Below are 57,671 nucleotides of genomic sequence, written 5' to 3'. Positions count from 1 at the left end.
TCGGCCAGACCGTGGTCACCGGCAACCCGGCTGAGGTGGTGGTTCATGGCCAGCCGCACCATCTCGACGATCATGCCCAGCTCTTCGTGGTCCCGCACCACCACGGCCATCTCGTCCAGCTCGGCGAGGGCGGCCTGCGCGCTGAATCCCGCCCGGCCGCGCTGCGCGGCTACCAGCAGGTCGTTCGCCCGCGCGACGACACAGACCTCACGGCTGCCCGGCAGCGGTGCGGGGTCCGCCAGTACCGCCCCGGCCAGGAACATCGCCAGCCCGACCGCGTCCTCGTCGTCCAGGTTGCCGAGCGCGAACACGTCCATCAGCAGCACGGCGGCCAGCTTCGCCCGGCCCGGCGTGTCCTCGGGCAGCTGCGCGAACTCGCCCAGCGCGGCCTGCAGCGCCGCCAGGTCCGACTCCTCCCGGAACCGGCGTTCCAGCAGCCAGCTGAGCATCAGGCGCCAGGGGCCCTGCTCGGCTTCCGGCACCTGCGCGATCATCCAGGCGGTACGCGTGACGTCGTCACCGGACGGCGGCTGCTCGAACATACGGTCCTCCGGTCTCCACTCCCCCGAACCTGACGGACCGCCCCGACCTCGCACCTCGATGATCAGCATATCGCATCAAAAACTACGGCCTGACAGCACATTTCGACACGAGACACCGATCTTGGAACGTAACCCTAGGAACGCCAGAAGCCCTACCTGACCAGATCAGGTAGGGCTTCGTTGGTGCGCCGCCAGGGACTCGAACCCCGAACCCGCGGATTAAGAGTCCGTTTTGTGAAGTTCGATGTGATTACGATGTTTTAGTAACCGATAGAACTCATATATCTCAGTTGGTTGCGAACCCAGCTCACGAAGTGTCGGCAAGTTTCAGCAGGTGACGACTCGTGCCGCGAGAGGCCGGGAGCTGCCGCACGCCGGGTTCGGCCAATAGTCACCCAAGTTCTTCGGTCCGTGCCGGGAAGTATCGCGAGCGCACGCGACGTACGAGCACGCAACCGAGCACGCACCTTGATCGAGGCGGTCGAGAAATCCGCCACACCATCTCGACAGCTAGAGCAACTTTGCGAGCCGTGGAGCGCGACACCGCTTGCGCGCGTTTCTTGTTTTTCAACCTCAGATGAGGGAGGATTTCATGAAGACTTGATCGGCTGGAGGACTCGTGAGTCGACCGCACTATGTGGTGCACGAGAGCGGGGCCCGTGATCCCCGCCTCGAAAAGCTCGGCATTCCCGCGAAGATCATCACGATGGCGGTCGAAGCCGGCGAGGCCGAAGCCCGCCAGTGCACCGACAACGACCCTCTCATGGCTCGCGGCTTCATCCGGTACTTCCGCACCGTGCGGGTGCTGCGCGAAGGCGCCGCCCCGCTTGGGTGGGGAAAGGACAACCCGCGCAACCTAGCCCGGACCCTGAGCCCCGATCGCAAGGTCGCGATCGTGACCGCGCTCGGCGACGAGCGCACGGGTGATCCGGGTGCGCAGCCGTCGACCAAGTACCACAAGGGCCCGATGATGCTGCAGGCCGTCGGCGACAACGTCCAGCTCGAGCTGTTCACGCTGCCCGAGCAGGACCCGCAGGACGAGCACGCCACGGCGACCTGGATCCTGCTGTACCACCTGGGCACCGACGAGATCCGCTACGAGCTGTCGCTACCTGTGGCGACCACCGGTGGACGGCTTTCCGGTTGGCAGGAGCGCATCCTGTTCGCGCCGTTGCCGCGCGAGCCCCAGGCGCATCTGAACCTGCCGCCTGAGGAGTTCCCGCGGGACATCGACATCCTCGTCGCACGTCGCTGACCTGAACCTGGTTTGATCATCTTATGGACACGCTGACCACCAGTCGCCTGATCTTGGCCCGTAAACGGCGAGGGCTCTCGCTGGTCAAGCTCGCCCAGGCGACTGGCATCAGCGCGCGCAGCCTGTCCGCGTACGAGAACGGCCATCAGCAGCCCAGCCTCGACAACCTCCGCGAGCTGAGCAAGACGCTCGGCTTTCCAGTCTCCTTCTTCTTTGCCTCGGAGCTGGACGAGATCCCCATCGAGGCGATCAGCTTCCGGGCACTGAGCAAGACACCGGCGTTCCGGCGAGACGCCGCGCGCAGCGCCGGGCGGATCGCGCTGCTGCTCAACGACTGGATCGACGAGCGCTTCGTCCTGCCCTCCCCCGACGTGCCGCACCTGCCCAAGACCGACCCGGAGACCGCTGCGGAGATGGTCCGCGCCCGCTGGGGTCTGGGACAGGCACCCATCGCCAACATGATCCATCTCCTGGAAGCGCACGGCGTCCGCGTGTACTCCCTGTCGGCCGAATGCGCCGACGTCGACGCGTTCTCAACCTACCGGGGCAAGGACCCTCTGGTTCTGCTGGACGTGAGCAAGTCCGGCGAGCGCATCCGGTTCGACAGCGCTCACGAGCTAGGTCATCTGGTGCTGCACAGTGAGCACCGGGAACCGCACGGCCCGGATGCCGAGCAGGAGGCCAACCGGTTCGCGGCGGCGTTCCTGATGCCTCGCGGTGATGTGCTGTCGCATAGCCTGCAGGGCGCGATGACCGACCGGATCATCGCGTGGAAGTCACGTTGGCGGGTGTCGGCGATGGCGCTTGCGCACCGCCTGCACGAGGTCGACCTGCTGACCGAGTGGGGTTACCGAAGTGTCTGCGTCAACCTGTCACGGATGGGCTACCGCAGCACCGAACCCGACGGGATCTCGCCAGAAACCTCACAGGTCCTCGCGAAGGTTTTTCAGGCGGTCCGCGCTGATGGGCAGTCACCCGCCGAGATCGCCAAAGAGCTGCACCTTCACCTGCCTGAGCTGAACAGGCATGTTTTCGGCCTCATTCCGACGGCCATCGAAGGCGGCGCCGCGGGTTCTGCCGGCCGCAGGCAGGGCAGACTCACCTTGGTGACCTGAGCCGGTCCTGTCACCGTTGGATATTGCGGTGGCGCGGAAGTTATCCATGAGCTCGCATGCACCGGCGTGGCCATACTGACGTAGTCACCTTGTCTCTTGTCTCTTGTCTCTTGTCTCTTGTCTCTTGTCTCGTGTCGCAGGAGCATGGCATAACCCAGCAGCAAGGCGAGGCCGAACTCCAGCCTCTCCGGACGCACGCAAATATGTGAACGCTGGCTTTCGATGCCCACAGCGCGACGCCGCAGCCAGCGCGTCAACATCCGCATCACAATCAACTTCGCCGAGAAACTATCTCGTCAATCGGACCGGGATCTTGTCTCAAATTTGATGGATCGACCGCAGTCGTCGTTCTCCACCAGGAAGGAACCGTTCCGCTTGTGTGCACATAACATCTACAGGAACTACACCATTGCCATTGACTCCCGTCTCCGAGCCACCGTTCTCCGGCGCGCGCATGAGGTCTCACACGATGCAGATCAAACCATCGATGCAATGCTCGTGCTCCACAGACTGGGCATGAAGCCTGCAGATTCTCCCCCTCTCGGGAGCCTTCGAATAGGTCAGCCCAAGCGACAGCTGCGGCCTGCGGAACCGACCTCCACTGTTCGTAATCATATGCAGCCACGAACATGCGCCTCCATTGCGTCGCCTGATGCGTAAGCCGGAGGCTCGGGCGATGGCCTACCAGCTCTGAGGTCGCGCGAGTGCTTCAACTCATGCGCGATGGTATTTGCCAGATCGTGCGAATCATGCCACCCGGCCGGGTTTATCCACATCACCCTTCCACCCAGATGGGGTGGCGTCTGTCCCGCTTGTCCAGTTCTAAGGTTGGGATTCCACTCTACCGTCGCCCCTCGGAGGTTGAAGCCGTAGTAGCGGACGACGTCGTCGAGAAAGGTGCCGTAATTATCCCACGTCCGTTCGATAGTCGGCAGCGGCGGACGCGGAAATCTATTTCCACCGTCGTTGTGCACTAAGACCGGCGTTTGATTCGCCAACACATAGTACGTGTGATCGGTTGAAACAGTCAGGTTGTAGACCGTTGTGTGTTGTTCAAAGGTATTGACCGAGGCAAGCGCTACAGTCTGCCCTGTCGGCATTACGAGCCTATCGCCCTTGCGGAGGTCACGAGCGAGCAGCCAGCCAATACCGCTTACCCAGAACGGATGATTGTCCGTTGCTATCACGGTAGACGACTGCACTCCGGTCGGGCCGTCGACATCAATTTCGACCTCGATTAGGGTCTTATGTCCCTGCCCCTCAACCGTTGCAAGCACCTGTCTGGGGCTTGTTTCGCCAGTCGCGTCATTGGCAGCCAGGACCGTCTCGCCCGGCTTAATTTTCTCAATCGGCTTAGCGCCTCCGTTGCCGAGCAGCACCAAAGTCCCGGATACGAAACTGTTGGGGAGATTACAGGCTGTCGGCACCTTTGCGGGCTTGGTGGCGGCACGCACACCGAACAAGATGGATCCGATGTCGAGTGCGCTCTTGGTGCCGTTGTAAATTGCGTCCTCGGGGCTTTCGGCGGTGAAGACCGATTCGACGCCGCTGGCGAGGCCGGCTGCGGTGTCGCCGAGGCTGCAGAACAGTCCGGGGGCGTGGCATGCCGCGACTGCTCGACGTTTGGCCAATTCGAGGAGGCCGATATCGCCAGCTTGCCAGGCTTTGATGTCGTTGCCTTGTTGGGTGAGGTAATTCTCACCCCAGGCTCGGGCTCCTTCGACGGCACCGACGGTGTTTTCGTAGCTCCAGTCCGCGAGGCCTTTGAAGAAGGCCCCGATCGGGTTTTTCGGTACGCCGCAGGGCTCGTAGCAGACGTGGACTTTGAATTTCGGTTTGGTGGTGCAGTTGGGTAGGCAGCTGATGCTGCCGGTGGGTGGGGTGACCCAGCCGCTGCCGCCGCCGCCTTCGTGGGCGGTCATGGCCATGCCGGTGGGGTCGGCGTAGGTGATCGGGTTGTTGGCGCCGTACTGGTAGGCGTTGTACTGGGCTGGGTCGTCGGCGACGAGTACGGGGTCGACGCTGATGAACCGGCCGAGTTCGTTGTCATACTCGCGTGCGCCGATGTGGGTCAGGCCGGTGGGGTCGATGTCACCGCCGACGAAACCTTTCTCGTTCACCCACGGTGCCACGGGCGCCCCGGTGCGGTTCTCTCCGTAGGGGGTCTGACGGCGGGTGGTGACCTGTTGTGTGGAGGCGTCGACGGCGGTCTGCTGGGTGCCGTGGCGGTCGACGAACAACCAGGTCAGGGCTACCGACGAGGTCCGCTGGGCGCAGACGGCGCCAGCGAAGCTGTAGTAGCGGGTAGTGGCAACGACACCGGTGCTGTTGTTGCGGCGCACCTCCTGGCCGGGCAGGTAGAGCGTGGTGGTGGTGTTGTCCTTGCGGACCAGGCGGACGCCGTCAGCGTCATACAGGTTGGTGGTGACGGCGGTGCCGTCGGTGACCTTGTCGAGTTTGCCTTCGGCGTTCCATTCGAGGACCTGGCCGTTGTCGGACGGGCCGGGCCGTCCGGTGGTGTTGCCGGTGTCGTCGTAGCTGTAGCCGCGGGTGACGGTCAGGCCTGGCTGCTCGGTTTCGACCTCAGTGACTGCGTGGGGCCGCACGACGCCGGGGCCCTGGGTGGGGAAGGTGTAGGTGCGGGTGGTGTCGGAGGTGTGGTCGTGCTGGGTTTGGCGGTTGCCGACGTTGTCGAAGGTCCAGCTCTGCCGGTACGGGGCCGGGCCGGCGAGGGTGTCGTTGTCCGCGCCGTCAGCACAGTCGCCGGTCGCCTGGGGTGTCCAGGCGTGTTCGAGCCTGCGGAGCAGGTCGTATTTGAAGCACTGCACCTCGCTGGTGCCGACCTGTGGGGTGTCTGCGATCCATTCGTAGTTGCCGGCGTGGTCCTGCTTGTAGGTGATGTCGGATACGGTGCCGGCTGCGGTCTCGGGTTTGATCTTCGTTCTGGTGAGTCGGCGGGTGTTGGCGTCGTAGATGTTCTCGGAGTCGACGAAGGTCGAGGTTCCGGTCTTGCGGACAGTGAGTGACGGTTCCCCGAATGCGGTGTAGGTCTGGGCGGTGATGTAGGAGGTGACGCCGGTCATCAGGGTGGTGAGGCCGTTGGGCAGGCCGGTGGTAGCGTCGTATCCGGTGGTGACCTGCTCTTGGGCCAGGTTGCCAGCCTGCGGGTATTTGAAGTTGGTCGGGGAACCGTCGGCGGCGTTGTAGCCGAAGGTGTAGGTGTAGTCGTCGGCGAGACCGGTCAGCGCTGTGGGGATGCTGTAGGTGATGTCGCTGGGCGCGTAGCGCTGGCTGTAGCCGCCGATCTTGATGGTGTAGGCGTTGCCGTCGTCGTCGTAGCGGGTGCTGGAGGCCAGCCGTCCGCGGACGGTCAGCCCGGTCCACATTGCGTCGTAGGCCCAGCTGGCCCGCTTGTTGGCCGGTGCGATCGCGTCGTCGTAGACGGCCGTCTTACGGCCCAGGGCGTCGTATTCGTAGACCAGGACCCGGTCTTCGTCGTCGGTGGTCTTGACGAGTTCGTTGTCGTCGTTGTACTCGCTGAGAACCTCGCCCTTGTCCGGATCGACGCTGCGTTTCTGCCGGCCGCGGACGTCGTACTCGTAGATCCACTCGTTGAGCAGCGGATCTTTGATCTTGACCTGCTGGCCTTTGCCGTTGAAGTAGTAGCGGGTGCTCAGGCCGCCGCCCATCACTCCGGCGCCGGTGTTGTGCTGGATGAGCTCGACGGTGCGGCCCTTGATGTCGGTGACGGTCGTGGTCGGGATCGCCCCGGCCGGCGGTGTGACCAGGGTGGCATCGCCGGCGTAGGCGGTGGTCGTGCGCCACTTGAACGTCAGGGTCGAGATGCCGTCGGTGGTGTAGAACTCGCTGGCCACAGCCCGGGATGCGGTGTCGTAGGTCGTCTTGGTCACCGCCCGGATGGACCACTCCGGCTGCGACCACAGCTGGCCGGGCACGAGGCTCGAGCTGTTCTCGTTGGCCTTGTATGCGCCGTATGCGGTGACTGCTCGGCCGAGCGGGTCGTAGAACGTGTCGGTGAGCACCCACCCGCCGCCGACAGCCGGGGCCTGCGTCTGGCGCGGGCGCAGCAGCGCGTCCAGCAGCTGGTAGGTGGTTATGTAGTTGGCCTTAGCGTTGAGCTTCTCGGTCTTGATCGACGGGTAGGAGGTCTTGGTCGGTGAGAAGGTGTAGGTGTAGCGGGCGGTCGGCTTGGTCGGGTTGCTCGTCTTGGACCAGCCGGGCTCCCACACTTCGGTGACGCGGCCCATCGCGTCGTAGGTGACGTCGGTGATGCGGCCGTTGGGGTCGGTCTGCTTGGCGACCGTCCCCCAGTACGGGGCGATCTTCTTCGTGGTCTTCCAGCTGTACGGCGCGGGGCTGTACTCCTGGATCTGGGTCACCGGCCCACCGACGGTGGGCGTGTAGGCCGTGGTGGCGGTGTTGCCTTTGATGTCAGTCTTGGCCACGGCCCGGCCAGTGCTGTCATAGGCGACCTGCTCGGTGGTGTCCCACTCGGTGCCGTTCTGCGACGTCCAGTTCTTCAGCTGCTCGGTCTTGGTCACGAGCCCGTACTTGGGGTCGGCGGTGAGTGTGCCGTTGTCGTAGCTGTTGCGGGTGTCGGTGATGATGTCTTCGACGCTCTGGACCGGTTGGCCGCATTCGAGGGCGGTGACAGTGACCTGCCGAACCACGTGGATATTCTTGGTCGTGTTACGGGCGTAGGTGTTGGTGGTGCACTGCTCGTCGCCTTCGGCGGCGGGGTCGCCGGTGGGTGACCACAGGCCGTCGTCCTGGACCCAGTCGGTCGTACCGTACTGGTCGTCGAACTTGGTCTCGGTGCGGGAGATCCGCCAGCCGCGTTCACGGTTGAGACCGAGCGCGGTCGCGGTATAGCCCACCTTGGTGGCCACGAATCGTGCAGTGGCGGTGTCGCCGTTGATGGTGCGGCTGGTGGTCGCCGGCGACTGCCACGGCACCGACACGGTCTTGGAGATCGGCTTGGTCTCGTCGCCGAGGTAGGTGACCTGCTCGCGGACGGAGCCGGCGAAGGCGTCCTCGTCGTAGACGGTCTCGCTGCCGATCGACGCCGGCACGGTTTTGACGCGCTTGCCGCCGGACGGGCTGAGCCGGTCGTCGTGCATGCCGAGCATGTACTTGGTGACCATGAGGGTCTGCTGGCCGACGGTGTCGCCGGAGCGGACTTTGACGGTGCCGAAGCCACGGTACTGCGACCAGGTCTTGTACTTGGGCTTGGTGAACCCGTCGTCGTCGGCGTAGTGCCATGCCGGGCCGTCAGAATAGTAGTAGAACGTATCCCGCGAGGCTGGGGCGCCGGTCATGTTGATGTCTTCTTCCGACACCTGCCGCACCACGTACTTGTGCCACCACTGCCTGACCGTCAGGGCCTCGTTGACCGGGTCCGCCGACAGCACCGGGTAGCACATCTTCGTATTGGTGTGCTCGTCCGCCGGCAGGTTGCCGGAAGTGCACTCCGGTTCCGAGTAGTAGATGTGGATCCGGGCGCCGGTCTCGGAGGTGATCAGGGACATGCGTTGCCAGTTGTTGGTCGTCAGGTTCGGGGTCAGGACGCGGTTGGGCATCGACACCGGCTCGAACTCGATTGCCGGCATCGACACCGTCGTACCGACCAGGCCTTCGTGGGTTATCGACGCCAGCCACATGCCGCGGTGGGTGGAGCCGTCACCGGTGTCGGGGAAGCTGTGCCCGAATGACCACGACTCGACGTTCTGCCAGGCCGGGGTGGTCTTGGTGGTGTCCCAGATGCGGGTCGTGACCTTGGTCAGCCGCTTGGTGGACCAGAACGTCGGGGTGTACAGGCCGGGGCATGTGGTGGCCGTCAGCTTGCAGTTCTGGTCCCACGGGGTGTCGGGCCAGTTCGCCTTCGTCGGTGTGTCCTCCGTGCCGCACGAGGTCAGACAGCGAAAATCGACGTCGAACAGGACCTGCGCGGTCGCAGTCGTGGAGATCTCGTTGACCTGGACCTCATGGTCGGCCACGGTGCGGTTGTAGGTGCCGTAGTCGATGCGGCGCAGCACACCACCGCGGGTGTAGAGGGTCTCGTTCGTGTCGGTGTTGCGTGCGGCGTACTGGTTCTGCTCCTTGTCGTACCAGTAGGAGACGGTGTTGCCGCGGGTGTCGATCACGTAGTCGAGGTTCCACCGCCACACCTGCGCGCAGGAGGAGCTGGCGAACGTGGTCGCGTGGCACGGGTCGGGGTTGGCGCCGCCGTGGTTGCCGTACACCGGCACGGCCCACGCCGAGTTCGTCGCGGCCGGCTGGCCGGGCAGCGTGTTGAGGCCGAAGTAGTACTGCGTGCCGTCGGTGGTGGTGACCTTCCAGTGCTCGCCGTTGTTGTCATCGTTGGAGGCGCCGGTCAGCCGCTCGATCTTCGACCCGTCGTCGTTCTTGACCCGCCACACGCTGCCGGCCTGGAGCAGCTCGCCGCCCTTGCCGTTGAGGCTGAGCGTGGCGTTGTCCGACCGCCAGCACAGATCACCGGTCTTGGTCGTGTTGTTGGGGCTGCCGGCCATGTCCTCCGAACACGGGATGTAGCGGCGCTCGATGTACCCGGCGGAGTATTCGAAGCCTTCGCCGATCCAGGATGGCTGGTTGTTGGTGGCCTCCGACCGGCCGTCGACCGCCGAGGACGAGTACGCCAGCGAGATGCTGGGCTGCGGCCCACCGGCGCCCGGCGGGACGCGCAGCGGGTACGACCAGGAGAAGTCACCGGCCGAGCCGCCCGCCTGCCAGGTGGCCGACGGCGACAGGCTGCTGGCGCCGAAGTCACCGCCCGTGCCCGATGACCCGGCAGACAACGCGACGATCGTGCCGCCGGAGGCCGCGGACGGCACGTCGTCCACGAGCTGTCCCCTGGCCTGCGGCGACAACGACGTCCGGGATGCCAGTCGAACCTGCGCGGACACCGTGCCGACAGCTTGATCGTTGACCGACGGCAGCTGCGTGGCCTGGCAGCCTGGGGCGTCCGGGGTCGTCAGGCTGCATTCGGGCACCTGCCACAGCCGCAGCCGCGAGGCCCAGTCACCGCCGACGGCATGACGGAAGCTGCTGTAGTCGACCGACACCTTCGCCGCGGCAGCGCCGCCGGCGCCGTCGGCGCGGTTGAGCCGGACGACGACACCGTCACGCCACGCCTCGGGCAAGCCACGCCGGTCGAGTACCTGCACGTCGACCTGTGACAGGCCTGTGCTATCGGCTCCGGCGCGTTCCACAGTGACCGGCAGCGAACCTGCCCTGGCACCCTTCTCGCCAGCGGCCGGTGCCGCACCGGTGGGCAGGCTCACCCTGACCGTTCCCGGGGCTGGCCAGGCCGGTGCGGCAGCGGCGACCGGTGCCCGTTTCGTGGACTTCGGCGCGGGTGCCCGCAGCACCTTGCCCTCGCTACCGGGAGCTACGGGCTCGGTTTGCGTGCGCAACCGCTCGCTGACCGGCGCGGCGGCCTCCCCTCGCACGGGGGCCAGCACGCCAGTGAACATCACCAGTGCCAGCGTGGGCGCGATGGCTCGGGTGGCCCGAACGGTCATGGCGCGTCGGGTGCGTCGGCGTTGTGGGCTGCCCGTGTGCTCCCAGGTCACTGCTGCCTCCAGGACATCAGTCATACGTCTTCATGCAAGGTCGTCATGCAGGTCAGCGGAGTGCGCGGTGAGGCTGCGTCCGCCACAGTCGTTTCATCGGTGTGCCGGCTGGGGTGGCAGGGTGGCTGACGTGCGGCCGTCCCCGCCTGCAGGTCATTCGGGTGTGGCGCCGTCCAGGCCTTCGGTGGTGTAGGCCTGGTCGATCGCGGTCTGGTCGAGTACACCGGCGTAGACGCTGACCTGGTCGACGGCACCGAGGTAGAAGTCGGTGTTGAAACCGGCCGGGTTCGGGGTGTCGGACCAGCGCGCGCGTCCGATGGTCAGCGCCCCGGCCGCGTGCCAGGCGCTGCCGGCCGGGCGCTGGACGCTGCCCTGCAGGACGCCGTTGACGTACAGGCGCATCTCACGGCTCGCGCCGTCGTACACGGCGGTCAGGAACGTCCACCGGCCGGCGGTCTCCGCCCCGACGGTCGCGTCGGCCGACGAGGCGATCGGCAGCAGGCTTGTCACCGAAACGCCGTTCGTGGTGGCTGTGCCCGTGTCGGGCATGTAGAACTCCCAGCGAGCGGCGGTCCCGCCGCCGGTTTGCGGGCTGGTGCAGCTTCGCAGGTAGAACCCGGATACCGGGCCGCCGGCGACTGTCGCGTCCTGCGCCAGAGCGGTCCGGCAGCCGGTGAGCAGGCTGTCCTCTTGCGGGCGTACCCAGGCCGAGACTGTGAACGACGTGTCCGTGCGCACCACAGGCGCGTGGCGCCAGTCGGGTGCGCCCTCGGTTCCGTGGTTCTTGATCACTGTGCCGAACTCCGGGCCGGAGCTGCCCGGCTCGTTGTAGTCGATGTCGCAGGTGTCGAACAGCGCCACCGTGTTGCGGCCGCCGACCTGGCAGATCTCGTTGGCCTGGCTCTGGTCCGGTCCGGTGAGCGTGCCCAGTTCGAGCTGCAGCTGCCGGGTGAAGGTCGAGTCGTCGGTGAGCCGGGGGCAGACTGTGGGCAGGCACAGGCTGATCGCGTCGAAACTCCACGACGCGGCCACGTCATGGTCGACCAGGCCGACGTCGCCGGAGACCGGTTGCGGAGTGAAGTCCTCAGCGACCAGGGCACGGTCCCACGCCCGCACATCGGCGATCGACCCGTTCCACCACTTGTTCGACACCCCGCCCGCAAAGCCGCGGCCCACGGCGAAGTTCCCGGTTGACGGCCATGGGGCCGCCGTGCGGTCGGTGCCGCCCGTCAGCACACCGTTGACGTAGAGGCGGATCTTCTTGGCGTTGGTGTCATACACCCCGGCGATGTGAATCCACTGTCCGAGGTCCGCCGACGTCAACGCGACCGGCGACCCTGCCGTCCTCGTCGCGCTGGACTGCGCCTGCGTGTCCTTCATGATGAACGCCCACCGCGGCGTCAAGGGCGTGCCCAGCATCTTCACCCCGAGCTGGAACCCGGCGGCGTCAGCACCGGCCTGCGTGACGGCGATCATGTCGTCGGTCGGTAGTGCACTCAGCCGCACCCACGCCGACACGCTGAACGACCCGCTCGTGGACACCACGGGACCGGACGTGCTCGCGCTGTGGGAGGAGCCGTTGAACGTCGCCGTGCGGGCGCCGATGAGCCGCGTGTCGGCGGCCCAGGTGCCGTTGAACGTAAGGTCGGTCGCCGTGCCCTGCTGGTCGTGCAGGGCCTCGGCCGCGGCGAAGGCCGGCGGGAACTGCTCGAGGTTCCAGTGCGCGACCGGCTTGGACGGCGCCGCGACATAGAACGAGTACGTCGTCTCCGACGCCGAGGGGTGACCGACCGAGTCGACGACGAACACGTTGAACGTGTTGAGCCCGTAGCGGATCGGGGTGACCGGCACCTCGACCTGCAGGTCGGCGTCGACCGGGATCATGCGGCGGGACTGGCCCTCGAACCAGTACTCGAAGTAGGCCGCATCCGTCGCGGTCGTCGTCATCACCACATTGCAGGTCTGCCCCGGGCCTACCGTCGTGAGCTGCTCCTCCGGGCAGTTGACCGACGACACGCCGGGAGGGTCCGGGATGCTGACGTCGACGGCGAACACGCACCACTGGGACCACGGGCTGTCCGGGCTGTAGGTGGCGACCGTGTTCGGGTCCTGCGACTTGACCTTGAACCCGTAGGTCTTGCCCTCGGTCAGGCCATTAAGGGCAGACTGCACCCGTGAAGCGTTCGGAGCCTGGCCGGCAGGCTTGCTGTTGACGGTCTTGTCCTCGAAGGTGACGTCGGTATAACCGGTCAGCAGGTCCGGGTCGGTCGTACCGGGCGGGATCTGCACCCAGCGGAACGTCACGTCCGCAGTGCCGCCGTCAGCGTCGTTGGCCAGCGCCTCCAGGGTCGTGCTCACCGACCCGACCTCCGGCGGATCGGCCAGCGCCGCCACCGCCGGGCAGGTGAATGTCCCGAACCGCAGATCCGTCGGGGCCGTCGGCGCGGTGTTGTACTCCACCACCAGGAACGCCTCAGCCGGGTCGAACCGCTTCCACCGGTCCTGGCTGCTCTCATACTGGCCCTGAGAGTTGCACGCGCAGAAAGCCACCGTGAACGTGTTCAAGCTGGCCTTCGCGGCCGCCTGGACCTGCGTGAGCAGCACGCCCCCCGGCGCCGTGTCCATGAAGTTCATGGTCATGTCCGGGTCCGGAGCGCCACAGCCGTCATCCTCGTTGGCGTGCCCCTCGGCCGAGGCAAGCCACTTGGTCAGCGGCATCTTCGACCACGTCGCCCGCATCGTCTTGTCGATCGTCGACGTCAGGTACATGTGCGTCCACGTGTCACCACACGACCAGGAGTGGTCCAGCGTCATCTGCACGCGCGCCGTCTTGATCTGCTTGCCCTTGAGCGTGACGCCGCCGGAGTCGGTCATCGGGAACTCGAAGTACGACCGGAACAGCGTTCCGGTGTCCGGGTTGCGGCCGACCCGGGCCGAGGTGTAGTCCGAGTTCGACGAGCCGTTGTCGGTCGAGTACGCCCAACGGTTACGGTCCTCGTCCCACGCCGGGTCCACGTAGAGCGGAAACGTCGCCGACGACAGCAGCTGCTCGTCAGGTACGAGCATCAGGTCACCGGCTGCGGTAATCTCCGTGCCGACGGCCGCCACCTGGGCGCCGTCGCCGGCACCCACATGCGACGACTCCACGCCTACTTGGCCCGGCCCGTCATCGCCGGTCAACGCTTCGCGTCCCTGCGGCAAGCCGCTGCGAGGCACCGAGGTGCCCGAGTCCCACATCAACGGTAGGTGCGCGTCGGCCATGAGCTGGCCGTCCGGGGTGACCGCGCGTAGCGAACCGTCGCCGAACTGCTGAACCACGGCATCGCCGGAGACCTCGAAACGCACCGACCGCACCGCTTCACTGTCCGCAGCAGCAGCCGACTTGATCACAAGAACATGCGTGAAACCGGTCCTCGTCGCCCGCGCCACAAGGTCGACATCCGGCAGGACCTCCTGATATGTCGCCGAATCGCCGTCGAGCACCGGGGCAGGCAACGCCGCAGGCCAGGAAAGCTCGAACCGGTGACCCGCCCGCACCAGCGTCACCAGCGGATTCGGCCCTCCCGCCGAGAACCGCACATCAGCCGACGACACCGCAGGACGCACATCACCATGCGCGCTGGCCGAAAGGGTCAGATCGATCGGCGCCCACGATCCGGTCCCGGTACGAGCCCGCACGGGAACAGCCGCCGACTCCAGCCGCATCACACCCGAAGCAGTGGCAACGACCTGCGTGTACTCCGTGCGCGACGCCTCCACCGCCACCGACGTACCACACTCGGCCGCCATCTTCACCGCAGCAGCCTCTGTCAGCGCGGCAGGCGCACACACCGGCGACGGCTCCGCGACCGACGCCGCGGCGGAGGGTACGACAACACCGAACGCCAGCAGCGCCACCGTAAGCAGCACCCGCACACTTCGGCGGGTGCTGAGGAAACCCTGACTGCTGCCGTCCATAACTGCTCCTCGATCGATGACGAGGAGCGCACGCTATCGAAGGATTCCGACACTCACCGACCCACGGCCGTAACCGAGCGTAAAGCCGACGGGGGCGCGCAAATCATAAAAATCGATAATCTTCAATAGAGGGATCAATCAACCTCTCCCTCCGGCGTCAACCTCCAGAACAGGCATCGATAGGAATCGGTGAACCTGGGCTGGAGCTCGCATCGATTCGTTACCCACCCGTGATCACCAGTGCCGACAATCCAGGTGATTGCGAAATCTCATCAAACTTTGCCGATGGCATGCGCAGCCGGCAGATACCAGGCGTAGCGGCATCATCCGGCGCCTGATACGCAAAACGGCGCCGCCCGACGAGGGCGGAGCCGTCTTACGCCACATGCACGCGTGGTGCCGCAGACCGAGCGAGCCGGTCTCAACCCTTCAGTACGACCGTGCCGGTGATCTTGTCAGCGAACGTCTGCTTCTTCGCATCCCACAAGGGGAAGAACCAGCCGACGTAGAAGACCACCGTGTCGGCGAAGTGGGCCAGATCCCGCAAAAACGCCGACAACGCGCCCACCGGGAACTGACCACGCTCGTACACCAGCTTGATGCCGAGCGCACGACGGCCGAGAGACTGCCCGGTCTTGCCACCCAGGTACCAGCGATTGAACCCGTGGACCACGAAGACCAAGAGCACCGCAACGTTCGCCGCGGGCCCTCCTTCGCTGGCCACGCCGCTGATCCTGACCAGAGCCATCACCGCACCCAGGATCGCGAAATCGACGACGAATGCGCCCGCCCGAGCGAGCCATCCTGCGTAAGGCACGATACAAACTCCTTGTCCGATCATCGAAGTGCCGCGATTAGACCATGGACCGCGCTCCGCGGCGACGGCAACATCGCCGTGACATCGGCCAATCTTCCGGCGACGGCCAGATGCGCGAGTTCCCCGGGCGATCGGAGGGGTGCGGGATGGGTGGTTTGGTAACTGATCTCAGCGATCTGCCGGATGACCCGGCCATCGTGTCGGGCACGCCCAATGACATCTGCCGCACGCCTGCGACCGCGGAGAAGCCGAACATCGCACGGAGGACGTTCGCTGCCAGCCGACGGTCGCCGCCCGTGCCGTCTCATAGGCAGGTCATGAGTTGAGACTGGTTATGACAGCGGACGCGACAGGGTTGGTACTGTCTGCCCTTCCCCATCGGCGTGGAGGCACGGCGTCGGTCATGGAGCAGGTTCAGCAACGCGGTGACGACGACGGAGGCACCCAGTTCAGATAGGACGGTGGCCGTGCTGACAACTTCCTGCGAGACGTCGCCGGACAGGCGAGGCTCAAGTAGGTCTAACACCTCAGTGCTGTCGGTAGCGACACCTGGTGAGCCGCACGCGCCCCAGTCAAGAAACACCTGGCGTCCTCCTTCCTCACCACACCCTCGCCGATGTGGCCGCCCTGCCGTTGCCCAAGCCGGTCCGGTATACCGGCGGCGCTGCCCGCCTCACTCAGCGCGCGAAGGCCGCAGGATGCGCTGCTCGCCTGTCGCCTGGTCCACCGCGATGACGACATCGTGGGTGGACGGACTCGGCATCGCCGCGAGCACGGAAGGCAAGCGGTCGAGCCAGCCTGGCCACCACGTCTGAGCACCGGCGCCGACAACGTCCGGATCGCAGGCGAACTGCATCACCGGCGATTCCACCTCGACGAGACGTAGGCCGAACTCGTCCGAACCGGCATCGGCTTGCCCCGACGCCGTGACGTGGGAGGACCGGCAGAGCTCTGTCCACCACGCCGCCCCGAGCAGAACTTCCTCGACCGTGTCCAGACTCCGGGGTATCGGTACCACGGCGAACTGCGCGCCGACCTCGAAAGCACCGTCCGTCCGGACCACCACCCGCACGCGCGGCGATTGTGGCAGTACAAACTTTTGCAGGAGGCCGACGGCCCAGGCGAGCAGGATGATCGGGCGGTCGTGGTGCGGTGCGTCACCGAAGTACATGCGCGGCCGAGCCATGACCGCCTCACGGAGGGTCATCACCCTGATCTTCGCACTGCTGTATGGATGGCGCGGGCTGGTCACGCGCGCGATGATCGCATAGTCGTGCGGGGGGGTGCCTGTCAAGACTGCATCGGCGCCGAAGCCTGATCCGGCTCTCACCGACGTCGCCGCTGCCCGACGAAATCCCGCCCGGTACCGGCGGTGGCGGACTGGGGCAGCAGCCGCTAGGGCAGCAGACTGACGCAACTGCAGAAGGCGGGCAGCGCCGTGGCAACGTGGTGGTGTCGCGGCCAGCTGCGGACATCAGGCCAGAGCCTCGGGTAGGTGGCCTTCGCACATGCACGGGTCAATGCCTTGAACTCAACACCGCGACGGTGGATTACGGATTGGCCCAACCGTCATCCGATGCTCAGCCCCCAATTTCGGATATAGGACGCAGAAAAGCATGGATCATGCTACATGGTCATATTACCTAGCAACCTGCTGCGCAACCCTGGCGTCGAAGTAGCTGAAGCATCGTTCCGTAATGGTTTTCGACGGGAGGCGTGCCATGAACGCCACCACTCAAGATCTGGTCTTCCACCGGTGCGGCTGTGTCGATGCGGAAACCGGCCGCCAGTTCGGTGCTCGCTGCCCGAACCTGTGCGAGGAGAGCCATGGCAGCTGGTACTTCGCGATCCAGGTGACGACGGTGGGCGGGTACCGTGCCCGGCACCGCCACGGCGGCTACCCGACCCGCGCGGCCGCGGCCGCCGCCCGCAGCGACATGCTCGCCCTGCCTGCGCAGCTGGCCGCCGGCCAGGCATGGACCGTCGGCCGCTGGCTGCGCCACTGGCTGGACACGACGGACGGGCAGCTGCGCCCGTCGACCGTCAACAGCTACCACTGCCACGTCGACCGCTACCTGGTGCCGACGCTGGGCAGGTTGACGCTCGGCGAGCTGTCGACGCGGAAGATCCAGGAATGCGTCAACCACCTCGCCAGGCAACGCCGCGCCGACGGCAGCCGCCTGTCGGCCTCGACCGTGGACCGGGTCCGGGCGACGCTGCGCGCGGCCCTCAACGCGGCGGTGCGCGGGGACCTGCTGCCCGCCAACCCGGTCCGTGGGGTCCGGATCACCAAACCGACCCGCCCGCACCCGGTCGCCTGGACCGACGAAGTCGTCCAGGCGTGGCGGCGCACCGGCATGCGGCCACCGGTGGCGGTCTGGACCCTGCCGCAGCTCATCACCTTCCTCGACGGCGTCCGCGAGGACCGGCTGGCCGCGCTGTGGTGGCTGATCGCCCTACGAGGCCTGCGCCGCGGCGAGGCCGTCGGACTGCAACGCAGCGACCTCGACATAGCCCACCAAGAGCTGTACATCCACCACCAGCTCGTGGCACTGCCCGGACAGCTGTACGCCGGACCGCCCAAGAGCCGCCACAGCAACCGCACCATCGCCCTGGACACCCAATCGACCCAGTGGCTGGCCGGCCAGCAGGCCCGACAGGAACAAGAACGCCGCGAACACCGCTACGTCGACCAGCGGCGGCGTGACTCCCGCCTGCGCACCGGCAACACCTGGGACGACACCGAGGCACTGTTCACCTACACCGACGGACGGCCGGTCCGGCCGGAGTACCTGACCCACCGCTTCAACGCCATCGTCAAGCAACTCGAGCTGCCGCCGGTCCGGATGCACGACCTGCGCCACGGCGCCGCGACGCTGGCACTGGCCGCACACACCGACCTCAAGATCATCCAGCACATGCTCGGACACGCCAGCATCGTCACCACCGCCGACACCTACACCAGCGTCCTACCCGAGGTCGCCCACCTGGCCGCACAAGCCGTGGCCGACCTCATCCTCTCCGCGGCCCGGCAGATCCCGGGCGCGAAGCTCGACGAAGGCGTGACCCAGATCCCGACCGCCAACACCGAGGCAGGGTTCTGCCAGACGTGAAACGGACCCCAAATACCAAGGGGCACAACGCGATGAACAGCTATAACGCGCAACTCGCCGAAGTAAGGCGCGGTACCGCTGTGCCCCAGGTCTGCCCCATCCATGCCCCATATGACAGCAGGGAATGCGACCGAAAGGCCGCATTCCCTGCTGTGAAGCCGTGCGCCGCCAGGGACTCGAACCCCGAACCCGCGGATTAAGAGTGCGTAGGCTACGCCCCTTCTCCGTCAAGAGCTTAATGGTTAAATTATCGGGCAAGAGTGGATTGCACAACCGGGAAGTACCGCACGGTGTCGTTGGGTGTCGGCTGGTGTCGCGTAGGCCGCGTCGCATGGCAGCACGTAAACATCGACGCTCATGCGCGAGGTGACGTGTAGTGCCGGCACTGCGTGCGACGTACGAGCACGCAACCAGCACGCAGCGGCGGACGTGTGTAGCCGTAAACCAGTCCGCGGGAAATCTGGCCCTCACGGGCCCAGAGGGCTGGCGAGTGCCAGCGAGTGCCGGAAGATGGCACCTACGCATGAGAGGGAGTCCGACTAGCCGATCGGCCTGTCCAGCCACCTGAAGCAGTATGCACAATCGTTTCCGTTGGGTGCATCGGTGTTGATCCGCACCATGCCCTGGTCGCCACGGTAGACGAGATGGTTTCGTGCTGGCCGCAGTCCCGTGATGTGGACCATGGCTTCGGTAGCGGCCAGTGACGCTACGAGCCCGTTGATGGTGACCACGGACGGGCCTGTCGCGGCTTGCAGCTCTTCGACCGGGACGCCGTATATATCGGCCTCGGTGGCGCGCTGTTCAGGGGTTTGAGTGGCGTGGCGGATCGCATCAGCGTCGAGCTGGCCGAGGCAGTACAGACAACCCGGGCTCACGCCAGCGGTGACGACCCGCCCGCCGTAGATGAGGTTATCGCCGGAGCCGTGGATGTCCGTGGCGGCGTCGATGTAGGCGATCTTGTTCTCGGAGGCCAGGTCGGTAAGTTGCAGGCGGGGCAGGTCGTGGTCCAGGCCCCCGAGGAGGAGATCGACTGCCGAGAGTGCGGTCAGCGCGTCCGGATGCGGCAATAACTGAGGGACCGCGTTGACAGAGGCGGACGGCGCTATGGCCCGGATCATGCGTTCAGCGAGGCCGACCTTGAGCGTGCCGACGTCGTCGGGGTAGGCGGTTATCTGCCGGTTGAGGCTGTGCGGGCTGGTCGGGTCGGCGTCCACGAGCACGAAAGTTGTGATGCCAAGGTAGGCCAACTGTTGTGCGAGATGGCTGCCCAGTCCGCCAAGTCCGACGATTCCGACTGCCGTCTTCCTGATCCGATCCTGCCCTGCGGCCCCGAAAAAGCTGATCTGGCGATCATAACGTTCGTTATCCTCAATCACTGTTAACTCCGTTCTGCTTCAAGTCGGGCGCCGCTGCGGCCGGTGGGGTACATGACCTGTTCTCCGGCGACGAGTGCATCGATCCCGGACGCTGGACTGCATGTCTGCCACGAAAGCGCGTCGAAGCTGTCAGGGCCGAGCACCAGGGCGATGTAGGGTCGGCCAGGCAGGCGCCAGGTCATGTGCGGGCCGAGTTCTCGCAGTCCGTCGAGATCAATGTCGCTGAACTGGGTCCTCGGCCCTCTCCAGAGGTGTGCATGCGCTTCCACGATCCCGTAGTCGTGCTCGTGGGCGGTGCGGATGAGCTGCGGGCGGACGTGGTCGGCGAGTTCCACGCCGTGGCGGTCGCTCGCCGTGTATTCATCGTCGTGGAGTAGCTCGACCTCGACCCCGTGCTGATCGGGTCCGTCGGCGGCTGGCCGAGTGTAGATGAAGGCGATCCTCTCAGTGGGCGCCGCCAGGTATCGCAGGACGCGCTCGTAATGGTCGGCAGTGAGGTGAAGGCGCATGTCAGGACAGCTCCCGCAGCCGACCCGTGATCGAACGCACGAAGTCGACCATGCTGCTGCCGGTTCCGGGCTTGGGGCCAGGCGCCCATGGGTCGAGGTTCCAGGAGAACTGGCCCCAGTTGCCACCCCATGGAGGCGTGGTCACGTTGGGGCTGTAGTTGCTGGGCGTGCTGTTGTTGGCGAGCAGGAGGCCGTCACGGACGAGGAAGGCGTACGGCTCTTGTCCGGGTAGGTTGTCGGGGATCTGAAAGGCGATTTCCGCAGCCTGCTTGTTCCAGCCGGCGGGGATGGCGAAGTCAGGGATCCGGCACCAGCCGGTGCCGGCGTGGTGATCCAGAGACGGCCAGCAGTGGCGCAGGAGCTCGAGCTCCTGCGCCGCCCAGTGGTTCACCGGTCGCCCCGCTTGAAGCCGACCTTCTTACCGAAGCCGCGCCCGGGCTTGAGCTCCACAACCTCGCCTTCGCCGAGGGTGCGCTCGGTGTTCTCGCGGAAGTCGATCTCGATGACGGCCTGGTCGGCCGGCAGGCCAGCGAGCTGGCGGACCTGTGTAGGCGTGATGGTCGGCTCGTGCCACTCGTAGATGCGGCCCTCGATGTTGAGCTCGAAGGTCGGCCCTCCGGCTGCGTTGTTGTCGGCCCTCGCGGGCAGCATGGAGTCCGTTGACACCATCGATCCCCCTCACTAGACTTGCACTGTAACAGCAAAGTTGCAGTGCCGTTCTGCTGATCGACTCCAGGTTGAGCGCTCCAACACGATCTGTCAAGGAGGTTGCGCGCCAAGGCGTAGTACCGTGTTCACTTCGAGGAGGTGGGAGGAGGCCATGGAAAGCCTGTTCGATGACGGCGTCGCAGGTCAGATGGAGATTCTGGCGATCAACGAGCTGGGACGACTTGTCCGCGAACGACGCGAGCAGAACCGCCAGTCGGTGCGCCAGGCCGCGCAGGCGGCCGGCGTCAGCTTCGCAACGCTCGCGCGCGTCGAGGATGGCAGCCAGCCGGACTTCGTGACCTTCATGAAGCTGTGCGCGTGGCTGGGAAGACCGCCGTCATCCTTCTTCCAGCCGGTCGCAGAACGGCCGGTCGACCATTTGGAGAAGGCCCTAGGCCATCTCGCCGCCGACCCGCGACTCACCAGCGCAGCTGCGGATCGCATCATGTCCTTGGTGAAGGACATGTACTCGGTTCTCGCGCACGCGCCCAAACCGGCGGTCGCGCTGGACATGCACCTACGAGCCGCCTCCGTCATGCGACCTGGCGTGCCCGAACGTCTTGTCGGGGTCCTTACTGACATGCGTCAAGCCCTCGTCACCAAGATCGACAAAGGCGAGCTATGACCACTCGGAGACGACCGTGACCTTGCGGCGTGGCTTCAAGGCCGAGGCCGAGCGCCGAGCGGTGGCGCTGAGGGCCGAGCTTGGGCTCGAACCGTCCGATCGTCTGGACATCAACGAACTTGCCAAGCACCTCGGCGTTGACATCGTGCTCGCTGATGAGCTCATCGACATCGGGCGACTGGAGGAGCTAGAGCGGATCCAGGCATTCGCCTTTTCCGCTTGCACGTTTCACATAGATGGCCGCCATATCATCGTCATCAACCCACTGCGAGTAGTAAGCCGCCAGACAAGCGACATCGCGCACGAGCTGGCGCACATTCTTCTCGGCCACGAGTTGAGCGAGGTCCTCATCGTTGCTGACACCCCCTTCAGAACATGTCGGCCAGATCAGGAGGAGGAAGCAACGGCGCTCGGCGGCACCCTGCTGCTGCCTCGGCCGCTGCTCCTGCACGCAGCCCGCAAGGGCTACGACATCGCTGCCATCGCACGCGCCTACGGCGTGACCGAGGAGATGGCCCGCTACCGCTACAACACGACAGGCGTGAACCGCCAGGCCTCACCCAGATAAAGGCTCGGCCCTACCGTTAGCCGCAGCAATCGGACCACGCGGAAGCCTGTCAGCTTCATTGCGTTCGGTGGCACGGCGGCGCCCCTGCAGGCCGTCGCCGCAGGATTCGGAGCCGTGGGCATTGCATGGATGGCTGAGGGACAGTCTCATCCGATCGGTTTCCAATGACATATGAGTGCTGGCGGTCTACCGGAAACTCCGATCCGGCGTCGGCATCGGATATGTAGCGTCATGTGAATGGGCGATATGCGACTGCCCCGTTCGAATCCGGTCAAGGTCGTGGTTGCGCTGGGCCATGGCAACGGTTCTCGCTTGCGGTTCGCAGGGCCCGTCCGGTGGTGTCGATGATAATGCGAGGGTTGCTGTAGTGATACGCCAGGCAACGCCAAACGTATGCGTTCAACGCCTCAGAACGATCGGCCAGGCGAGTGGCCCGCTGGCAGTCTTAGGATTATGCGTCGCGAACGTCGCCGAATGCCAAGTCATACACGTGGCGCGCGAGAGCCTGAGCCAACAGAGGAGGTACGGCGTTGCCGATCTGCCGCGCGATTTCGACCTTCGTACCTTCGAAGACGAAATCGTCGGGGAAGCTCTGAATACGCGCCGCCTCGCGGTGTGTGATCGGTCGATGGTGCACAGGGTGCAGATACCGACCCTTTTCCGGCTTGAAGAACTCGGTACGAATGGTCAGACTCGGGCGGTCCCACCACAGCCTGCCCATAACGTCAGCGGTTCCAGTCTTCTTTTCCCGCCAGCACCGAGGTAGCAGGTCCGGCCTGACCCGGGCGAGGTCGAAACGATTCCCGCCCTCGGGAATGGCCTTGTAGCGCTCCAGCGATTCCGGCCGCGGATTCCGACCGATGTGCAGATCCTGGCCGCCATCTGGCGTCTCGCCGATCTCGGTAATCTGTGGGTAGGGCGCCAGGTCCTCGATCACAGCACGAACGCTGACGTGCTCAACTTTTGTGTCCGATTCTGGGCCGTGGGTGGGTCGAGGCGGCCACGGAACCTCTGCCACGCCCTTAACCGCGATGAAGAGCCCTCGCCGGCGGCGCTGTGCCACGCCATAGTCTGCGGCGTTGAGCACACCGAAGTTGAACGCGTACTGCTTGAGGACCTCGTCAGTCTCCATCAGGCTCAGCAGCCTGGCAAACTGAGCCGACTTCTGGAACTCAGGCACGTTCTCGATGACGAACGCCTTGGGCTGGACCGCACGGACCGCTCGTAGGTAGTGCTGCCAAAGCTCGTTGAGCTGGGCCCGACTGGCATCGTCACGATCCCGCCCGAGAGGGCTGAACCCTTGGCACGGCGGACCACCGATGATGACGTCGGCCTCGGGGAAGTGGTCGACTTGCTCGATCGGGCCGTCGTGAACGTGGCAGTTGAAGTTGCGCTTGAAGGTACGCGCAGCGGCCGGCTCGACCTCCACAGCGAAGACCGGCTCGAACTCGAGGCCTGACTGACGGAATCCGAGCGCGAGGCCGCCGGCTCCAGCGAAGAGGTCGATCGTTCTGATCGTCACTATTCGACCCCTTTCGGCTCGCCAGCAGCCTCTCGACCTTATAGAACGTCAGTTCGGAAGACCAGCCTCCGTGCGAATCATCTCATGAACCGGTCCGGCGGGCCGGGTGGCGCATCAGGCTTCAGGCGAAGGTGTCGTGAGTCGGTGGCCTGATTTGCGACTTCCGAGCACGGCACGGACAGTGTCGACGACCCTCTGAGCGGCGACTTCGCTAGCTTCGTGCTCCCAAACCCGCACGACGGTCCACCCAGCCTCGGCCAGCAGCCGATCGGTCTCGGCATCGCGTTCACGGTTGCGCACGACCTTGTCTGCCCAGTACTGCGCGTTGGTCTTCGACTTGGTGTGATGGTCGGGGCAACCATGCCAGAAGCAGCCGTCGAGGAACACGGCGACCATCGCTCGGGTGAAGCACAGGTCAGCTGTACGGCGAACCGCCTTCACCGGACGAACCGAAACTCGGTAGCGCAGACCGAGCCGGTGCACGGCGGACCGCAGCGCGAGTTCCGGGCGGGTGTCACGACCCTTGTTCGACTGCATGCTGCGGCGCACGCCCGGGCTGGAGGCCCAGCTCTCCTTCACCGTTCGAGAGGGCCGAGCCAGCGGCACCGACGGTGGTGACGCCGGGTCGATCTCCGAGGAGCGGGTTGAGGACACAACTGCATGATCGCACGGTGATCTGGCGACGCGACGATCCGCCTCATCGCTCAGGCGCCGACCTGCGGCGTCGTTCGCGAACGTGGCAGCACCGCACACGAGCCCTGACCCATATCGATCGACGGGGCAGCGACATCACCGCGAAACTGATAACTTTCCGCCGACGACCGTGCTACGAGACGCCGGGGTTGGCCGCCACTTGGACCCGTCCGCCAGATCGGAGACGACGACCGCAGCCGACGTGCTCGCCCACTTCGGTTCCGCACCGAGGACGCATCGTGCGTATAAGGCGTGGCGCACTGATCCGCGGTACGAGATCGTCGTGCCATGGGTTGAAAGACACACGGTCTCGACGGTGTACCGAATGTCCTCGCGCACGGTCGGGGAGGTCTGTCGCCGCACTGGGCACGCCCTCGGCAACGTGAAGAGCGCGGAGGTCGAGGCGCTGCCTCAGATCGCCGACTGGAACCCGCCGTTCGCGTTCACGTTCGTTCTTCATCATCTGACGGAACGCAGCCGTAGTGTGCCGACGTGGGACGAGTTCCGCGTCTTCTTCCGACACGACCCCGTGGGCAGGCTGATGCTGGGTCGACCGATCGACGACGCCAAGGCTCGATCGATCGAGCAAGGGCTGCCCGCAAGCATCGTCGACGACGCATTGCGGTGGCGGGTCGGCAACGCCTATTACTCGTTCCTTCGCGAGCTGTGGTTGCTCGTCCGACTACGAGAGCACGGGATTCCGCTCCAGATTCACCCGTTGGCCGATGCCGTCTTCAAGGTGGACGCGTGGTTCGGCAGGATCGCCCTGAACATATACATCCGGAATGCGCACTATCGCGACGATGAACACGGACGTAAGGTCGCTACCAAGAGTGTCTTGCAGGGTGCCGATCCGGCCTTCCTGGTCGAGAACGTGCGGTTGGAACGGGCCCGCAAATTCGGCAAAGTGCACCTGCCCGACGAGACAGACATACGAACGGTGGTTCAACGATTGAGGCGGTCGACCTGTAGGCCGGCGATCAGCACACCAGCCGAGCACGCGGCCGGCCCCGAAGCCGCCAGCTCGCTGGAACTCGCGCCGAAGATCGAGGAGGGCCAGACCCTCCCGCGCGAGGACTGACCGCCCGCCCCGAAAAGCATGGCGGTGGGTGGACCGGCTCCGGAAGTCGCCAGCTCGGGCGCATCCGACGAGCCGGTCCGATCGATCGGATCAGCTGTCGGCAGCCAATACCGCCCGGATCGCGTTGCCGAGGGCACGTCCGACCGGCGGCGGTGAGGCGTGGCCGACCTGGCGGTACCGGGCCGTCTTCCGGCCCGCGATCTGCCAGTCGGGCGGGAATCCTTGCAGTCGGGCGGTCTGTTCGACCGTCAGCGCCATCATGCCTCGGCGACCAAGGCTCGGGTCCCAGATGAATCCCGGCCCGGGAACGTCATCGGCGACGGTACCGCCGTCCACGCCCATCCTGGCCCATGCGGCTTTCGATCCGGTCGGCCCAAGGTCTGCCCCGCCCCGTTCCCATGAGCCCCCCACCAGCGTCGGAGCGATCCTGTCCGCTTGAGCCGCCCATTGCGCCGCCTGCGTCCACCCCCGGGCCGCCATGGACTCTGCCAAGGCGGTGCCCACGGTCACCGGCGGATCCCATACGCGCTCAGGCTCCTGGAAAGAATCGATGAGGTCGCCCTTGAAGGCCACCAGCACGCCCTGTCGCCGATCTTGCGGAACCCCGTAGTCGGCAGCGTTGATCACGAACCATCTGCACCGGTATCCCAGGTGTCGCAGCTCATCGACCACGAACTCGCGAATGGCGGCGTAGTCGGCCTTGGTCACGAGGTCCGGGACGTTCTCGATCAGCAGGGCTCGCGGCTGCACGCCGTGCATCAGCATGATGGTCGCCTCGAGGAGCCGAAGCTCGACGTCGCTGCCGCGTGTGCGGTTGACGGTCGCGGTCGCCTTGACCCGCGGTAGACCGGCCGACAGCAGGTCCACGTCATAGACTTGCTTCTCGTCAGCCTGGTCGAACTCGAGGACGTCCATCTCTCTTACATCCCATTGCGGACGGTTGAGACGCAGCGTCTCACACGCCACACCGAGGTTGTCGATCAGTAGAACCGGATCGAACCCGGCTTGCTCCAAGCCGAGTGCCAGGCCTCCTGCACCTGCGCAGATCTCGAGCGAGCGCAGACGTCTCGTCAGCGGATTCACTGTCTTCCTCATTCCGGACGTTCGGGTATGGCGGGCCGGTGGACGTACGTCACTCGTCGTCGTTGACGTCGCCGTCGCGCCGGCGGATGGGGGCGTCGAGCAGCAGTTGCTCGAACAGCGGAATCAGCGACTCCACGGAGCCTCGGCGCACGGCCCCGTCGTCGGGACCTAGTGGCAGCCGATCCCACGGTACTGGCGCCATGCCAGCGGACTCGCTTATCCAGTGCAGGAGTGCGTCTGCGTCAGCGGAGTCGTCGATCGCCATGACGTCATAGAAGAGTGTGCTCCCTGCAGCGTTGACCGCGGACGAGAGGGCATTGATGTGATCTCCCGGCCGGGGGGAGCCGTCGGCGAGCAGCCGCTCCAGCACCCCGACGATCGCCAATGCAGTGGGACGGTGATCGATGACGTCCAGTCGCATGGTCGTGTTCAGCACGTCTTGCACGCGACAGGCCAGTTCGACGGGCCTGTAGTCGGCGCCGTTCCGGAACAGTTCAGCGGCCCACCACAGCCTTGCGAACGCTTGCTTGTAATGCGGGCCGGCGAAGCGGGCCGCCGGGGCGATCTCAGCACCCTTGTGGCGCCAGACGACGTAATCGGGCGCCACGATCATGGCCAGGAAGTTCCAGAGTCCTGGGTCTGCTGCCTCCGCTCGGGTCATGCGCAACGTCGCGTGGAGGCGTGGAGCGAGCCAACCGTCGGCCGACGCCCGGCCTCCGGCGAACCGCCGCATCGCTTCGTCGAGGAGTTCACGCACCGGCTCGGTCCGCCAACGATCCTCGAGCTCCGGTAGCGGGTTCGAAGCCTTTCGCAGGATCACCTGCGGTGGGCGCTCCTGACCTGCTTGTATTCCGCGGCTCATGTGCTTGGTGACGGCAGCGCCTGGCAGCGAACCGAGAACGTGTGGTAGATCCGGAATCACCGTACGGTTCATCGGCTCGAGTCCTTTTCGACCGAGATGGATCGCACGGCGTTGGTGAGCTTCTTAGTCGTCTGGCTGCGCTTACCGGCGGCATGCTGAATGCTCGTTTGCAGCTCAGACCAGCCGAAGCCCTTGATGCGGCGTTCGTTGATGTCGTAGAGCGCGTCCGTGAGCTGCCGGCCGGGCAGGACGTCCGGCAGCATCGATCGCAGCACGGACTCGCGCCAGCCTGAGGGCATGAGCGGCGTACCGTCGTCGTCAAGTTCCAGGTCGCCGACGGCGGTGTGGAACATCGCGGTCCAGGCGTCCTGTGCGATCTGGCTGGCGGTCATGTCGCGCAGCATCTTCTCCGCCGCCGAACCTCCCGGAGCGTGGAGTAGATCGATCAGGCCCTCCACTGCGGCGGTGTTCAAGTAGACCGTCGGGATGTCGCCCGACGTCTCCACGATCCACGGGGAGTCTTGATAAGGACGTAGCCACTCGTCAGGACCTTCGCGGAAGTCCGCTTCGACGATCTCCAACTCCCGCTGACGTGTTGGTGTCGTGGCGGTCAAGTCGACGAACCAGTCGCGCTCTGTGGCGCCCACCATTCGCCCTGACATGCTGTCGACCGTGGCGACCACGGCGAGGGACAACACCACACGGTTCAAATGGCGAAGCCGTGAGACTTCGATGCCTCCGTGCCAGAAGCCGTCGTGGCCTCGGTTGAGCTGCGCGGTGCTGCGTGAGTTCGTAACCTTCTCGGACACCACCGCGACGACGGCCAGATCCGACCACGGACCGTCGGCAATCTCCTTTTCGGGCAGCGTGGCCTTCAGTCGGAGGTGTGCGGACTCCCATTTCTCCCGGCCGCCGCGGTGCAGGGCGACGGTTCGTTCGAGCCTGGAGATCTGTGCGTAGGGGAGGTCGACACCGTCGACTGATACGGACACGACTTCGAGATCGACGTCTCCGAAGAGGGTCGGATAGGCGATGGCTGCTCTCATGCCACTGCTCCACGGGCTCGCTGAATGTCGATCACGAGGCGGGCCAGGTCGCCTTTCACGGGATGACTTGATGGATCGGTGACGCCGGTGAACGCGGCCGAGCGCACGCTGGCCTCGATGTGGAGGTTGCCTTCCTCGACCCGGCAGTTGTCCGATGCAGTAAGCAGCTTCCAGCTGACGACGGGTCGGCCGCCCGAGCGGACGTCGAATTTGGCCACGGGCGTCAACAGCCACGGATCGGCCGTGTCTGGCAGCTTGAGATCTACTCTGACCTGCCATGCTCCATCCGCCTGCACGTGCGCGTTGACGTTGCGCACCGTCGGAACCCCCTGCGGGGGACGGGGACCACCCGGACCCGTGGTGTCGAGCTTCAGTAGTTCGCGCAGCACCGACGGGCCTCCGCTGCGTTTGATCTCGCGCCGCCCGACGAGCCCTCTGACCGCCTTGTCGATCTCGGCGCGGAACTCTCTCAGCCGGCTGAGCGCGCCCCGCTCGTACGAGGACGTAAGCTCTTCGGTCCGATCCCAGCGATCGTGCTCGGGAGGTTCGGACGCGCGAAGGAACTGTTCGGCGAGGCTGACGTCGTCACCGTCGCGGGCTGTGGCGTGACCTGCCAGCAGCACGGCCTGGAATGGTGCGGTGCCCAGCGGAAGATCACGGGGACGTTGTTCGGTCACCGTCATACGGTTGCCGCGCATGCACACGACACGGTTGACGCGCTCGTCGCTGTCCGCCGCCGGCGTCAGGAGGAGGACGGCGTGGTGCTCACTGCCTCGCTCTCGACCACGTCCCATGCCACGCAGCGGCGGCACCGTCAGCGGCACATCCACGCGGGCGACCTGCTCGCCGGAGGTGAGCTCCTCGACGACGTCGCCGTCGAGGTATGCCTGCAGCGCCCTGCTCAACGCGGGATGATGGGCGTGGGGATCGACACGCTGCTCAGGTATGAGGACATGGCCGTTACGCAACGTGGTGACTCCTGCCTCTAGTAGCGGATGAGCGGCGTTCCCTCCGACCATGGCCGCCCAGAAGCCGTCGGCCAACGACTTGACCAGCTTCTCGTGCATCTCGGGCAGGTCGTCGGCATCACCGGAGGCGTCGTGGGCACCCACGATGAGGAACGAGGTACCTGGCTCGTCCGTCGACCGGTCGAGATGAAGGTTGCGGACGGTCTGTTCGTCGGCCCACCATGAGCGCGACACATCCTTGTGGGCGGGCTCGGTGTCCGGTTCGCCGAACCACGCCGGGCCGGCGTAAGCCTGGCCGCCGACGTCGCGCCAGGGCAAGTCGAGCCGACCGATCACGCGCCGTTGCGTGCGGCCCTCATGAGGAACGGCCAGAGTCGAATTGATCAACACAAGGCCGAAGCGGCTCGACGCCCACAAGGTCGCCTTGCCAAGGCCATAGGAGCCCCCTGCACGGCGTGAATCGTTCTTGTGGCTGTCCAGCTGACGCCTGACGACGGCCGCGTAGCGGCCGTCGTCATACTCGGGACCCGTGAGGCCGTATGCGTTGTAGTCGTCGATGCGCAGCAGTAACAGGGTGCGGTCTCGGCCGAGGTCGTCCAGCGCCGCACGCAGGCTGCGGGAGACCTTCTGTCTGGCGGAAGCGGCCTTCTCATAATGATCGGCCAGCTCGTGCCAACGAACGGCTTGCTGAAACGAATCCAGGTATTCGCCACTGATCTCGTGCAGTGTGTAGCGCACCCGCACGGGCTGGGAGGGATCCTTGCGTTCGTCCAGGGAGTTCTGGGTGGCTTCGCGGGCCAGGACGGCGAGATCGGCGTCGAACGCGAAGGCCGCCGCGTTGCCGTACTCGCGGCCACCGTCGGAATGCGCCGGCCGGTGGTGCCACCGGCGCGGCAGCTCGGCCACGACGTCCGTCCGGTTGTAGATCGAGGCCGCGTCGATGCCGAGGGCTTCGGCGATCGACCTCTTGACCTCTTCGCGTGGCTCGGCCCTTCCGGTGATCCATGCAGAGACCGCTGCGCGTGTCAGATTCAGCTGAGCCGCGAGCTCCGTCTGGGTGATCCCGGCGCGCCGCAGCTGGCGGCTGAGCCAGGGCCCGAACTCCTCCTGCTGTTCTGTCATCTACTACGCCGCCTTCCGCCTGGCTCGACACCTACGGCGACGACTCTAGCAAACGATGTTTGACAGCGCACCACTCGTCAAATTACAGTTGTCATCGCGCCTGTCGGCCATCGCAAGACGGTCGAACCCGAAAACGGGACGTGTCGCTGACGAGACCGCCGTCTTGGTGGGACTCATCGCCGATCGGACCGCCAACATACTCCGTTGCGTGACTGTCGGTGGTCGTCCAATGACGACTACTGTCGACCGCCGTACGCACCCGGACGTACAAGCTCGACAAGACGCTCCTCGCACAGCTCCTCACGTCGGTCGACCCGACGTCGCATGTGTTCCTCCGCGCCGCCTGCTTCATCGACCATGCGTCCGTTCCCCGCGACGCCCGCAGACCTCAGCCAAGGAGCGATGTCAGCGTGAACCCTTACCAGCCCACAGCGGTTCTCGGCAGGATTGCAGAGCTTTCCCAGCTGGCTTTGGGCACCTATCGCTTCAACCCCGACCGAGTGGAAGAGGACGCAAACGGCGAGCGCCGCATCCATCAGGGAGGCTACGGCGACCGCCAGCTCTTCGAGCTGGTGCAGAACGCCGCCGATGAGCTGCGTGATCCCCCGCATCGTGGCGGCCGGATCCACGTGGTCCTCACCGCGAAGGACCTCTACTGCGCGAATACCGGTACGTCCATCACCCCTGAGGGAGCGGAGACCATCCTGCGGATGGGCGTGTCCCGCAAGCGAGGCGGTCAGATCGGGCGGTTCGGCGTCGGCGTCAAGTCGGTCCTCTCTGTCACCCGGACACCGCAGTTCTTCAGCCGTTCCGGATCGTTCGGGTTCGATGCCGAGTGGTCGGCGGAGGAGATCTTGCGAGCGGTCAACGACGGACGGAGCGAGCGAGGTCTGCCACGGCTGTCATCAGTCGGCGACACCCCGGTTCTGCGGCTGGCCAGGCCGCTTGACGAAGCGCACGAGCGGGCCATCGACCCGATCCTGGACGAACTGCTGGAATGGGCGACCACCGTCGTCCGCCTGCCCCTGACAGAGGGTGCCGCCACTCGCCTCGGTCACGACATCCATCAGGCGTCGCGTTCGGGTCAGGACTCCTCCGGTCGAGAATTCCCTCACCAGTTCCCTCTGTTCTCGCATCACGTAGGGACGATCCTGCTGGAAGATCGACGCAGTCTGCCGATCGTTCGGCGTGAGATCACCGTGGAACACGACGGAGTCCGGCACACGATCAACGAGACGCGCAGCGGTACCAAGGCCCGGACCGAGCACTACCGGGTCTTCACGGTCGAACATCCCGTCAGTGACGACTCGCGCGGAAGCGCAGGAGAGTTGCATGACCGCGGAATCATCGACGTGTCCTGGGCTGTGCCCGAGTACACCCTCGTGCGCACCGAACGTGGGCAGTTCAGGCAGGTGCCACAGGAGCGAGGCACGTTCTGGTCGTTCTTCCCGACCAAGTACCCCACCACGCTCAGCGGAGCGCTCAACGCAGCGTGGAAGACCAACGAGGACCGCCAGAACCTGCTCGACAGCAGTGCGCTCAACAGCGAACTGCTGCACGTCGCGGCGAAGCTCGTCGTCGACTCGTTGCCCGAGCTGATCGCACCCGACGATCCGGCCGCCTACCTTCCGCTGCTGCCGGGCCGGACGAAGGAGTCGCCCAACTGGGCCTGTGAATACCTGACCGGCGAGGTGTGGAAACTGGCCGCCAAGAGCCCGTCGCTCCCCGATCAGGACGGCGAGTTGCGGAAGCCGATGGACCTGCGCATTCATCCCGAGCGGCTGAGTCACGGGGCTCTGACGCTGTGGCGCGAGTACCCCAAGGGCCCGCGAGACTGGGTACACCACTCGGTCGACGCCAGCACCATCCGCCGGGGCAAGCTCAACCACATCCTCGACGCGGCGCCGAAACGTCAACCCGAGACGGTCCGCAGCTGGCTTGAGTCGCTGGTCGAAGATCGCACCGCCGAAGCCTCGGCGGCAGCGATCCGCGTGCTTGCTCACATGATCGAACACGATCACGCGAAAGCCGAGAACGCGGTCCGCGAGCAGATCGACGACGCGCGTAACGCGAGGATCATCCTTACTGAAGACGGCGACTTCGTGGCTCCCGTCGCCGGCCGGGTCTATCGACGGTCTGTGGACGACGGGTTGCACGACGACCTGGTCTACATCGATCTCCGGATCTCGGCCGACCCCGGGATGCTGCGCCACCTCGATCGGATCGGCGTCCGTGACGCGGACGCCCCGGGACGGTTCCACAGCATCCTCGACCAGGGATTCGAAGGCTACGACGCGCGGTCGTGGACTCGCTTCTGGGAGCTGTTGCGCGTCGCAGGCGGCACGAGTCAGGTCACCGCGATCCGTGATCGAATGTCCGAGACCTCCGTGACGCTGCGAGTCAGAACGATGACCGGCGACTTCCTGCCTATCCGCGACGGCTTGTTGCCCGGTCCCGTCGTACCGCCGGACGGATCACGCGACGCGGATCTCACGATCGATACGATGTTCCACGCCGACGACCTGCCCGTTCTTCGGGAGCTCGGGGCCGTCGACGCGCCGCGTCGCGGGTACCAGCCGAGCGAGGAGCAGTGGTTTGAACGCTATCGAACTGCCATGTACGAGGCGTACTGCGAGGAGCTCGATCCGACCGCCAGACGCGTTCAACCGCACACTCTGAGGTTCGAAGGCTCCCCCATGGCCGGTCCGCTTCACCTGTTCGGCAGACTGTCCGACGAAGGTAAGGCCGCGTTTCTGGCCGCCGTCCCGGACGACGGTCTGGTGACCTACTGGACGCGCCAGGTCGGCGGCCAGGCGAGCACGAGGGTAGCAGTCCCCTCACCGATTCGGTGGCTCATCTCCGGCGAGGGAACGGTGAACACCTCACTGGGTCTGGTGCCGGTGAGTGCCGCGGTAGGTCCTCAGCTGCATTCCTACGCCAAGGTCCTGCCCGTTGCGGACATCAGGACGGGTCTCGCGGTGAAGCTGGGACTGCCGGCCAAAGTCGAAGACGTGGAATCTGAACGCTGGTCCGACCTGTTGACCATGGCGAAGGAGAGCACCGACGACGCCTTCGTCGGTCGAACCTACGCTCTCCTAGCCAGAGTCGCCCTCGACCTGCTCAACGAGGAGTCGACGGTGCGTTGTCGTGTCGGCGCACAGTGGGATCTTCGGCCCGACGGCGATATCGCGGTCGCCTTCACTCGGGACGAGTACGACGAACTCGTTCGCGAGAAACACCCGGTGATCCTCGTCGACGCGGCCGACGACGCCGAGCAGGCGGATTTCATGATCCGTGAATGGGGTATGCGCCGCGTCGCGGACGTCATCGAGAAGAAGATCCGTTTCGTGCCGAGTGGGCCGGCCACGGCGCTGGCCGACGAGTTCCCCGCCCTGCGTCAGCGTCTGGGCGGCACACGAGTCGGCGGTCTTCTTCTGCAGCGCTGCATCGAGCTCGAGGAGATCATCCGTACACCGAGCGGAACCCGCTCGGCGCCCCAGACCAGCGCACGTCAGGTCAACACGGCATTGGTCGTCGACAGCGCGTCGCCGGAACAGGTACTGATGCAGGCAGATCAACTGTTCTCCTGGGGGCTCGGACCGGCAGGATGTCGCGCAGTGCTCGACGCGGACCGACGTCAGAAGGACGAACTCGCCACTCGACAGCGCAAGGAGGCAGTTCGGCAGGCCGTCGGCATCGCCGAAAAGATCGCTCTGCTGGTCGACGAGGACGACCTGCGGATGGGCCTTCCCAACGGACTGGTCGCCAGCGAGATCGCCGAGACGGGAGGTGAGCCCGATCATCTGAGGCTCGCGCAGCTCGCATACGGGGCGCACGGCGACGGTGTGCTTCGCGCACACGCCAAAGACATCGAGAAGAAGCGGTTTCCCGACGCCCCGTCTCAGTTCGACGGCGGCCACACGGCTCTGAGGTTCGTGGCGGACCTGGGGTTCCCCGAAGAGTTCGCCGGTGTCCGAATCCCTTCGCCACCGATGCGCGAGGAAGTGGAAGGTCCGACTGCTTTCCCGGCGTTGCACGAGTACCAGGAGATGATCGCGTCGCGGCTCACGGGTCTCCTCGGTGCCGAGACTCCGTGCCGGGCGATGCTCAGCCTTCCGACGGCCGCTGGCAAGACGCGAGTCGCTGCCGAGGGGGTAATCCGATGGGTACGAGAGTCGGGCACGCCCGACGGCCCGATCCTGTGGATCGCTCAGACCGGCGAACTGTGCGAACAGGCGGTGCAATCCTGGAAGTTCGTGTGGGGGAAGGTCGGACTCGACCGGCCGCTGGTCATCGACCGGCTGTGGCACACCAACTCTGCCACGCCGGTGACGGGCCGTCCCCACCTGGTCGTGGCCACCGACGCCAAGCTCGACAAATGCCTGGGAACACCGGAGTACGCATGGCTGCGCAACGCGTCCCTCGTGCTCGTCGACGAGGCCCACACGGCCTACAACACGGAGTACACCCGCATCCTCGAACACCTCGGACTCACCCACCGCGCGACACCGCGGCATCTGGTGGGGCTGACCGCTACCCCGTATCGCAGCAACAAGGAGGAGACACGCCTGCTCGTCCAGCGGTTCGGCGATCGACGCCTGGACGAAGGCGTCTTCCCCGATGAGCCGGTCAAACACCTGCAGAGCCTAGGCGTCCTGGCGCGGGTTCAGCACCGCGAACTGGCTGGCACGAGCCTGATCCTGAGCCAACACGAGCTGGAGACCGTCGAGCAGTTCAGTGGTTTCCTTCCCAAAGGCGCCGAACAGCGCCTGGGCGAGGACGAGACCCGCAACAAGATTCTCATCGACGAGATAACGGCGCTGCCAACCGACTGGCCGGTGCTCGTCTTCGCCACGTCGGTACAGCACGCGAAGTTCCTGGCGGCCAAACTCAGCGATCGCGGCGTTCAGGCCGCAGCGATCGATTCGGCCACGGCCCCCTCGGAGCGACGTCAGAAGGTCGCCGCCTTCCGCAACGGAAGGCTCCGTGTCATCACGAACTACGGCGTGCTGTCACAAGGATTCGACGCGCCCGCCACACGTGCGGTCGTGATCGCCCGCCCGGTCTACAGCGCCGTCAGCTACCAGCAGATGATCGGGCGAGGGCTTCGCGGACCACGCAACGGCGGTAAGGCGGAATGCCTGATCCTCGACGTACGAGACAACATCACCAACTACCGCGACGGACTCGCTTTCAAAGACCTGGAGAAACTGTGGACCGAGGGGAACAGGCGATGACCGGCTTCGACGCGCTGTTCGAGCCGACTCCCGCGCAGCAGGCTGTGATCACACAGCCGTACGACGCGCGGACCCTGGCGACGGCGGGCCCAGGCGCCGGCAAGACCACGACGCTGAGTCTCCGGCTCGAGCATCTGATTGAAGTCGAGGAGCTCGATCCGGCCGACATCCTGGTGCTCACCTTCTCCCAGGCGGCAGTTCAAGCGCTCAGCGGACGCGCGGATCGTTTATCCGGACCGACGTCGCGGGTCCGGGTGCAGACCTTTGATGCATGGGCGACCGCCTTGCTCCTGCAGACCGAGCACACCGTGGAGTCCCTGTCAGGCCTGGACCACGACAGTCGGATCGAACTCGCGACCGATGCCATCGCGGCCGGCGTCGTGGAGAAGACCGAGCAGGGCTTCCCGGCTCACGTCGTGATCGACGAAGTTCAGGACCTCATGGGCGTCCGGCGGTTGATGGTGGAGGCTCTGCTCGAGCGGTTCACTCCTGCCTGCGGTCTGACCGTCGTCGGTGACATCGCGCAGGCGGTCTACGGGTTCCAGGTTGCAGACCTCGAGGAACGCAACCAGGAGACCGGGTGGTTTCTGACGTGGGTACGCAACTGGTTCACCGACGATCTCGTCGAGATTCATCTGGGCGACAACTTCCGCGCACGTACCGCTGACGCTGCCATCGCCCTGTCGTACGGCGACAGCATCCGGCAGCTGCCGACCGACCGCGCGCGTGCCGAATATGCAGCGAACGCCGTTCACGACAGCCTGCGCCGAGCCCTCGAAACCGTTCCCGACTTCGGTGACCTGGACGACCCGTTCGTCCAGGCCTCGCTGCGAGAGTTCGAGGGCAGCAGTGCCATCCTGGGCAGGACTAACGCAGAGGTGCTGCTGTTGTCTGAAAGCCTCAACCGGTCCGGCGTCCCACACCGCCTCCAGCGATCGGCTCGGGCACGTCCGGCACCCGCATGGGTGGCGGCGCTGACGCAGGCGACCGAAATGGTCGAGATCGCCGAGGACCGCTTTCTCGAACTATCCCCGAACCTGCCATTGCCGGCCGGACTCGATCCGCGGCGCGCGTGGAGGACGCTACGCGGAGTCGCCGGCACTCGAAACGGTCGGCTGAACCTCGACGCTCTGGTCAGAGCCGTCGCTGAGCGGCGGCTCCCCGAGGAACTGTCGGCCTCTGCCGAAACCCGGCTTGTCTTGTCGACGGTTCATCGCGCCAAAGGCCTGGAGTTCGACCGGGTGCTGGTCGTGAAGCCGCGGGCTCTGACCGAACTCGACGCGGACCGGGTCGACCCGAGCGCTGAGGTACGAGCGCTGTTCGTCGCGATGACACGCCCGCGCGACGACCTCTTCCGCCTGACGCGTCCCGCGACCTGGATGATGCGCAAGGATGCAGAAGTCGATCGCTGGTACGTGTCTGGCGGCAGGCACAACCCCTCGGCACGCAGCGGTATGGAATGCACCGAGTTCGATGTGTGTCATGAGGCGCCTGCCATGGGTGTTGGGCTGCCGGGTGAAGACTCAGCCGAGATTCAGCAATACCTAGCCACGTCGGTCCATGAGGGTGACGGGATCGAACTGCGCAGGCTCCATGACCTTCCCGAGTCCACCGCCGAGACACCGCCTTACGGGATCTTTCATCAAGACCGGCTGATAGGCGAAACCTCGCGACGGTTCCGCAGTGACCTATGGCGGATTCTCGGAGGTAGGCGGACGTACGAGGTCCGTCGATGGCCGTGTCGGGTCACCGGCCTGCGCATCGACACCGTCGAGACGGCCGCAGGCTTCGCCGCCCTCACCGAACGTCTCGGCCTGGGTGGTCGCGGCGCCTGGCTCGCGCCACGGCTATGCGGTCTCGGCCGCTTCGACTGGACCCATGCCGACCAGCTCCCGGAAGGACATCACCATCCGTGACAGCCATCGACCACACCGCGCACTACGACCTTCGTGCGAAGCTGCGCCATGCCCTGCGCGCCGACCTTCTCGGGCCTCAGGCGGGTCCCGAAGAGATCTTGACGACCGATACACCGGTCACCGCTTACCCGATCGGGGTCCTGTTCCCGCAGCTCGACCAGACGACCACGGGGGAGGAGGAGATCTTCGACGCACCGCCGGACGTCGTCCGGGGCGACGATCTCGACAGCCGGACCGGCGACACAGGTGTCGTGCTGGCGAATCGACGCAAACCATCCTCGATGGGACTTTCTTTCAGCGTCGACATGTCCGCCGCCGAGGTCGTGTACGCGACCGTACGCGCCGCCGTCTACGTGCCGGAGGACGAGCACGGTCTACCCGTCGAACCTCAGCGAGCAGAGGCACGCAGCACCGGCCAACAGCGGGAGCGCTGGCGTCGCGTGCCAGTGATCTGTGAACCGGTCTCGCTCGACATCAGCAGTCCGGGCGTCCGACGGGTTTCTCTTCACCCTGGGCTGGAACTTCGGGCTCTGGTACGCGAGGCCGACTCCGCAGGCGTGGTCACCATTACTATGACGTTGGTGAACATGCTCTCCACGGGGAGCTACGTCCTCCAGGACGCTCAGTGCTTCTTCCAGCCGGAGATCGAGATCAGCGGACCGGAGGGAGTCTGCCCGTTCGTCGAGCGCACCGCGGTGCTCGGCTCGTTCGATGATGATCAGACCCTTAGTGCCCTTCTCTACCGATACGCTCCTCGCTTCGCCGTCGGACACGGCTGCTCGGTCGCGTGGGATTGGCAGCCGCCAGCCGTCTACGAGCCCATTCCGGATGTATGCGCCGTATCGTCCGTGCGCACCGAGTTCATACCGACGCACGAGGTCCTGCTCACCGACTCCAACCCGGCCGTCGAAGGACCGGCGTTGAGCATGCACACGTTGGCGACAGGCTCACGACAGGACATCGCAAGTGCCCTGACCCGGCTCCTCGACGGATACGAACGTTGGATCGCCGCCCGACAGGACGAGGCGAGGACCACCCTCGGCGCCGATCACAGGAAGGTGGCCGCCAAGCAGTTGTCGCAGTGCACTGCGGCGTTGGGTCGAATGCGTCGCGGGGTGGAACTGCTCGCCGACCTCGACAAGCCCGAGGTATTGGAAGCGTTCCGCCTGGCGAACCGAGCCATGGCCGCACAGCATGCACAGGCGAGATGGGTCAAGGACGGTCGTACGGGGTCCCCGGAGCCGACAGTCGTGCGGTGGCGGCCGTTCCAGATCGGCTTCCTTCTGCTCTGTCTTGAAGGCGTCGTCGATCCTGTTCATGGGGACCACGATGTCGCAGACCTGCTGTGGTTCCCCACCGGCGGCGGGAAGACGGAGGCGTACCTCGGTCTGATCGCCTTCACCGTGTTCTTGCGGCGGCTACGCGACGGTGCGGTAGGCCACGGCGTCACCGTGCTCATGCGCTACACGCTGCGCGTGCTCACGTTGCAGCAGTTCGAACGCGCCACGACGCTGATCTGTGCCATGGAACGTATCCGTGCCGAACTGCCTGGCACGCTGGGCACGGAGCCCATCTCGATCGGCATGTGGGTCGGCCGGTCCGCGACACCCAACTCGCTGGAGCGCGCACAGCAACAGCTCGACGCCCTTCGAAGTGCTCCCACCAGGTCGTTGCAGCGGGAGAACCCGGTGCAGCTGGAGGCCTGTCCCTGGTGCGGCGAGCAGCTCACCGCCAACGATTACGAAGTACGCCCGGCATGGATGCGGATGCTGGTACGGTGCCCCCGGAGTAGCTGTCCTTTCTCGGACGACCGCGGATTGCCGGTGCACCTCGTGGACGCCGCGGTGTACGACGCGCGACCGACCCTCGTGGTCGCGACAGTCGACAAGTTCGCCTCGCTGCCCTGGCGCCCTGCGACGACGGCGCTCTTCAACGACGGAGTCGACGGTCCCGTCAGGCCACCGGAGCTCATCGTCCAGGACGAGCTGCACCTGATCTCCGGTCCATTGGGCACGCTGACGGGCCTCTACGAAACGGCAGTGGACATACTGGCGGGCAGGCCGAAGGTCGTGGCGTCGACCGCGACGATCCGGCGCGCCTCTGACCAGGTGGAAGCCTTGTTCACTCGGCAAGTGGCCCAGTTCCCGCCAGCCGGACTCGACGCACGCGACTCTTGGTTCGCGGTGGAAGCACCCCGAGACGACAAGGCGTCGCGCCGCTACATCGGCCTGCTCGCGCCGACGACGAGTCAGGCCACCCTTCTCGTGCGAACCTACGCTGCGCTGGTACAGGCCGCCGCACAGTCGGAAGCGGATCCTGCGGTTCGCGATGCGTACTGGACGCTCGTCGGCTATTTCAACAGCCTCCGGCTGCTGTCGGCGGCCGAGCTTCAAGTCCTCGACGACGTACAGGGCCGCCTCGAGCTGCTCGCGAACCGTGACGGGACGACCATGCGTCATGCCACCACGTTGATCGAACTCAGCAGCCGTGCCGAGTCCACTGCAATCCCGCGCCATCTCAAGCAGCTCGAACGGCGGTATCCCGACCGGGATGCCTGTGATGTGCTGCTGGCCACCAACATGATCTCGGTCGGTGTGGACATCGACCGGCTGGGGCTGATGGCCGTAATGGGGCAGCCGCAGACCACGGCCGAATACATTCAGGCGACGAGCCGCATCGGCCGGCGCCACCCGGGCCTCATCGCCGTCATGCTCAACTCCGCGCGATCGCGAGACCGCTCGCACTATGAGCAGTTCCAGGGTTTTCACTCGGCGCTCTATCGCACGGTCGAGTCCACGAGCGTGACACCGTTCTCATCGCGTGCCCGCGACCGCGGGCTGCATGCCGTGATCGTGGCTCTGACCCGATTGATGGTATCCGGTGCGAGGGACAATGCCGCCGCAGCCGACGTCGAGAAGTTCGTCGACGAGATCAACTCGATCGTGCGACCACTGGTACTCGAGCGCGTCGAAGCCGTCGACCGCGACGAGTACGACTCCACTGCGACCAACTTCGACGAATTCGTCGAATGGTGGCGCGCGGAAGCCGAGGCCCATCCTAACCTCGTCTACGAGGCGGGCCGAGGAAACAGGAGGCGGTCGCTGTTGAGCGGATTCGACGATCTCGACGACGACACGGGGTGGCCGACACTCTGGAGCCTTCGAGACGTGGACGTCGAATCCTCCCTCTTCCTCGATAACACGCGCCAGGAGCGATGAAATGACGCCACCCCCACCCTCGCGACGACGTGTCGTCGGATCTCCCCCACAGGCCTTGCCGCGCAGGCTGGGCGCAATCCGCCGCTCACAGCTGATCACCACGTACGGCGTCGGAGCGCTGATCGCCGTCGACAACGAGTCCTTCGTGATAGCCGGCCTCGACTCGTGGGATGTCAGCGAGGCCGTCGAGATCCGCGAGCGTCGCCTCGCCGGAGTCCTCGGCGTCGACCACTTCCGCCTACCGCCCGCACCCGACCCCGATCGCGGCACCGACGGCGTACGCGTCCGGCGGTTTCCCGACTACTACTCGTGCCCGCAATGCAAGGCACTGCTCCCCTTCCGGAAGTTCAATTCTCCCGTCGGGGAAGCGACGTGCCGCGACTGCGGCACCGGACTCGTGCCGTCACGCTTCGTGCTCGCATGCGACCATGGCCACCTCGACGACTTCCCCTACTGGAAGTGGATTCACCGCGGTAGCGAACATTCGGGCGGTTACTGCGGCGGTACCCTTGCACTCACGTCGGACGGCAGCGCGGCGTCGCTACGGTCGGTCGTGGTGAGCTGCACCTGCGGCGTCCCAGAAGTTTCGATGGACGGGGCGTTCCGGAGGCAGGCACTGCGAGACCTCCGGATCCGATGCGAGGGCAGAAGTCCGTGGCTCAGATCGGCCGGTCCGCAGACGTGCACGCTGAAGACGCGAGTCATGCAACGAGGCTCATCGTCAATATGGCATCCGATCGTCTACAGCGCTTTGACGATTCCGCCATGGAGCGAGGGCCTCCACCGACTTGTGGACGAGCACGACCTGCTCAACGCCTCGGAGGAGACCATCCGCTGGTACTTCTCCAGCCGTCAGCGCAAGTTGCAGGCGATCGACGCGAGTGTCGAAGACGTGATCGATCTGGTTCGGCACCTGGCCGATCCGACGCTCGACGAAAGCGACAGCACGGGAATCAGCGCGTATGCGAAGCTTCGTCACGACGAGTATGAGAGCCTGAGGCGGGAGAACCGCGAGCACAGCAGCTCAGAGCTGCAAACTTTCGTCTGCGAGAGAGCTTCAGGTGATCTCACGCCGCTGAAGGCCGTCGGCGTCGACGACGTCATGCAGGTCAAGCGGCTGCGTGAGGTGCGAGCACTGGCCGCCTTCGTACGTGGCGCCACTCCGATGGACGCGGACTCCGACCAACGGCACGCGCGGCTCGCCGCCGCCGATTCCGACTGGTTGCCGGCGGTCGAGGTCAGCGGCGAGGGAGTGTTCCTGCGACTTGACCAGAATCGCCTTCGTTCATGGGAATCGAACACGGACGTACGACGCCGCAGTGACCAGATCCGCGACAACCATCTACGCCTCTTGAACGAACGTGCCGCCGCCCAGCCGCGCCCTGACGGACAGCCGGTTCGATCTCCGGTGACGCCTCGGTTCCTGCTTGTCCACACGCTTGCTCATGTCCTGATCAACGAGTGGAGCCTTGACGCGGGATATCCGGCCTCCGCGCTGCGCGAGCGGCTCTACGCTGGTGACGGTATGGCGGGTCTGCTCATCTATACGGCCACCAGTGACTCCGCTGGCAGCCTCGGCGGCGTCGTCGCCCAGGGTGAGCTGGAGCGCCTTCGACGCTCGCTGCGGTCCTCCTTGGAGCGAGCCTCCTGGTGTTCCAACGACCCTCTCTGCATGGAGTCCCAGGCGAGCGGGACTGACAACCTCAATCTCGCCGCCTGCCACGCCTGCGTGCTGCTACCTGAAACAAGTTGCGAGTCCAACAACTGCTTCCTCGACCGAACGCTTCTCATTGGCGATCTCGGTTACTTCGCCGTGTAATCAAGGGGGTGGGACGCGGCACTCCGCGTCCCGCCCGACACACTTCAGGTGGATTCGGCAGACGTCGACATCAGTCTGCGAGGTAGTCGTCGCGGTCCTCGATCGGCTCAGCTGTGTGTCCTCGTCTACGTCTGGTCTCCTCGGCGATTGCCCTCTCTGGAGATGCAGCGGCCCGCGGATCTTGTTCCAGACGAGTGAGATCGGCGAGCCGCTCGAGGCCTGGTTCGCCAGGCGTGGCCCAGACCCTGTCGGCTGGCGTCTGTCGTTGGAGGTCGAGGCGGTCACCGGCAGTGGTGGCCACGGGCGTCCAGAACGGCAGTGTCAGGATGCGCTGGTGGAGGTTGTTCTCGCGGCGTGTCGAGTGCAGCCGAAACAACATCGCCCAGGCAGGGTAGGTCGAGTCTATGCTGTAGCGGTATCTGCTGATCTTGTCGATCAGGGTGGTCAGGGGTTCGGTTCCGGTGTCGTACTCGAGCCAGAACCTGAGGTCATGACCAGGTTCGCGGTAGCGTCCCCAGCCGTCGGGCTCCAGCCTGTGGATGTAGCGGTACATGGTCGGTTCCCAGTACATGAGTTCGGCCGGCGGGTTCCTGCGGGCGTAGCCGGCGAGGTCGGTGAAGAACGTGTTGACACCCAGGGTGTGGTCCAGTTGCGTGCTGGTCGCGATGCGTGCCCTCGCTAGGGCAGTCTCGGCCGGCCGGGGCGGTTGGAGGCCGCGTCTTGCGGCGATCATGACGGCGCCGGTGTGGGCGATGACGTAGGACCAGGGGTAGGTGCCGCCGCCGGGCCGGTTGGCGCGGAAGCGGTCGACGAGCTTCATTTCCATCAGCTCGAGCAGCCGTTGCTGTGCCGAGCGCGGGGACGGGAACAGGGCGCTGGTGATCTGGGCGGTGGTAAGGACCTGGTGGTCGTAGAGCCAGTTCAGCAGTGTTCGGTCACGTTGGGTGAGCCTGGATTGCAGCCGCAGGAACGCTTCGCTGCTTGTTTTCACGCCCGACACCCCCAGGGAGAACCCCATGGGTTGTCGGGGTCATTTCGGCAAGGCCACAAAGCCGGGCGGTCGTGCGGATGGTCCGCTGACAGATGGATCGTCTGGGGGTTCGCGTCTAGACGATCCTCGACCCGGCCGCAGAGGCGATGCCCCGAGCGATCCGCCAGACGGCCGCGGGCTCGGTCGCGCACAGCGACGGTGCCCACCGGCAGCGCCGAGCCGGACAAGGTTGGCGGACGGCCAGGTTCGACGTGCCTGTGCATGGCTTCTTCCTCCTTCGATCATCAGTTCTCATCCCTCGCGCGTCCAGCGATCGGCGACGACACGTACGCAGTCGCCCTCCGCTTGGGTGAGGCGGTCGCGCGGTGACCGTGTGCCGCGGGCCGGGGATGGGTCCGGCCCGCGGCGTTTCGGGCGGTAGGAGCCTTGTGGGCGGGGTTATGCGGCTCGTAGGTGGCCGCGGTTGTCGGGCTGTGGGAGTGCGCGTAGGGGCCGCCGGGTGCGTGGTACTACGCGTGCGGCGGCGTTGGCGGTGTTGCGGTCGACTTCGGCGAAGACCTCGGTGTAGGTGTCGGCAGCGATCGCGATGCCGGAGTGGCCGAGCTGGGTGGAGATGGATTTGATGTCGGCACCGGCGGCGTGGGCGATGCTGGCCGCGCCGTGGCGCAGGTCGTGCAGCCGGATGGGCGGCAGCCCGCAGGCGTCGGCGAGTTGCCGGAACAGGTCGGTAACGGTGGCCGGGTGCAGCGGCTTGCCGCCGGGGTCGGTGAACACCATGCCGGTGTCGTGCCAGGCCGTGCCCCGCAGTCTCTTGAGGGTGGCCTGGCGGGTCAGGTGGAGGTGGAGGACTTCGGCGCTGTAGTCGTCGAGGGTGACGACCCGGTCGCCGGCGCCGGTCTTGGGTTTCTTCTGGACGGGTTGCCAGCCGTGCTGGGCGATCTGGTTGGTGATGATCAGGCGGTGGCCGGTGAGGTCGACGTCGGCGTGGCGCAGGCCGACGGCTTCGCCTCGGCGCAGGCCGCGCATGGCGATGATGTGGAACAGGGCGTAGAGCGGGTCGTCGGCGATGTGGTCGAGGAACTGCCCGGTCTGCTGGACGGTCCAGACCATGACCGTGCTGGGGATATCGCCGCGTTCGCGCCAGGCGGCGACGCGTTCGGGGGTCCAGATCCGGGCCTTGGCCCGCGCGCCTTTGGGGATCTTGTACCCGCGGACGGGGTTGGTGACGGCCAGTTCCTCGCTGACGGCCGTGGTCATAGCGGTGCTGAGCGTGGCCCGGATCCGGGGGTAGGTCGCCGGGGACTGGGTGCGCTTGCCGCGCACGCTGTCGCGTACCGCCGGGTCGGGGTCGTTGCGGGCGGCGACGATGTGGGCGTTGGCCTGGTCGAGGGCTTCGAACATGGCCCGGATGTGGCGGATGCGCAGGTCCCCGACACGGATGTGGCCCAGGTGCGGGATCAGATACCGCTCGCAGTGCGAGCGGTAGCCTCGCAGGGTGTTGTCGTCGACCCCGGCGCGTTCCAGCCACGCGGGCAGGTACTCGGCCAGGGTAGCGCCGCCGTCGAGCGCGGCCCCAGCCGCGGCCCGGCGGCGTACCAGGGCGAGGTCGGGTAGCGGGCCGCGGGTGCCGGCGGCCAGGATCTGCCCGACGATCGCCTCGACGGCGACCGGGTCGCCGGCGGCTGCGGCGAGAAGCTGGCGGATGTGGTCGTTGTCGGCGGCGGCGTCGGTGCGGGTGGCGAAGCCGCTGCGGCGTACCAGGCGGCGGGCACCGGCGGGGTCGGTGGGCAGGTCGAGTTGGTGGCGCCAGTGCCGTGGTCAGGGCTCCACGCGCCGTCCTTGCGTCGCAGGCGCGGGCAGCGGGCGCCCAGCGGTTTTCCGGTCTGCAGGTCGCGGCATCCGCAGCGTTTCGACACGGCCTTGTCGGTCATGGTGACAGCTCCTTCCCGGTGGGTGGGGTTCCATGGACGCTCGGACCCGCGGGGTGATCAAGTGGATGCTCCAGGTGCAGGTAGCGCAGCAGGTCGATGACGCGTACGGCGTACTTGCGGGCACCGGTGGCGACCGCGATCGGGAACGTGCCGGTGCGGGCCATCTGGTAGGCGCGGGTGCGGCCGATGCGCAGGATCCGCGCGGCGGTGGCGAGGTCAGTGATCACGCCGAGGGCACGAATGCGTTCGGCGGTCCACACGTCAGGTCGGGGCATGGCGAGTCTCCTTAGGCCGGTGCGCCCGCAGCTGGACCGCAGGCCGGCGGGGGTTCGCGTGCGTCGGCACGCCCGGAGGTCGTAGGGCTGGGAGTGCTGACATCTGGTAATCGGGTTTGTCAGCGGTTTCGAACGCGACGATTTGCTGACAGCGGTGATCAACATTTCTGTCAGCGCAGTGGCGACGCTGACAGCCCGGACCTGCGCGACTCGGCCGACGAAGCTTTGACCTGCCTGTATAGATCTGTCAGCGGTCTGTCAGCGGCCTACGTGAAGCCGGACCATGATCGGCGCCCGGGGTGCCGCGGGCTTGCGCTGAGCTGCTCTGTCAGCGGTGGACGGCCGCGACGCAGGGCTTGCAACGCCCGTTGACACAAGATCGGCTTCTTGCAACAGTCGTTGACGCCCAAGATCTTTAATATGCAACAACCGTTGACGCAAGATCACCTACGCGCAACAGTCGTTGACGCAAGATCGAGAGTGCCGCAACAACCGTTGACGCATGATCGAAAGCGCGGGTCCGGAGCGCGCACCCCCATCTGGGTCGCCACTGGCTCCGCCACGAACGTCTACCGGCCGACCCTTCGCTGACAGAAATCTCGGCTTCGCTGACAGTGCAGTTCAAGACCATGATCAGCGATCATGGCCTGTCAGCGGGCTACTCCATGCTGAAGGGTTGGCTCGGACCCGGCTCAGACCACAGCGAACTTGCCGCGGCACAGACTGCGGATGCCGGCGGGAGCCATCCGGTCAACCAGCTTGCGCGAGGCCAGCTGGACGAGTGCGAAGCCTCCAGGCACTCCAAGAAACTCGAAGTCGCGTTCCGGCACAGGCCAGCTCACTCGACGGCCGACTCGGTGCCCGCGAGGGCACACCGCTAACGACGGCCACCACTTGATCTACGCGCACTCACGAGCGTCCATGGGTTTCCCGCACGGCGACCCAAGGAGCGCTCATGACCCGGCGACACGACCAGGCCTACCGCGACGCCCAACAGCTGCTACACCGACACCAGCCAGACCCGACCGGCAAGCGCTGCGACCAGCAACGCTGCGCCGCTGACAGCTGGCCCTGCACAGCCGTGACAACAGCCCAGCGACTCATTACGCGCTGCGACACGAACTCACACAGCCAGGCCATGTCGCACGACAATGAGATCGCCCCCACATGGCGGCTGACCGCCACCGCCTACACGGTCTCGCCTACCACACCGCTGTGCCGTGACATGGGCGACGTCATGGAACTCATGCACCGCATGGGCACGGTCTCCATCGCCCAACTCGCCGTACGACTCGGCCGACCCCGACTGGTCATCACGCTCATCCTTCGAGCACTGGTCGCCTGCGGCTGGGCTGTTCACCCCTCCCCTGCGAGGTGACAGTCGAGCCGAGCAGTGAGCAGGTCACCGGCGCCGTCAGCTCCAAGCCGTCACGATCGACGCCAGTCGCGCCGCAGCGATGGGTCCAGCAGCGTGGCGATCCGGTGACGGACGGCATCGACAATCTGGGGCTCGCGGCTGGCGCGGGACGCGTACCAGCACGTGCGACGGAACAGCGATATGTCGACAAGGAGGTCGATGTCCGCGTCGTCGCGGAGGTCATCGCCGTAAGCGGCCACGAACTGGTCGAACTCGGCGTCGGTGAGCCATCCCAGGCGCCACGAACCGATGACGTAAGCGATGTCCCACTGCCTGGGGCCGAGGCAACTGTCTTCGAAGTCGAGGAGGTGCACCTGTCCGGCAATCGAAAGCGTGTTACCCACGTGCGCGTCGCCATGCAGGATCGCGCTCGGTTCAGCGGGCCACCGCGATGCCGACCATCGACGGTCGAGTTCGTCACGAAGATCGACAAGGCCCGCCAGGTCGGCGGCCGGTATCCCGCTCGCTGCGGCCGACAGCTGCCGGCGGACGCGGTTCCAGGGGTTGAGTGGCGGCAGGTCGGGCCACGGCGGAGGCTGCCGGTGTAGCTGCCTCAGCAGTCGGCCCAGGGCTTGGGCGGTGCCCCGTTCCGCCGTCGGCAGATACTGCCACCAGGTGACGATGCGGCCGTCGACTTGGAGCAGTTGCTCAGTCGGCGGTGACCCGGCGGGTCTGACCGTTTGGATTCCCCTGCTTTCGCACCACGTCGCCAGCTCCAGTTCGGTCCGCAAACGCTCTCGGCGAGCGCGCACAGCGCCGACACGCGCGACGAGTCCAGCGGCAGGCACCGCGACAACGGCGTTGTCAGCCGGTGGCCTCAGGACCGTGAGGTCGGCATCAGCGAACCGGGTTCCGGCCAGCGCCCTACGAACGACAGCCAGTGCCTCATCGGCGCCGAAGGTGGTCAACGCGGCCAACTCGATTTCGTCCACGGCGTCCCTCACCCCGTTGCCATCATGTGCTTTACGAACGAGCCGAGCCTCAGTACGACCATCTGCTCCATCAATCGAACCCCTTCGGCGAGCTGTTTCCTGAACTCCGAATTCACGGCACCCGTTCCGTCGGCTTCGTTCGTGACTGATGATCGATCCTTGGGTACGGTTGTCAATGCAGTCGGTTCGCGTCAAGCCTTTTAGGAAATCCCGGGCGTGAACCCCCGCACCACCCACGAAATGAGCTTCGTCGCCAGGGAGAGGGGCATGCCGCGACGATCTGTTCTTGTCGACCCAGCTTTTCCTTCGCGACTCAAGGAGTTGCGCGAGCAGCGAGGAGTCTCTCTGCGGCGTCTTGGCCAGCAGGTGCACTGCTCTCATGGGTTCTTGTGGGACCTGGAAGCTGGCAAGAAGCAGCCGAGCGTATCGGTCGCGTTACTGCTGGACGGCGCACTTGGCGGCAATGGCGAATTGTCAGCCATGGTGCGGGAGATGTCAGCCGACAGCAGCGGACACAAAGATGCTCGCGACCACGACGCCCCCAGTGGTCTGGGGCTAGAGTTTGCGCCGGATTGGCGACAGGGTGTCGCCCTCGCCGTAGACCTTTGGCAGGAAGATGTGCAGCGGCGGAAGATGCTCCGGGCGGTCGGGTTCAGCGCCACGGCCTTCATGGCGCCTGCAATGCGGTGGCTTGTCTCGCCGATGGACGAACGCCCGTCCGGCGACGGTGATCGCCTGATCGGTGAACCCGACGTCGAGACGGTCAAGCGGATCACTGCCACGTACCGCACGCTCGACAACCAGTTCGGTGGCGGCCATGTGCGGGAGAGCATCGTGCGGTTCCTCCAAGGAGAGGTGGCCGCGATGCTGCAAGGAAGGTACGACGCGAACACGGGCCGGGCGTTGCTGTCGGCTGCGGCTGAGGCGACGCAGCTGGCCGGGTGGGCGTCGTACGACATCGGCATGAACGGGCTGGCTCAGCGGTACATGATCCAGGCGCTGCGGCTGGCATATGGTGCCGGTGACCGAGCCCTGGGTGCCGAGATCCTAGCGGCGATGAGCCATCAAGCCGCCTATCTCAAAGCTTCGGCACATGCGGTCGATCTTGCCCGTGCGGCGGGCCGGGTCGCCGCAGAGGCGGGGATCAAGGCGATCGAGGCCGAGTCCGCGGTTCTCAAAGCGCAGGGTCATGCCTCGGGTGGGGACGAGGCGGCCTGCGCCAAGGCTCTGGACCGGGCTAAGCGCGCGTTCGACAAGGCCGATCGCACCAGCGCCCCGCAGTGGATCGGGTACTTCGACGAGTCGTATCTAGCGGCCAAGTTCGGCCACTGCTTCGCCGCCCTGGGCCGTGGTGACCTCGCGCGTCGTTTCGCCGAGCGCTCCCTCGACATGGACGGCCGGCATTACGCGCGTGGCAAGCAGTTCAACCTGGCGTTGCTGGCGACCGCACACGCCCAGGCAGGCGATCTCGATCAGGCGAGCGCGGTGGGCATGCAGGCGGTCGACGCGGCCGAAGGGCTGGATTCGATGCGTGCTCGCGACTACCTGGGCGAGTTGGCGGACCGGCTTGCCAAGCACGTCGGTCTGCCAGCCGTGCGTGAGTTCACCGAACGGGCTCGCCCCGTGCTAACTGCCGTCTAGAGCTTGCCCTGCGCTCTCAGTAGAAGGACGGCGAGCAGGCCTGCGACGGAGCCCGCGCCGACGATCTCGCCTAGGCGTATCCGACGCTCGATGTCGTCGAGGGGGATCCACTCGACTCGTTCGGCCTCGTTGACGTCGGGTGCGGTGCCGATGTGGTCGGCCCCGCGCCCCAGGTAGACGAGGTTTGTCTGGTCGATGGTGCCCACCATTGGCTGAAAGGTCACCAGCGGCTCCAGAGTTCGTGGCCGCCAGCCTGTCTCCTCCTCGACTTCGCGTGCGGCACACACGGCCGGGTCCTCATCAGGATCGATGTAGCCGCCGGGCAACTCCCACACCCAGCGGTCGAGGATGAAGCGATGGCGCCACATCATCAGCACGCGCTCGGCGTCATCGACCACGATCACCATTGCCGCTGTCGGCACGCGGAGCACGTACTGCTCGAAGCGGACTCCGTTGGGCAGCTCGACGTCGGCGATGCTCAGCGCCGCACGCCGGGTGTCGTCGACCACCCGCTCGCCGTGAATCGTCCACTCGCTGGCCCGACGGCCGCCCACCTGCATGGAACGACCCTAACGGGTCCGGCCCACCCTCGGCACCTGACTGTCTGCCGTTGTCTGCCGACAACGGCTGACGCCTGTCCGCTTCATGGTTACAAGCCGCAGCCGCCAAGCTACTGATCGACGGGCATCCCCGTCGATCCCGCTACCCGGCACCGCCACGCACCGCGGCGCCCCGGCTGCGGGAGAAGGCCCCGGCCGGACGTGACACCGCCTCCGTCCGGCCGGGCGCATCGCGTGACGACGGGAGGGTTCAGCGGTGAACGCCGTAGCGAACGCAATCAAGCCGACCAGGGCGTGCCTTCCTCAGGCGCAGCATCTCGCGCGGGTGCACTGCCCGATCTCGTGGCCAGAGGGCGATCGGTGCCTCAACTGCCACGAGATGTTCCCGTGCACGACCTACAGCTGGGCCTTCGACGCGCTCATCGACGCCGGGTGGAGCACCACTGAGGTCCTGGCCCTGGACGCCAGAACAGGACCATGGTCATGATCATCACAGCTGACAAGCCGGACGGTGGCATCGAGATGGATGCGCGCTCGATCCTGCTGGTGCACGCCCGACGAAGACCGCCTGTGCCAGGGCTGTTACGAGTTCACCTGTACATTCGCCCGGTTTCCGTGCTCTCAAGCTCAGTGGGCTCAGGCAGTGCAGGATGGCGACCTCTCATGAAGCCACGACATGCCAAGGTGCTGACGGTGTGCAGCGTTCCCCGCCTGCAGATTTACAAGGTCCTGCTCGCTGAGCCCGGCCGGGCTTGGACCATCCGTGAGCTTGCCGGATCGCTACCGGACGTGTCGGTGGAGGCGGTGACCTCAACTCTGCACCTGATGATGGGCGAACGGCTGATGAACCAGGTACGCCCCGCCCGAGGCCTTACCTTGCAGCTCAACAACGAAGGCCGCGCGGCGATCCAGCAGATCGTTCAAGGTTGGTCCGCCGCCCCGACCGCCGGAAAGAGTCAGCCGTGAAGCCGATCCGAGCCACGGTGCCGGCCGCCGCACTCCTCGGCGTCGACGCGGCCCACCGTGTCATCGCCGAACATCTGCGCTCCGACGTCGGCGGGCGGTGTCTGTCCTGCCGGGAGCTGGAGCCTTGCGCTCAGCGTGCCACGGCGCATGCCGCACTGTTCGGTCATGATCGCCAGCTTCCTCGCCGACGGCCCATGGAGCTGATCGGCGCTGGTGGGGACTTCGGTGCCGGGGTGAGATCAATGTTTCACGCCTTCGGCACGTCGGGTGGAGACCGGACACATAGGGCCAGCTCATCGCCCTGACGCCGTCGAGCGATGCCGTCATTCACAGCTAACCAGCGGGCCAAGGAGGGATGACTGCACGCCCAGGGGACCACCACGACCGCGCTGATGGACTCGCGCCAGTCCGGCTGACCCAAGGGCCGGAACTCCGGGCGGTCGCCAGCCAGGCAGCCGCCCACTACCCCACTCCCTCAGGAGGTGATCGACATGCACCAGCTCATCGCCACCCCGTTCCTCGACGACGGCCATCTCATCCTCAAACCCGGCAGCGAGCAGGGCATGCGCATTCCCGCCGGGCACTACGAGCAGCTTCGCGACCTGTCCGCGCGTCACGGCCCAGTACCGGACTGGCTGGGCAACGCCGCCATGAACGGCTGGGGGCTACGCCTGCGTGATAAGCCCGTCAACCAGGTCGTGACCGTGCGCCAGCCCAGCAACTACGGCTACGGCTACGGGCGGGCGTCGTGGGAGCTCAATCTCGGCTGCAACTACGACTGCGAGCACTGCTACCTCGACATCAAGCGCTTCGAGGGCCTGGCCTGGGAACAGCGGGTCCGGCTCCTGCACATCCTGCGTGACGCCGGGGTGGTGTGGCTGCAGCTGACCGGCGGCGAGCCGCTGATCGACAAGCTGTTCACCGAGACCTACACGCACGCGTGGGACCTCGGCATGATGATCTCGATCTCGACCAACGCGTCGCGGCTGTGGAAGCCGGAGATCCTCGACCTGCTGCGAACCCGACCGGCGTATCACATCACGATCAGCGTCTACGGTGCCACGGCCGACAGCTACGACGCGCTCGTGCGCCGCAGGGGAGCGTTCGACAAGTTCCACCGGGGCCTGGCCGCCGCCAGCGGGGCCGGGCTGACCATGAACCTCAACCTCGTCGTTACCAAGACCAACGACGCCGAGGTCGACGGCATGATCGCGCTCGCCGAGGGGTTCGGGCTGCCCTACCACGTGTTCTCGAACATTTCTCCGACGATCATGGGCAGCGCCCGGAGCCTGCCCGCGCAGTCGATGCCGCTGCTCAAAGCCCGCAAGCCGTTCACCGGCTGCAACGCTGGGCACACGTTCTTCCACGTGGACCCGCACGGCATGGCGTCGATCTGCAAGGTCGGCCGTGACCCCAACATCGACCTCCTCGCCGAAGGCGTGGAGGGCCTGCGCCGACTCGGCGGCATCGCCGACGGCCTGCTCGCCAGGACCGGCGGGTGCAGCGGCTGCAGTGTGCAGGGCACGTGCAACACGTGCATGCCGCTGGTCCGGCTGTACCGGCAGGCGAAGTCGCCGATGGAGCGCTACTGCCAGCACCGAGAAAGTGGGGAGGTGATTGTCAATGGCACCGACAGCCACAGCGACCCGGCCGGCACCGGTCATGGTCGCGCTGTCCCAGCGTCCGCAGCCACGGCCTGAGGCGACGGAGATCGAGTTCGTCAACGTCGAGCAGACCGTCCTGGCCGCGAACAAGTGCAACTGCAACTCCAGCGACGACAACCCGTACTGACGACCGACGAGGGTGGTCCCGGCGTGGGCGCTGGGACCGCCCTCCACCACCCCGGTAACCTCGCCGCCAGCAAGCGGCCCAGCGAAGGAGCAGATCCTGAATCCGCGCGTGTCATGGCAAGACCTTCCCGCCGGCCTGCGCCACCTGATCGAGGCCGAGGCGGGGTCCTTCATCCGTGCCGAGCAGGTCGGCACCGGGCACAACTGCCTGGTCGGCATGGTCATGCACACCACGCGCGACCGCTACTTCCTCAAGGGCGTCCCCGCCGACCACAAGCGGGCCGTCTGGACCCAGAGTAACGAGGCCGCGATCAACTCCCACGTCCGGCACGTGTCGGCACCGCTCGCCTTCCACGTGGCCGCCGACGGCTGGGACGTGCTCGGCTTCCGGTACCTCGACGCTCAACACGCCGATTTGAGCCCCGGCTCGCCGGACCTGTCGAAGATCACCGCGAGCCTGCAGGCCCTCAACGCCATACCCGCCCCTGACGGGCTCATGCTGCGCACCGCCGAAGATCGCTGGCGCGGCTACGCAGGCGACCACGCGCATCTGCTCGCTGGGACGACCGTCGCGCACACGGATCTGCATCGCCACAACATCCTGATCGACGGCACCGCGAAGTTCATTGACTGGGCGTGGCCGACCCTCGCCGCACCCTGGTTCGACACCGCCTGCGTGGGACTACAACTCATCCACGCAGGCCACACGCCTAAGGACGCCGAGCTGTGGTGCCAGGACTCTCCCGCCTTCGCCGCTGCCTCCGAGCAAGCGGTAACGACCTTCGTCACCGCCGCCCGACGGCTGTGGGCCGAGATCGCCATCGCCGACCCCCAACAGTGGAAGGTCGAAGTCGCTGAGGCCGCCTGTACCTGGGCGGCTTACCGGAACGGGTAGCGGCCGGCCAACTGCGCATCGCGTGCCGAATCGGCTCGGGCGGCGGTCGTCCTGAGATCCACTTGAACCACTCTGTGCACTCTTCGAAGGGCGTCACGGAAACGACAGCCGTCCGATCCCCGACCAAAGCTCGCAACAAGATCAAAGCCGAGAGATGACGGCAACTGACGGCGTATATCAACAGGTCACGGCACATCCGAGCACACCTTGAGCACACCCGGACCGCATCCCAGCCATCCCCGGAATGCCAGAAGCCCCGTCTGACCAGGTCAGACGGGGCTTTCGCTGTGCGCCGCCAGGGACTCGAACCCCGAACCCGCGGATTAAGAGTCCGCTGCTCTGCCAGTTGAGCTAGCGGCGCTCGTTGGCAACGGAGAGAACCTTAGCACGACGATCCGGCGGATCTCCAATCGGTTAACCGACCGCCCGCCCGTGCCGCCAAATCCCCCCAAACCCATCCGCCGTACCACCACGAACCGTCCATATCGCCCCAGCTCAGCCGACCCTCAACCCACCCGAGACCGTCACACAGAGCAACCTGTGACCGCCCTCACTCGAAGATCATCTTGCGCCACGATCCCGAGAATCCGTCGGAACCCACCACAACCCCCACTCCCCTACGGCAGGATGTGAACCGGGACATTTCACCAGGATCCAGGCAGGTGGCGTATGCGTGCACTCCGCAGGCTCGGCGTCGCGGCGGTCGCCGCCGCTCTCCTCGTACCCACGCTGGCCTCATGCGACAGCGAACCCACCGGCGTCACCGCCGCCAAGAACCCACCCCCCGCCCCACCCGCGCAGACCCTCGAACTGACCCCCGCCGCCGAGACCAAGGACCTCCCGGTCAGCACCGAGATCGGCCTGACCGCCACCAACGCCGCCGTCCGCTCGGTGCACGTCGCCGACGCCAAGGGCAAGCTGGTCGCAGGCCGAATGCGCCCCGACGGCACCACCTGGGTCCCCGAAAAGCCGCTCCAGTACAAGACCGCCTACACGGTCACCGCCGTCGCGACCGACGGCCGAAGGGCCGTCACCTCGCAGACCTCCTTCACCACCATGCCCGAGCCGCAGCGCCAGGTCGGCACCGGCATGTACCTCTTCGACGACCACACCTACGGCGTCGCGATGCCCGTCGTCGTCGAGTTCTCCGAGCAGATCCCCGAGTCCGCCCGAGCAGCGGTGGAGAAGCGCCTCTTCGTCGAAACGACACCACCCCAGCCGGGTGTATGGCACTGGATGAGCGGCCGCCAGGTCACCTACCGCGCCCCGCAGTACTGGAAGCCGGGCACCAAACTCACCGTCCGCGCGGCCCTGAAGGGCGTCCCGATGGGCGAGGGCCGCTACGGGGACGACGACCGCCGCGCCGCCGCGAAGATCACCGACGAAAAGCTGGAGCTGGTCGTCCGCAACTCGGACAAGCACATCGACGTCCTGCGCAACGGCAAGAAGGTCAAGTCGATGCCGGTGAGCCTGGGCAAGGCGAGCACCCCCTCCTCCTCCGGCACCATGGTGATCATGGACAAGCAGGCGTCCACCATCTTCGACACCACCGGCGAGCCGGGCGACCAGTACCGGGTGGCGATCCAGTACGCCCAGCGCCTGACCTGGGGCGGGGAGTTCATCCACTCGGCGCCGTGGAGCGTGGGAGACCAGGGCCGGCGCAACGTGTCGCACGGCTGCCTGAACGTCTCCCCCGGCAACGCGGTGTGGCTGTTCGAGAACACGCACGTCGGCGACCCGGTGACGGTCAAGGGCACGGGCGTGAAGCTGGAGAAGGGCAACGGCTTCACCGCCTGGGACCTGAGCTGGAAGGAGTTCGTGAAGGGCAGCGCGCTGCCGATCCCGGACGAGCTGCGCCCGGAGGCGGTCAACCCGCCGGTCTCGTCGGCCTCGCCGTCCCCGTCCCCGAGCGCGGCCCCGGGTGTGGCCCCGAGCGCCGTTCCCGCGCCCTCGGCCATGTCTCCGACCCCGGCTGCCCGATAGTCTGGTAGCTGCCCGGATGTACGGTGTGAAGACTCACTGCGGGCAACTCGCACCCCCGTGCGGAGCGTCATTGAGGCAGGATGGATGACGTTGTGCCGCGCACACCCCTCAACGATGTGAGGACGCTATGCCCACCCCCGACACCCCGACCACCCCGAAGCTGACCCGGCGGCGCGCGCTGACCGCGCTCGGCCTCGCCGGCGCCGGTGTCGCCGGTGTGACCGGCCTGGCTGCCTGCACCGGCGACAAGTCGCCGATCTGGAACGGCGGCGGCGACGGCGGCGAGAAGCCGCAGGAGACGCCGCCCAAGGCGAGCGTGACCATCTCCGGTCCGGCCGCGGACGCCAAGAACGTGCCGGCCGGCACGGAGATCGTGTTCGCCGCGACGGAGGCGCAGACGACCGAGGTCTCGCTGAAGGACGCCAACGGCGCCGAGGTCAAGGGCGCGATGCACCCGGACGGCGCCGGCTGGCTGCCCGAGAAGGCCCTGGCGTACGGCGCGACGTACACCGCGACGGTGACCGCGACCGGTGACGACGGCAAGCCGGCGACCGCGACCGCGACGTTCACGACCATGGCCAAGCCGCCCGCGAGCAAGCAGGTCGGCGTCAGCAGCTTCCTGGCCGACAACGCCGTGATCGGCGTCGGCATGGTGCTGATCTTCAAGACGGGCCGGACCATCCCGAAGGCGCAGCGGGCCGCGTTCCAGCGCCGGCTGCTGGTGTCGACGGAGCCGTTCCAGGAAGGCGTCTGGACCTGGTATTCGGGCACCGAGCTGCACTGGCGCCCGAAGGTGTTCTGGAAGGCCGGCACGAAGGTCTTCGTGCACGTGCGGGCCGGTGGCCTGCCGCTGGGCGGGGACTACTACGGCCGCCGCGACTCGACGCTGGTGTGCAGCGTGGGTCCGGACATCCAGCTGAGGGTCAACGACAAGACCCACCAGATGACGGTGCTGAAGGACGGCAAGGCGGTCAAGACGATCCCGGTCAGCCTGGGGCGGCCGACGATGCCGTCGTCCAGCGGCACGATGATCGTCATCGAGAAGAAGCGGAAGACCGTCTTCGACACGATGGACGACCCGAACCCGGCCAACCGCTACCGCACGAACATCGACTACGCGCAGCGGCTGACCTGGGGCGGCGAGTTCATCCACGCCGCGCCGTGGTCGGTGCAGCACCAGGGCAAGCGCAACGTGTCGCACGGCTGCGTGAACGTCTCCATGGCCAACGCGGCGTACCTGTTCAACAACACGCTGGTCGGCACGCCGCTGACGACCGTCGGCACGCCGCGCAAGCTCGACTACGGCAACGGCTGGACCGACTGGGACAAGCCGTGGGAGGAGTACGTGAAGGGCAGCGCCATTCCGTACGAGCCCCCGGCCGAGCCCACCCCGGACCCGTCCGCGGAGCCGTCCACGGCCCCGTCCGCCGACCCCTCGGCGAGCCCGTCGACTCCGGCGGCCTGACTCCCGGCCAGCACGCCGACAAGATCGCCGTCTCGTGTCACAAGGTGTGGCCACACCACA

At 66.1% G+C, this 57,671-nt stretch carries 39 protein-coding genes and 1 tRNA gene (1 of these 40 running past the window's edge); 18 read left to right on the top strand and 22 right to left on the bottom strand.

Annotated features, from left to right (window positions below; translation table 11 throughout):
- Positions 1–542 carry the 5' portion of a CHAT domain-containing protein gene (locus Cba03nite_RS22365; protein ID WP_203749572.1) on the bottom strand. 2,281 nt of this gene lie to the left of the window's left edge, so 542 of the gene's 2,823 nt are visible here — the first part of the coding sequence; the start codon lies at positions 540–542; its stop codon lies off the left edge, out of view.
- 619 nt (positions 543–1,161) lie between these two features.
- On the opposite strand from Cba03nite_RS22365, the gene Cba03nite_RS22360 reads away from it, so the two are divergent.
- Complete coding sequence (locus Cba03nite_RS22360; RefSeq protein ID WP_203749569.1) at positions 1,162–1,797, top strand: hypothetical protein; 636 nt, start codon at positions 1,162–1,164, stop codon at positions 1,795–1,797.
- Between the two features lie 23 nt (positions 1,798–1,820).
- Complete coding sequence (locus Cba03nite_RS22355) at positions 1,821–2,912, top strand: helix-turn-helix domain-containing protein (protein ID WP_203749566.1); 1,092 nt, start codon at positions 1,821–1,823, stop codon at positions 2,910–2,912.
- A 611-nt stretch (positions 2,913–3,523) separates the two neighbouring features.
- Here the strand turns inward: Cba03nite_RS22355 and Cba03nite_RS22350 are convergent.
- The 4 genes from Cba03nite_RS22350 to Cba03nite_RS22335 all read right to left on the bottom strand — a co-directional run bounded on the left by Cba03nite_RS22350 (position 3,524) and on the right by Cba03nite_RS22335 (position 16,551).
- Complete coding sequence (locus Cba03nite_RS22350; RefSeq protein WP_203749563.1) at positions 3,524–10,549, bottom strand: polymorphic toxin-type HINT domain-containing protein; 7,026 nt, start codon at positions 10,547–10,549, stop codon at positions 3,524–3,526.
- A gap of 129 nt (positions 10,550–10,678) precedes the next feature.
- A complete protein-coding gene (locus Cba03nite_RS22345; RefSeq protein ID WP_203749560.1) occupies positions 10,679–14,422 on the bottom strand; it encodes a LamG domain-containing protein in 3,744 nt (1,247 codons plus the stop codon).
- Between the two features lie 481 nt (positions 14,423–14,903).
- Positions 14,904–15,299, bottom strand: coding sequence for an RDD family protein (locus Cba03nite_RS22340; protein ID WP_203749557.1), 396 nt, complete (start codon positions 15,297–15,299; stop codon positions 14,904–14,906).
- Between the two features lie 673 nt (positions 15,300–15,972).
- A complete protein-coding gene (locus Cba03nite_RS22335) occupies positions 15,973–16,551 on the bottom strand; it encodes a hypothetical protein (protein ID WP_203749555.1) in 579 nt (192 codons plus the stop codon).
- Positions 16,552–17,020: 469 nt separating this feature from the next.
- On the opposite strand from Cba03nite_RS22335, the gene Cba03nite_RS22330 reads away from it, so the two are divergent.
- Positions 17,021–18,412 carry a tyrosine-type recombinase/integrase gene (locus tag Cba03nite_RS22330; RefSeq protein ID WP_203749552.1) on the top strand — a complete coding sequence of 464 codons (1,392 nt, stop codon included), beginning with the start codon at positions 17,021–17,023 and terminating at the stop codon, positions 18,410–18,412.
- 539 nt (positions 18,413–18,951) lie between these two features.
- Here Cba03nite_RS22330 and Cba03nite_RS22325 read toward each other — a convergent pair.
- The 4 genes from Cba03nite_RS22325 to Cba03nite_RS22310 are packed head-to-tail and all read right to left on the bottom strand — an operon-like array spanning position 18,952 to position 20,966.
- Positions 18,952–19,788 carry a ThiF family adenylyltransferase gene (locus tag Cba03nite_RS22325; protein WP_203749549.1) on the bottom strand — a complete coding sequence of 279 codons (837 nt, stop codon included), beginning with the start codon at positions 19,786–19,788 and terminating at the stop codon, positions 18,952–18,954.
- 2 nt (positions 19,789–19,790) lie between these two features.
- Positions 19,791–20,297, bottom strand: coding sequence for a hypothetical protein (locus tag Cba03nite_RS22320; protein WP_203749546.1), 507 nt, complete (start codon positions 20,295–20,297; stop codon positions 19,791–19,793).
- 1 nt (position 20,298) lies between these two features.
- Complete coding sequence (locus tag Cba03nite_RS22315; RefSeq protein ID WP_203749543.1) at positions 20,299–20,688, bottom strand: hypothetical protein; 390 nt, start codon at positions 20,686–20,688, stop codon at positions 20,299–20,301.
- Positions 20,685–20,966 carry a multiubiquitin domain-containing protein gene (locus Cba03nite_RS22310; RefSeq protein ID WP_203749539.1) on the bottom strand — a complete coding sequence of 94 codons (282 nt, stop codon included), beginning with the start codon at positions 20,964–20,966 and terminating at the stop codon, positions 20,685–20,687. Before Cba03nite_RS22310 ends, Cba03nite_RS22315 begins: the two co-directional genes overlap by 4 nt.
- A gap of 151 nt (positions 20,967–21,117) precedes the next feature.
- Between Cba03nite_RS22310 and Cba03nite_RS22305 the strand changes: the two genes are divergently transcribed.
- Together Cba03nite_RS22305 and Cba03nite_RS22300 are read left to right on the top strand one after the other, a co-directional pair.
- Positions 21,118–21,630: a helix-turn-helix domain-containing protein gene (locus tag Cba03nite_RS22305; RefSeq protein ID WP_203749536.1), complete on the top strand. Its 513-nt coding sequence runs from the start codon at positions 21,118–21,120 to the stop codon at positions 21,628–21,630.
- Positions 21,631–21,646: 16 nt separating this feature from the next.
- The gene (locus tag Cba03nite_RS22300; protein ID WP_203749533.1) at positions 21,647–22,198 is read left to right on the top strand and encodes an ImmA/IrrE family metallo-endopeptidase; all 552 of its coding nucleotides are present in this window, start codon (positions 21,647–21,649) and stop codon (positions 22,196–22,198) included.
- A 451-nt stretch (positions 22,199–22,649) separates the two neighbouring features.
- On the opposite strand, the gene Cba03nite_RS22295 is transcribed toward Cba03nite_RS22300, so the two are convergent.
- Both Cba03nite_RS22295 and Cba03nite_RS22290 read right to left on the bottom strand, forming a co-directional pair.
- Positions 22,650–23,720, bottom strand: coding sequence for a DNA cytosine methyltransferase (locus Cba03nite_RS22295; RefSeq protein WP_239125943.1), 1,071 nt, complete (start codon positions 23,718–23,720; stop codon positions 22,650–22,652).
- Between the two features lie 114 nt (positions 23,721–23,834).
- On the bottom strand, positions 23,835–24,299 hold the full coding sequence (locus Cba03nite_RS22290; RefSeq protein WP_239125942.1) for a very short patch repair endonuclease: 465 nt from the start codon (positions 24,297–24,299) through the stop codon (positions 23,835–23,837).
- 439 nt (positions 24,300–24,738) lie between these two features.
- Here Cba03nite_RS22290 and Cba03nite_RS22285 point away from each other — a divergent pair, with 439 nt between their 5' ends.
- On the top strand, positions 24,739–25,494 hold the full coding sequence (locus Cba03nite_RS22285; RefSeq protein ID WP_203749524.1) for a hypothetical protein: 756 nt from the start codon (positions 24,739–24,741) through the stop codon (positions 25,492–25,494).
- 90 nt (positions 25,495–25,584) lie between these two features.
- Here Cba03nite_RS22285 and Cba03nite_RS22280 read toward each other — a convergent pair whose 3' ends face one another.
- Genes Cba03nite_RS22280 through Cba03nite_RS22265 form a run of 4 tightly spaced genes read right to left on the bottom strand, consistent with a single transcriptional unit; the run spans position 25,585 to position 30,575 of the window.
- Positions 25,585–26,577, bottom strand: coding sequence for a DNA cytosine methyltransferase (locus Cba03nite_RS22280; protein ID WP_203749522.1), 993 nt, complete (start codon positions 26,575–26,577; stop codon positions 25,585–25,587).
- Positions 26,578–26,626: 49 nt separating this feature from the next.
- A complete protein-coding gene (locus tag Cba03nite_RS22275; RefSeq protein ID WP_203749520.1) occupies positions 26,627–27,511 on the bottom strand; it encodes a DUF6339 family protein in 885 nt (294 codons plus the stop codon).
- Complete coding sequence (locus Cba03nite_RS22270) at positions 27,508–28,485, bottom strand: hypothetical protein (RefSeq protein ID WP_203749517.1); 978 nt, start codon at positions 28,483–28,485, stop codon at positions 27,508–27,510. Before Cba03nite_RS22270 ends, Cba03nite_RS22275 begins: the two co-directional genes overlap by 4 nt.
- Positions 28,482–30,575: a helix-turn-helix domain-containing protein gene (locus Cba03nite_RS22265; protein WP_203749514.1), complete on the bottom strand. Its 2,094-nt coding sequence runs from the start codon at positions 30,573–30,575 to the stop codon at positions 28,482–28,484. Before Cba03nite_RS22265 ends, Cba03nite_RS22270 begins: the two co-directional genes overlap by 4 nt.
- Before the next feature lie 410 nt (positions 30,576–30,985).
- Between Cba03nite_RS22265 and Cba03nite_RS22260 the strand changes: the two genes are divergently transcribed.
- The 4 genes from Cba03nite_RS22260 to drmB are packed head-to-tail and all read left to right on the top strand — an operon-like array spanning position 30,986 to position 42,765.
- Positions 30,986–35,812, top strand: a complete 4,827-nt coding sequence (locus Cba03nite_RS22260; RefSeq protein WP_203749511.1) for a sacsin N-terminal ATP-binding-like domain-containing protein — start codon at positions 30,986–30,988, stop codon at positions 35,810–35,812.
- The gene (locus tag Cba03nite_RS22255) at positions 35,809–37,728 is read left to right on the top strand and encodes a UvrD-helicase domain-containing protein (RefSeq protein WP_203749508.1); all 1,920 of its coding nucleotides are present in this window, start codon (positions 35,809–35,811) and stop codon (positions 37,726–37,728) included. The genes Cba03nite_RS22260 and Cba03nite_RS22255 overlap by 4 nt, the downstream gene beginning before the upstream one ends.
- Positions 37,725–40,946 (top strand): helicase-related protein, encoded by a 3,222-nt coding sequence (locus Cba03nite_RS22250; RefSeq protein ID WP_203749505.1) that lies wholly within the window; start codon positions 37,725–37,727, stop codon positions 40,944–40,946. Before Cba03nite_RS22255 ends, Cba03nite_RS22250 begins: the two co-directional genes overlap by 4 nt.
- A gap of 55 nt (positions 40,947–41,001) precedes the next feature.
- Entirely contained in the window at positions 41,002–42,765 is a 1,764-nt protein-coding gene (gene drmB / locus Cba03nite_RS22245) for an MrfA Zn-binding domain-containing protein (RefSeq protein WP_203749502.1), read from the top strand.
- Positions 42,766–42,835: 70 nt separating this feature from the next.
- Here the strand turns inward: drmB and Cba03nite_RS22240 are convergent, their stop codons facing one another.
- From Cba03nite_RS22240 to Cba03nite_RS22230, 3 genes are all read right to left on the bottom strand, one after another.
- Positions 42,836–43,756, bottom strand: a complete 921-nt coding sequence (locus tag Cba03nite_RS22240; RefSeq protein WP_203749499.1) for a replication-relaxation family protein — start codon at positions 43,754–43,756, stop codon at positions 42,836–42,838.
- A 438-nt stretch (positions 43,757–44,194) separates the two neighbouring features.
- The gene (locus tag Cba03nite_RS22235; RefSeq protein WP_203749496.1) at positions 44,195–45,157 is read right to left on the bottom strand and encodes a tyrosine-type recombinase/integrase; all 963 of its coding nucleotides are present in this window, start codon (positions 45,155–45,157) and stop codon (positions 44,195–44,197) included.
- 526 nt (positions 45,158–45,683) lie between these two features.
- Entirely contained in the window at positions 45,684–45,962 is a 279-nt protein-coding gene (locus tag Cba03nite_RS22230) for a helix-turn-helix transcriptional regulator (protein WP_203749493.1), read from the bottom strand.
- A gap of 955 nt (positions 45,963–46,917) precedes the next feature.
- On the opposite strand from Cba03nite_RS22230, the gene Cba03nite_RS22225 reads away from it, so the two are divergent.
- A complete protein-coding gene (locus Cba03nite_RS22225; protein WP_203749490.1) occupies positions 46,918–47,340 on the top strand; it encodes a hypothetical protein in 423 nt (140 codons plus the stop codon).
- Positions 47,341–47,390: 50 nt separating this feature from the next.
- Here Cba03nite_RS22225 and Cba03nite_RS22220 read toward each other — a convergent pair whose 3' ends face one another.
- Positions 47,391–48,311: a phosphotransferase enzyme family protein gene (locus tag Cba03nite_RS22220; protein WP_203749487.1), complete on the bottom strand. Its 921-nt coding sequence runs from the start codon at positions 48,309–48,311 to the stop codon at positions 47,391–47,393.
- 240 nt (positions 48,312–48,551) lie between these two features.
- Between Cba03nite_RS22220 and Cba03nite_RS22215 the strand changes: the two genes are divergently transcribed.
- The gene (locus Cba03nite_RS22215; RefSeq protein WP_203749484.1) at positions 48,552–49,952 is read left to right on the top strand and encodes a helix-turn-helix domain-containing protein; all 1,401 of its coding nucleotides are present in this window, start codon (positions 48,552–48,554) and stop codon (positions 49,950–49,952) included.
- On the opposite strand, the gene Cba03nite_RS22210 is transcribed toward Cba03nite_RS22215, so the two are convergent.
- A complete protein-coding gene (locus tag Cba03nite_RS22210; RefSeq protein WP_203749481.1) occupies positions 49,949–50,512 on the bottom strand; it encodes an NUDIX hydrolase in 564 nt (187 codons plus the stop codon). The genes Cba03nite_RS22215 and Cba03nite_RS22210 overlap by 4 nt on opposite strands.
- Positions 50,513–50,995: 483 nt before the next feature.
- On the opposite strand from Cba03nite_RS22210, the gene Cba03nite_RS22205 reads away from it, so the two are divergent.
- Positions 50,996–51,478 (top strand): hypothetical protein, encoded by a 483-nt coding sequence (locus Cba03nite_RS22205; RefSeq protein ID WP_203749478.1) that lies wholly within the window; start codon positions 50,996–50,998, stop codon positions 51,476–51,478.
- Here the strand turns inward: Cba03nite_RS22205 and Cba03nite_RS22200 are convergent.
- A complete protein-coding gene (locus Cba03nite_RS22200; protein ID WP_203749476.1) occupies positions 51,469–51,645 on the bottom strand; it encodes a hypothetical protein in 177 nt (58 codons plus the stop codon). The genes Cba03nite_RS22205 and Cba03nite_RS22200 overlap by 10 nt on opposite strands.
- 324 nt (positions 51,646–51,969) lie before the next feature.
- Between Cba03nite_RS22200 and Cba03nite_RS22195 the strand changes: the two genes are divergently transcribed.
- The 3 genes from Cba03nite_RS22195 to Cba03nite_RS22190 all read left to right on the top strand — a co-directional run bounded on the left by Cba03nite_RS22195 (position 51,970) and on the right by Cba03nite_RS22190 (position 54,163).
- Positions 51,970–53,178 (top strand): radical SAM protein, encoded by a 1,209-nt coding sequence (locus Cba03nite_RS22195; protein WP_203749474.1) that lies wholly within the window; start codon positions 51,970–51,972, stop codon positions 53,176–53,178.
- Positions 53,141–53,269, top strand: coding sequence for a hypothetical protein (locus tag Cba03nite_RS40385; protein WP_275411611.1), 129 nt, complete (start codon positions 53,141–53,143; stop codon positions 53,267–53,269). Before Cba03nite_RS22195 ends, Cba03nite_RS40385 begins: the two co-directional genes overlap by 38 nt.
- A 108-nt stretch (positions 53,270–53,377) precedes the next feature.
- Positions 53,378–54,163 carry a protein kinase family protein gene (locus Cba03nite_RS22190; RefSeq protein ID WP_203749472.1) on the top strand — a complete coding sequence of 262 codons (786 nt, stop codon included), beginning with the start codon at positions 53,378–53,380 and terminating at the stop codon, positions 54,161–54,163.
- A 288-nt stretch (positions 54,164–54,451) separates the two neighbouring features.
- Here Cba03nite_RS22190 and Cba03nite_RS22185 read toward each other — a convergent pair.
- A tRNA-Lys gene (locus tag Cba03nite_RS22185) sits at positions 54,452–54,524 on the bottom strand.
- 308 nt (positions 54,525–54,832) lie between these two features.
- Between Cba03nite_RS22185 and Cba03nite_RS22180 the strand changes: the two genes are divergently transcribed.
- Both Cba03nite_RS22180 and Cba03nite_RS22175 read left to right on the top strand, forming a co-directional pair.
- Entirely contained in the window at positions 54,833–56,146 is a 1,314-nt protein-coding gene (locus Cba03nite_RS22180) for a L,D-transpeptidase (protein ID WP_203749470.1), read from the top strand.
- 127 nt (positions 56,147–56,273) lie between these two features.
- Positions 56,274–57,611, top strand: a complete 1,338-nt coding sequence (locus Cba03nite_RS22175; protein WP_203749469.1) for an Ig-like domain-containing protein — start codon at positions 56,274–56,276, stop codon at positions 57,609–57,611.
- Positions 57,612–57,671: the final 60 nt, after the last annotated feature.

It is taken from the genome of Catellatospora bangladeshensis (assembly GCF_016862575.1).
GTDB lineage: Bacteria > Actinomycetota > Actinomycetes > Mycobacteriales > Micromonosporaceae > Catellatospora > Catellatospora bangladeshensis.
This window is presented reverse-complemented; position numbering and strand designations above follow the sequence as displayed.

What these genes read in the sequence shown, in the direction of transcription:
- Cba03nite_RS22355 (WP_203749566.1), top strand. Translation starts at nt 1,821, where the DNA reads ATGGACACGCTGACCACCAGTCGCCTGATCTTGGCCCGTAAACGGCGA.
- Cba03nite_RS22350 (WP_203749563.1), bottom strand. Translation starts at nt 10,549, where the DNA reads ATGACTGATGTCCTGGAGGCAGCAGTGACCTGGGAGCACACGGGCAGC.
- Cba03nite_RS22330 (WP_203749552.1), top strand. Translation starts at nt 17,021, where the DNA reads ATGAACGCCACCACTCAAGATCTGGTCTTCCACCGGTGCGGCTGTGTC.
- Cba03nite_RS22320 (WP_203749546.1), bottom strand. Translation starts at nt 20,297, where the DNA reads ATGCGCCTTCACCTCACTGCCGACCATTACGAGCGCGTCCTGCGATAC.
- Cba03nite_RS22310 (WP_203749539.1), bottom strand. Translation starts at nt 20,966, where the DNA reads ATGGTGTCAACGGACTCCATGCTGCCCGCGAGGGCCGACAACAACGCA.
- Cba03nite_RS22305 (WP_203749536.1), top strand. Translation starts at nt 21,118, where the DNA reads ATGGAAAGCCTGTTCGATGACGGCGTCGCAGGTCAGATGGAGATTCTG.
- Cba03nite_RS22285 (WP_203749524.1), top strand. Translation starts at nt 24,739, where the DNA reads ATGTCCTCGCGCACGGTCGGGGAGGTCTGTCGCCGCACTGGGCACGCC.
- Cba03nite_RS22275 (WP_203749520.1), bottom strand. Translation starts at nt 27,511, where the DNA reads ATGAACCGTACGGTGATTCCGGATCTACCACACGTTCTCGGTTCGCTG.
- Cba03nite_RS22270 (WP_203749517.1), bottom strand. Translation starts at nt 28,485, where the DNA reads ATGAGAGCAGCCATCGCCTATCCGACCCTCTTCGGAGACGTCGATCTC.
- Cba03nite_RS22265 (WP_203749514.1), bottom strand. Translation starts at nt 30,575, where the DNA reads ATGACAGAACAGCAGGAGGAGTTCGGGCCCTGGCTCAGCCGCCAGCTG.
- Cba03nite_RS22255 (WP_203749508.1), top strand. Translation starts at nt 35,809, where the DNA reads ATGACCGGCTTCGACGCGCTGTTCGAGCCGACTCCCGCGCAGCAGGCT.
- Cba03nite_RS22235 (WP_203749496.1), bottom strand. Translation starts at nt 45,157, where the DNA reads ATGTTCGAAGCCCTCGACCAGGCCAACGCCCACATCGTCGCCGCCCGC.
- Cba03nite_RS22230 (WP_203749493.1), bottom strand. Translation starts at nt 45,962, where the DNA reads ATGCCCCGACCTGACGTGTGGACCGCCGAACGCATTCGTGCCCTCGGC.
- Cba03nite_RS22225 (WP_203749490.1), top strand. Translation starts at nt 46,918, where the DNA reads ATGACCCGGCGACACGACCAGGCCTACCGCGACGCCCAACAGCTGCTA.
- Cba03nite_RS22215 (WP_203749484.1), top strand. Translation starts at nt 48,552, where the DNA reads ATGAGCTTCGTCGCCAGGGAGAGGGGCATGCCGCGACGATCTGTTCTT.
- Cba03nite_RS22210 (WP_203749481.1), bottom strand. Translation starts at nt 50,512, where the DNA reads ATGCAGGTGGGCGGCCGTCGGGCCAGCGAGTGGACGATTCACGGCGAG.
- Cba03nite_RS22205 (WP_203749478.1), top strand. Translation starts at nt 50,996, where the DNA reads ATGATCATCACAGCTGACAAGCCGGACGGTGGCATCGAGATGGATGCG.
- Cba03nite_RS22200 (WP_203749476.1), bottom strand. Translation starts at nt 51,645, where the DNA reads ATGACCGAACAGTGCGGCATGCGCCGTGGCACGCTGAGCGCAAGGCTC.
- Cba03nite_RS22195 (WP_203749474.1), top strand. Translation starts at nt 51,970, where the DNA reads ATGCACCAGCTCATCGCCACCCCGTTCCTCGACGACGGCCATCTCATC.
- Cba03nite_RS40385 (WP_275411611.1), top strand. Translation starts at nt 53,141, where the DNA reads ATGGTCGCGCTGTCCCAGCGTCCGCAGCCACGGCCTGAGGCGACGGAG.
- Cba03nite_RS22180 (WP_203749470.1), top strand. Translation starts at nt 54,833, where the DNA reads ATGCGTGCACTCCGCAGGCTCGGCGTCGCGGCGGTCGCCGCCGCTCTC.
- Cba03nite_RS22175 (WP_203749469.1), top strand. Translation starts at nt 56,274, where the DNA reads ATGCCCACCCCCGACACCCCGACCACCCCGAAGCTGACCCGGCGGCGC.